53 protein-coding genes and 2 pseudogenes (2 of these 55 running past the window's edge) are annotated in these 55110 nt (G+C 72.3%); 23 read left to right on the forward strand and 32 right to left on the reverse strand.

Translation table 11 applies throughout. The features are described from left to right. Positions 1 to 687: the 3' portion of an ANTAR domain-containing response regulator gene (locus ACJX2R_RS38415; protein ID WP_262705514.1), read on the forward strand. 102 nt of this gene lie to the left of the window's left edge; the window shows 687 of its 789 coding nt (coding positions 103–789); its start codon lies beyond the left edge, outside the window; the stop codon is at positions 685 to 687. Here ACJX2R_RS38415 and ACJX2R_RS38420 read toward each other — a convergent pair. Further along, positions 611 to 1153 (reverse strand): hemerythrin domain-containing protein, encoded by a 543-nt coding sequence (locus ACJX2R_RS38420; RefSeq protein WP_138916875.1) that lies wholly within the window; start codon positions 1151 to 1153, stop codon positions 611 to 613. The two genes, ACJX2R_RS38415 and ACJX2R_RS38420, sit on opposite strands and share 77 nt — an antisense overlap. A gap of 107 nt (positions 1154 to 1260) precedes the next feature. Between ACJX2R_RS38420 and ACJX2R_RS38425 the strand changes: the two genes are divergently transcribed. The 4 genes from ACJX2R_RS38425 to ACJX2R_RS38440 all read left to right on the forward strand — a co-directional run bounded on the left by ACJX2R_RS38425 (position 1261) and on the right by ACJX2R_RS38440 (position 6208). Further along, positions 1261 to 2484 carry a pyridoxal phosphate-dependent aminotransferase gene (locus ACJX2R_RS38425; protein ID WP_413106049.1) on the forward strand — a complete coding sequence of 408 codons (1224 nt, stop codon included), beginning with the start codon at positions 1261 to 1263 and terminating at the stop codon, positions 2482 to 2484. Between the two features lie 487 nt (positions 2485 to 2971). Beyond that, positions 2972 to 3979: an MBL fold metallo-hydrolase gene (locus ACJX2R_RS38430; RefSeq protein ID WP_413106050.1), complete on the forward strand. Its 1008-nt coding sequence runs from the start codon at positions 2972 to 2974 to the stop codon at positions 3977 to 3979. Between the two features lie 67 nt (positions 3980 to 4046). Next, positions 4047 to 5123: a nitrous oxide reductase family maturation protein NosD gene (locus tag ACJX2R_RS38435; RefSeq protein ID WP_413103833.1), complete on the forward strand. Its 1077-nt coding sequence runs from the start codon at positions 4047 to 4049 to the stop codon at positions 5121 to 5123. A gap of 11 nt (positions 5124 to 5134) precedes the next feature. Continuing rightward, a complete protein-coding gene (locus ACJX2R_RS38440; protein WP_413103834.1) occupies positions 5135 to 6208 on the forward strand; it encodes a methyltransferase in 1074 nt (357 codons plus the stop codon). A gap of 127 nt (positions 6209 to 6335) precedes the next feature. On the opposite strand, the gene ACJX2R_RS38445 is transcribed toward ACJX2R_RS38440, so the two are convergent. The 9 genes from ACJX2R_RS38445 to ACJX2R_RS38485 form a co-directional block, all read right to left on the reverse strand. Further along, positions 6336 to 7058, reverse strand: a complete 723-nt coding sequence (locus tag ACJX2R_RS38445; protein WP_413103835.1) for a class F sortase — start codon at positions 7056 to 7058, stop codon at positions 6336 to 6338. A 110-nt stretch (positions 7059 to 7168) separates the two neighbouring features. Then, complete coding sequence (locus ACJX2R_RS38450) at positions 7169 to 7720, reverse strand: hypothetical protein (RefSeq protein WP_413103836.1); 552 nt, start codon at positions 7718 to 7720, stop codon at positions 7169 to 7171. A gap of 364 nt (positions 7721 to 8084) precedes the next feature. Then, positions 8085 to 8414 (reverse strand): TcmI family type II polyketide cyclase, encoded by a 330-nt coding sequence (locus tag ACJX2R_RS38455; protein WP_262705522.1) that lies wholly within the window; start codon positions 8412 to 8414, stop codon positions 8085 to 8087. A 2-nt stretch (positions 8415 to 8416) separates the two neighbouring features. Continuing rightward, positions 8417 to 8881, reverse strand: a complete 465-nt coding sequence (locus ACJX2R_RS38460) for an SRPBCC family protein (RefSeq protein ID WP_218053352.1) — start codon at positions 8879 to 8881, stop codon at positions 8417 to 8419. 2 nt (positions 8882 to 8883) lie between these two features. Next, positions 8884 to 9141, reverse strand: coding sequence for an acyl carrier protein (locus tag ACJX2R_RS38465; RefSeq protein ID WP_413103837.1), 258 nt, complete (start codon positions 9139 to 9141; stop codon positions 8884 to 8886). Further along, on the reverse strand, positions 9141 to 10391 hold the full coding sequence (locus ACJX2R_RS38470) for a ketosynthase chain-length factor (RefSeq protein WP_413103838.1): 1251 nt from the start codon (positions 10389 to 10391) through the stop codon (positions 9141 to 9143). Before ACJX2R_RS38470 ends, ACJX2R_RS38465 begins: the two co-directional genes overlap by 1 nt. Next, positions 10388 to 11656, reverse strand: a complete 1269-nt coding sequence (locus tag ACJX2R_RS38475; RefSeq protein WP_262705507.1) for a beta-ketoacyl-[acyl-carrier-protein] synthase family protein — start codon at positions 11654 to 11656, stop codon at positions 10388 to 10390. Before ACJX2R_RS38475 ends, ACJX2R_RS38470 begins: the two co-directional genes overlap by 4 nt. Further along, the gene (locus ACJX2R_RS38480) at positions 11653 to 12060 is read right to left on the reverse strand and encodes a cupin domain-containing protein (RefSeq protein WP_256653729.1); all 408 of its coding nucleotides are present in this window, start codon (positions 12058 to 12060) and stop codon (positions 11653 to 11655) included. Before ACJX2R_RS38480 ends, ACJX2R_RS38475 begins: the two co-directional genes overlap by 4 nt. 71 nt (positions 12061 to 12131) lie before the next feature. Next, positions 12132 to 13310 carry a SchA/CurD-like domain-containing protein gene (locus tag ACJX2R_RS38485; protein ID WP_413103839.1) on the reverse strand — a complete coding sequence of 393 codons (1179 nt, stop codon included), beginning with the start codon at positions 13308 to 13310 and terminating at the stop codon, positions 12132 to 12134. A gap of 165 nt (positions 13311 to 13475) precedes the next feature. Between ACJX2R_RS38485 and ACJX2R_RS38490 the strand changes: the two genes are divergently transcribed. After that, a complete protein-coding gene (locus ACJX2R_RS38490; RefSeq protein ID WP_413103840.1) occupies positions 13476 to 15119 on the forward strand; it encodes an FAD-dependent oxidoreductase in 1644 nt (547 codons plus the stop codon). A 413-nt stretch (positions 15120 to 15532) separates the two neighbouring features. On the opposite strand, the gene ACJX2R_RS38495 is transcribed toward ACJX2R_RS38490, so the two are convergent. Further along, positions 15533 to 16195: a DedA family protein gene (locus ACJX2R_RS38495; RefSeq protein ID WP_413103841.1), complete on the reverse strand. Its 663-nt coding sequence runs from the start codon at positions 16193 to 16195 to the stop codon at positions 15533 to 15535. Further along, the gene (locus tag ACJX2R_RS38500; RefSeq protein ID WP_413103842.1) at positions 16195 to 16977 is read right to left on the reverse strand and encodes an MBL fold metallo-hydrolase; all 783 of its coding nucleotides are present in this window, start codon (positions 16975 to 16977) and stop codon (positions 16195 to 16197) included. The genes ACJX2R_RS38495 and ACJX2R_RS38500 overlap by 1 nt, the downstream gene beginning before the upstream one ends. A 90-nt stretch (positions 16978 to 17067) precedes the next feature. On the opposite strand from ACJX2R_RS38500, the gene ACJX2R_RS38505 reads away from it, so the two are divergent. From ACJX2R_RS38505 to ACJX2R_RS38515, 3 genes are all read left to right on the forward strand, one after another. Beyond that, positions 17068 to 17655 (forward strand): MarR family winged helix-turn-helix transcriptional regulator, encoded by a 588-nt coding sequence (locus ACJX2R_RS38505; RefSeq protein ID WP_413103843.1) that lies wholly within the window; start codon positions 17068 to 17070, stop codon positions 17653 to 17655. Next, the gene (locus tag ACJX2R_RS38510) at positions 17648 to 18637 is read left to right on the forward strand and encodes an EamA family transporter (protein ID WP_413103844.1); all 990 of its coding nucleotides are present in this window, start codon (positions 17648 to 17650) and stop codon (positions 18635 to 18637) included. Before ACJX2R_RS38505 ends, ACJX2R_RS38510 begins: the two co-directional genes overlap by 8 nt. Positions 18638 to 19567: 930 nt before the next feature. Continuing rightward, positions 19568 to 20593 (forward strand): dipeptidase, encoded by a 1026-nt coding sequence (locus ACJX2R_RS38515; RefSeq protein ID WP_413103845.1) that lies wholly within the window; start codon positions 19568 to 19570, stop codon positions 20591 to 20593. A 34-nt stretch (positions 20594 to 20627) separates the two neighbouring features. Here the strand turns inward: ACJX2R_RS38515 and ACJX2R_RS38520 are convergent, their stop codons facing one another. Together ACJX2R_RS38520 and ACJX2R_RS38525 are read right to left on the reverse strand one after the other, a co-directional pair. Further along, positions 20628 to 21566, reverse strand: a complete 939-nt coding sequence (locus tag ACJX2R_RS38520; protein ID WP_413103846.1) for an alpha/beta fold hydrolase — start codon at positions 21564 to 21566, stop codon at positions 20628 to 20630. Beyond that, complete coding sequence (locus tag ACJX2R_RS38525) at positions 21563 to 22759, reverse strand: FAD-dependent oxidoreductase (protein ID WP_413103847.1); 1197 nt, start codon at positions 22757 to 22759, stop codon at positions 21563 to 21565. Before ACJX2R_RS38525 ends, ACJX2R_RS38520 begins: the two co-directional genes overlap by 4 nt. A gap of 131 nt (positions 22760 to 22890) precedes the next feature. Here ACJX2R_RS38525 and ACJX2R_RS38530 point away from each other — a divergent pair, with 131 nt between their 5' ends. Then, positions 22891 to 23700: a TetR/AcrR family transcriptional regulator gene (locus tag ACJX2R_RS38530; RefSeq protein ID WP_413103848.1), complete on the forward strand. Its 810-nt coding sequence runs from the start codon at positions 22891 to 22893 to the stop codon at positions 23698 to 23700. An 11-nt stretch (positions 23701 to 23711) separates the two neighbouring features. On the opposite strand, the gene ACJX2R_RS38535 is transcribed toward ACJX2R_RS38530, so the two are convergent. The 4 genes from ACJX2R_RS38535 to ACJX2R_RS38550 form a co-directional block, all read right to left on the reverse strand. After that, a complete protein-coding gene (locus tag ACJX2R_RS38535; RefSeq protein ID WP_413103849.1) occupies positions 23712 to 24479 on the reverse strand; it encodes a fibronectin type III domain-containing protein in 768 nt (255 codons plus the stop codon). Further along, on the reverse strand, positions 24476 to 25084 hold the full coding sequence (locus ACJX2R_RS38540; RefSeq protein WP_413103850.1) for a hypothetical protein: 609 nt from the start codon (positions 25082 to 25084) through the stop codon (positions 24476 to 24478). The genes ACJX2R_RS38535 and ACJX2R_RS38540 overlap by 4 nt, the downstream gene beginning before the upstream one ends. 12 nt (positions 25085 to 25096) lie before the next feature. Next, on the reverse strand, positions 25097 to 25801 hold the full coding sequence (locus ACJX2R_RS38545) for a cinnamyl alcohol dehydrogenase (RefSeq protein WP_413103851.1): 705 nt from the start codon (positions 25799 to 25801) through the stop codon (positions 25097 to 25099). A 137-nt stretch (positions 25802 to 25938) separates the two neighbouring features. Next, positions 25939 to 26433 (reverse strand): GNAT family N-acetyltransferase, encoded by a 495-nt coding sequence (locus ACJX2R_RS38550; protein ID WP_413103852.1) that lies wholly within the window; start codon positions 26431 to 26433, stop codon positions 25939 to 25941. A 319-nt stretch (positions 26434 to 26752) separates the two neighbouring features. On the opposite strand from ACJX2R_RS38550, the gene ACJX2R_RS38555 reads away from it, so the two are divergent. From ACJX2R_RS38555 to ACJX2R_RS38580, 6 genes are all read left to right on the forward strand, one after another. After that, positions 26753 to 29326 carry a SpoIIE family protein phosphatase gene (locus ACJX2R_RS38555; protein ID WP_413103853.1) on the forward strand — a complete coding sequence of 858 codons (2574 nt, stop codon included), beginning with the start codon at positions 26753 to 26755 and terminating at the stop codon, positions 29324 to 29326. Continuing rightward, positions 29323 to 30504 (forward strand): sugar ABC transporter substrate-binding protein, encoded by a 1182-nt coding sequence (locus ACJX2R_RS38560; RefSeq protein ID WP_413103854.1) that lies wholly within the window; start codon positions 29323 to 29325, stop codon positions 30502 to 30504. The genes ACJX2R_RS38555 and ACJX2R_RS38560 overlap by 4 nt, the downstream gene beginning before the upstream one ends. Before the next feature lie 12 nt (positions 30505 to 30516). After that, complete coding sequence (locus ACJX2R_RS38565; protein WP_413103855.1) at positions 30517 to 31299, forward strand: ATP-binding cassette domain-containing protein; 783 nt, start codon at positions 30517 to 30519, stop codon at positions 31297 to 31299. A gap of 62 nt (positions 31300 to 31361) precedes the next feature. Continuing rightward, entirely contained in the window at positions 31362 to 32507 is a 1146-nt protein-coding gene (locus tag ACJX2R_RS38570; RefSeq protein ID WP_413106051.1) for a sugar ABC transporter permease, read from the forward strand. 489 nt (positions 32508 to 32996) lie between these two features. After that, positions 32997 to 33569, forward strand: coding sequence for a DUF5819 family protein (locus ACJX2R_RS38575; protein WP_413103856.1), 573 nt, complete (start codon positions 32997 to 32999; stop codon positions 33567 to 33569). A gap of 1 nt (position 33570) precedes the next feature. Continuing rightward, the gene (locus ACJX2R_RS38580) at positions 33571 to 34737 is read left to right on the forward strand and encodes an HTTM domain-containing protein (RefSeq protein ID WP_413103857.1); all 1167 of its coding nucleotides are present in this window, start codon (positions 33571 to 33573) and stop codon (positions 34735 to 34737) included. Here the strand turns inward: ACJX2R_RS38580 and ACJX2R_RS38585 are convergent. Together ACJX2R_RS38585 and ACJX2R_RS38590 are read right to left on the reverse strand one after the other, a co-directional pair. Next, positions 34694 to 34828 (reverse strand): annotated as a pseudogene (locus tag ACJX2R_RS38585) (DUF397 domain-containing protein); the annotation flags it as partial. The gene ACJX2R_RS38580 and the pseudogene ACJX2R_RS38585 overlap by 44 nt on opposite strands. Positions 34829 to 35243: 415 nt before the next feature. After that, entirely contained in the window at positions 35244 to 35957 is a 714-nt protein-coding gene (locus ACJX2R_RS38590; protein WP_413103858.1) for an ABC transporter, read from the reverse strand. A 39-nt stretch (positions 35958 to 35996) separates the two neighbouring features. Here ACJX2R_RS38590 and ACJX2R_RS38595 point away from each other — a divergent pair, with 39 nt between their 5' ends. The 4 genes from ACJX2R_RS38595 (at position 35997) to ACJX2R_RS38610 (ending at position 41647) form a co-directional block, all read left to right on the forward strand. Continuing rightward, positions 35997 to 36458, forward strand: a complete 462-nt coding sequence (locus ACJX2R_RS38595; protein WP_413103859.1) for a pyridoxamine 5'-phosphate oxidase family protein — start codon at positions 35997 to 35999, stop codon at positions 36456 to 36458. A gap of 281 nt (positions 36459 to 36739) precedes the next feature. Beyond that, positions 36740 to 37927 carry a methyltransferase domain-containing protein gene (locus tag ACJX2R_RS38600; RefSeq protein WP_413103860.1) on the forward strand — a complete coding sequence of 396 codons (1188 nt, stop codon included), beginning with the start codon at positions 36740 to 36742 and terminating at the stop codon, positions 37925 to 37927. Positions 37928 to 38117: 190 nt separating this feature from the next. Continuing rightward, positions 38118 to 40436, forward strand: coding sequence for a phage holin family protein (locus ACJX2R_RS38605; RefSeq protein WP_413103861.1), 2319 nt, complete (start codon positions 38118 to 38120; stop codon positions 40434 to 40436). Between the two features lie 104 nt (positions 40437 to 40540). Then, positions 40541 to 41647, forward strand: a complete 1107-nt coding sequence (locus ACJX2R_RS38610; protein WP_413103862.1) for a PP2C family protein-serine/threonine phosphatase — start codon at positions 40541 to 40543, stop codon at positions 41645 to 41647. A gap of 34 nt (positions 41648 to 41681) precedes the next feature. Here ACJX2R_RS38610 and ACJX2R_RS38615 read toward each other — a convergent pair whose 3' ends face one another. From ACJX2R_RS38615 to ACJX2R_RS38625, 3 genes are read right to left on the reverse strand one after another with little or no spacing between them, the layout of a single operon-like run. After that, complete coding sequence (locus ACJX2R_RS38615) at positions 41682 to 42728, reverse strand: bile acid:sodium symporter family protein (protein WP_413103863.1); 1047 nt, start codon at positions 42726 to 42728, stop codon at positions 41682 to 41684. After that, on the reverse strand, positions 42721 to 43155 hold the full coding sequence (locus ACJX2R_RS38620; RefSeq protein ID WP_413103864.1) for a hypothetical protein: 435 nt from the start codon (positions 43153 to 43155) through the stop codon (positions 42721 to 42723). The genes ACJX2R_RS38615 and ACJX2R_RS38620 overlap by 8 nt, the downstream gene beginning before the upstream one ends. A 14-nt stretch (positions 43156 to 43169) precedes the next feature. Further along, positions 43170 to 44036, reverse strand: coding sequence for an isocitrate lyase/PEP mutase family protein (locus ACJX2R_RS38625; RefSeq protein WP_262705475.1), 867 nt, complete (start codon positions 44034 to 44036; stop codon positions 43170 to 43172). 194 nt (positions 44037 to 44230) lie between these two features. On the opposite strand from ACJX2R_RS38625, the pseudogene ACJX2R_RS38630 reads away from it, so the two are divergent. Together ACJX2R_RS38630 and ACJX2R_RS38635 are read left to right on the forward strand one after the other, a co-directional pair. Next, positions 44231 to 44655, forward strand: a pseudogene (locus tag ACJX2R_RS38630) (MFS transporter); the annotation flags it as partial. Between the two features lie 177 nt (positions 44656 to 44832). After that, positions 44833 to 45204: a nuclear transport factor 2 family protein gene (locus ACJX2R_RS38635; RefSeq protein ID WP_413103865.1), complete on the forward strand. Its 372-nt coding sequence runs from the start codon at positions 44833 to 44835 to the stop codon at positions 45202 to 45204. A gap of 80 nt (positions 45205 to 45284) precedes the next feature. On the opposite strand, the gene ACJX2R_RS38640 is transcribed toward ACJX2R_RS38635, so the two are convergent. After that, positions 45285 to 46088 carry a helix-turn-helix domain-containing protein gene (locus tag ACJX2R_RS38640; protein WP_413103866.1) on the reverse strand — a complete coding sequence of 268 codons (804 nt, stop codon included), beginning with the start codon at positions 46086 to 46088 and terminating at the stop codon, positions 45285 to 45287. A gap of 101 nt (positions 46089 to 46189) precedes the next feature. On the opposite strand from ACJX2R_RS38640, the gene ACJX2R_RS38645 reads away from it, so the two are divergent. Next, positions 46190 to 46501 (forward strand): 4a-hydroxytetrahydrobiopterin dehydratase, encoded by a 312-nt coding sequence (locus tag ACJX2R_RS38645; protein WP_262705471.1) that lies wholly within the window; start codon positions 46190 to 46192, stop codon positions 46499 to 46501. Positions 46502 to 46523: 22 nt separating this feature from the next. Here ACJX2R_RS38645 and ACJX2R_RS38650 read toward each other — a convergent pair whose 3' ends face one another. The 8 genes from ACJX2R_RS38650 to ACJX2R_RS38685 all read right to left on the reverse strand — a co-directional run. Next, entirely contained in the window at positions 46524 to 47888 is a 1365-nt protein-coding gene (locus ACJX2R_RS38650) for a cryptochrome/photolyase family protein (protein WP_413103867.1), read from the reverse strand. A 70-nt stretch (positions 47889 to 47958) separates the two neighbouring features. Further along, entirely contained in the window at positions 47959 to 48735 is a 777-nt protein-coding gene (locus ACJX2R_RS38655; protein ID WP_413103868.1) for an anti-sigma factor domain-containing protein, read from the reverse strand. After that, positions 48732 to 49316, reverse strand: a complete 585-nt coding sequence (locus ACJX2R_RS38660; RefSeq protein WP_044568962.1) for a sigma-70 family RNA polymerase sigma factor — start codon at positions 49314 to 49316, stop codon at positions 48732 to 48734. The genes ACJX2R_RS38655 and ACJX2R_RS38660 overlap by 4 nt, the downstream gene beginning before the upstream one ends. 173 nt (positions 49317 to 49489) lie before the next feature. Beyond that, positions 49490 to 50665, reverse strand: a complete 1176-nt coding sequence (locus ACJX2R_RS38665; protein ID WP_413103869.1) for a S1 family peptidase — start codon at positions 50663 to 50665, stop codon at positions 49490 to 49492. Between the two features lie 168 nt (positions 50666 to 50833). Beyond that, the gene (locus tag ACJX2R_RS38670; protein ID WP_413103870.1) at positions 50834 to 51664 is read right to left on the reverse strand and encodes an aldo/keto reductase; all 831 of its coding nucleotides are present in this window, start codon (positions 51662 to 51664) and stop codon (positions 50834 to 50836) included. 123 nt (positions 51665 to 51787) lie between these two features. Then, a complete protein-coding gene (locus ACJX2R_RS38675) occupies positions 51788 to 52609 on the reverse strand; it encodes an effector-associated domain EAD1-containing protein (protein ID WP_413103871.1) in 822 nt (273 codons plus the stop codon). An 84-nt stretch (positions 52610 to 52693) separates the two neighbouring features. After that, the gene (locus tag ACJX2R_RS38680) at positions 52694 to 53368 is read right to left on the reverse strand and encodes a hypothetical protein (protein ID WP_413103872.1); all 675 of its coding nucleotides are present in this window, start codon (positions 53366 to 53368) and stop codon (positions 52694 to 52696) included. Positions 53369 to 53387: 19 nt separating this feature from the next. Beyond that, positions 53388 to 55110 carry the 3' portion of an AMP-dependent synthetase/ligase gene (locus tag ACJX2R_RS38685; protein WP_413103873.1) on the reverse strand. It continues 104 nt past the right edge of the window, so only the last 1723 of its 1827 coding nucleotides appear in the window; its start codon lies off the right edge, out of view — the gene reads right to left on this strand; it ends in the stop codon at positions 53388 to 53390.

Below are 55110 nucleotides of genomic sequence, written 5' to 3' on the forward strand. Positions count from 1 at the left end.
GAGAGCTGTGGGGCCACCGCCACCGCCGTACTCGCAGAGGAGCCCTCCGGCGGTGCGGACGCCGACCGGACCACGGCGGCCACCCACCCCGATCTCTCCGCGCTGGTGTCGGTCCAGCTGCGGGTGGGGGAGGGCCCGATCCTCGCGGCGCTGGACACCGGCCGCCCGGCGGGCGCCGACGATCTGCTCCACGACGACCGCTGGCCGCGCTACCGGGCGCGGGCGCTGGACGCGGGCGTGCGGTCCTCCGCCTCCCTGCCGTTCGCCTGCGACGGGCTCACCGTGACCGTCTCGGTCTACGGGCTGCGCCCGGGGCCGCTGCGGAAGGCCGCCCAGGGCGCCACCGGGCTGCTCGGCGACCTGGCCACCGAGAGCATGGCCCGTGACCGGCTCTACCGCGCCGCCCTGGTCCAGGTCGACCAGCTGGACACGGCGCTGCGCAGCCGGCCGGTGGTGGACCAGGCGTGCGGAATCGTGATGTACGTCCTGGGCTGCGACCCGGACCAGGCGTTCGACCTGCTGCGCCGACTCTCCCAGCGGACCAACCGCAAGCTGGCGGAGCTCGCCGAGACCGTGGTGCGCACCCGCGGCCGCGGCCTGGAGCGGAACCTCATCGAGTTCGGCCGGTCAGCTGCTCCCGGACCCGGTCGGCGAGAGTCCGGCCCGGACCGGGACCTTCCGGGCTGACCGGGGGCACCCCGCGCACCGCGGCCGCCGCCTCGCCGACCCGCAGGCCCAGCGCCATCCGCTCCTCGGGGGTGAGCCGCTCCCGCAGCTCGGGGAAGACCAGGTCCTCCTCGCCGCGGATATGCATGGACACCACGTCCATCAGCTCCCGGACCAGCGGGTCGAACCGCCGGTCCCGGGGGTCCACGGCGTCCAGGTCGGACAGGATCCGCTCGGCCTCGGTCAGCTCCTCGATCTCCTCGTCGGCGATCCGGTCGCCGTTCGGCAGCGCCTTGCGGACCGTGGGGTACAGATGGACCTCCTCGGTCACGGAGTGCCGCACCACCGCCACCGTCATCCGGTCGACCAGCTGCCGCCGCAGCTCCGGATCGGTGGTGGTGCGGTACCCCTCGAAGAGGTCGCGCACCGCGTGGTGGTCCGCGGTGAGCAGGGTCACCACATCGTGTTGTTCCGGCGTCGCTGTCATGGCGCCCGGGTCCCCCGGGCCCCTTCCGCGAAACGGGGCCGGAGATCTGCGAAGGTGGACATTACATGGGCGGTGACCCGCCGGACACGGGCGGAGGTGTGGACGGAATGCAGCGGCAGTGGACCGCCCCGGCACCGGCGGACCGGGACGACGGCGGGCTGCCGGTCCTCCCGGAGCTGCTCGACAGCTTCGTCGCGGCGGCCGGCCATACCGCGCCGGAGCCGGTCGGCGGCTCGGCCGGGCTGCGCTCGGCGGCCTGCGGCTACTGGTCGCGGCGCGGGCTGTGGACCGACCCGGAGCATGTCGTGGTCGCCCCCGGCGCCGAGCCGCTGCTGCTGGCGCTGCTCGCCTCGGCCCCCGGCGGCGATGTGCTGCTGCCCCGCCCCTGCGCCGCCTGGTACGCGCCGCTGGTGCGGCTGGTGGACCGGCGCTCCCACCACGCGCCCGTTCCGGCCGAATGCGGGGGGCTGCCCGATCCGTTCGCGCTGCTGGAGATCGTGCGCAGGATCCGCGCCGAGGGCGGGGTGCCCCGGGTCCTGCTGCTCTCGGCGGCCGACGACCCCACCGGCACGGTGGCCCCGCCTGAGCTGCTGCACGAGGTGTGCGAGGCGGCCGTGGCCGAGGGGCTGCTGATCGTCAGCGACGAGACCTGGCGGGACACCGTCCACCATCCGCAGGGCACGGTGCTGCTCAGCCCGGCCGAGATGTCCCCCGAGAACGTGATCGTGCTCTCCGATCTGGCGGGCGCCTTCACCCCGGCGGGCTGGCCCGCCGCGATCGCCCGGTTCCCCGCGACCGAGCGCGGGGCGGAGCTGCGCGGCCGGGTGCTGTCCCTGCTCACCGCCGTACGCTCCGGGATGCCCGCGCCCATCGCGGCGGCCGCCGCGTACGCCCTCGACGAGCCCGAGCCGGTACGGGACCGGATGGCGGCCACCGCCAGGGCGCACGGGGCCGTGGCCGTGGCCGCCTACCGCGCGCTGACCGCCGTCGGGGCGCTGGCCCGGCCGCCGCAGGCCGGCCGGCACCTCTACGCCGACCTCGACGAGCTGCGCGGGGTGCTCGCGGCCCGGGGCATCACCGACTCGGTGGAGCTGGAGCGCGAGCTGGTGCGGCGGATCGGCCGGAGCGTGGCCGGGGGCCACCGCTTCGGCGACCCCCCGCACACCCTGCGACTCCGGCTGGCGACCCTGCCGCTGCTCGGCGCGGCGGAGGAGTCGCGGCTACGGGCGCTCCGGACGCCGGATCCGCTGGAACTGCCCCATGTGGCCACGGCGTTGGGCGCCTTCGAGGCGGCCTTCCGCGATCTGATCGAAAGCAGTCCGGTGACCTGAGCCGCCCCGGACCCCGGCCATGGACCTCCATGGCGCGCCGGCACCGAAGGGCCGGCCCGGACACGGCCCAGATACGGAAGGGAGCCAGGCCATGACCGACCACGCCGAGCAGGCGGAACCGGCGGAGCCGACGGAACCGGCCGGGCGCCGCCGCGCCCGGCCCGGCGCCGCCGCCCGGCCCCGACTGGCCCCGCCCCCCACCGAACCGGGCAAGCCCGAGCCGCCCGCCCCCGAACCGCCCGGCCCCGAGTCGGCCGCCCTCGAACCGACCGGCCCCCAGCCGCGCGGTCCCGGGTCGGCTGGCCCTGAGTCGGTCGCCCTCGAACCGGCCGGTCCCGAGCCGACCGCCCTCGAACCGGCCAGCCCCCAGCCGCGCGGCCCCGAACCGGCCGGTCCCGAGCAGACTGGTCCCGAGTCGGTCGCCCTCGAACCGCCCGCCCTCGAACCGCCCGGCCCCCAGCCGGGCGTCCCCGAGTCGACCGCCCCCGTGCCGGGTGCCCCGCGTTCGCCGGGGGAGATTCGTAGCTGGCCGCCGTCGTTCGCCGACCGGCTCACCTCGCCGCTGCCGGGGGTGCGGGCGCTGGCGCGGCTGGCCCGGGAGGGACGGCTCAGACCGCCCGTGGAGACGCTCCGCCAGATCCCCGAGCTGCCCTTCGAACCGGGGCCGCTGCCGCTCACCGGCCCCGGCCGGACCGCGCTCACCTGGGCCGGGCACGCCAGTTGGGTGGTGCGGATCGGCGGGCTCACCGTGCTCACCGACCCGGTCTGGGCCCGTAAGATCCTCGGCACCCCGGCCCGGGTCACTCCGGTGGGGGTCCGCTGGGAGGACCTGCCGCCCGTCGACGCGGTCGTCATCAGCCACAACCACTACGACCATCTGGACGCGCCCACGGTCAAACGGCTGCCGAAGGCGACGCCGGTCTTCGTGCCCGCCGGGCTCGCCCGCTGGTTCCGGGCGCGCGGATTCACCCGGGTGACCGAGCTGGACTGGTGGGAGGCGGCCGAACTGCCCGGCGTGGACGGCCCGGTCCGCTTCGACTTCGTCCCGGCCCACCACTGGAGCAAGCGCACCCTCACCGACACCTGCCGCTCGCTGTGGGGCGGATGGGTCATCACCGCGCCCGACGGACAGCGGGTGTACTTCGCCGGGGACACCGGCTACGGCCACTGGTTCCGGCAGATCGGCCGCCGCTACCCGGGCATCGATGTCGCGCTGCTGCCCATCGGCGCGTATGAGCCGCGCTGGATGCTGGGCGGGGTGCACACCGATCCGGAGGAGGCCGTACAGGCGCATCTGGACCTGGGGGCGCGGATGCTGGCGCCCATGCACTGGTCCACCTTCCTGCTCTCGGCCGAGCCGCCCCTGGAGCCGCTGCACCGGATCCGCGCGGCCTGGGAGGCCACCGGGCGTCCGCGCGAGGAGCTGTGGGATCTGCCGGTCGGGGCGTCCCGCGTGCTCGAACAGGCCGGGTCACGAGGCGGCCAAGTGGGGTAACACGGTGCATAAGTGATGAGTGGAACATAAGTGGCGAGCGGTGCGGGGCGCACCTAACTTCCTTTTCATGCGCACACCTAAACTTCGCCACCTCGCCGGCCTCACGGCCGTCCTCGTCGTCGAACTCGCCCAGCTCCCCGCGGCCCACGCGGCCCCCGTCGACCAGGCCGCGACCCGCCATGTGGTCCAGCCCGGCCAGTCCATCCAGGCCGCCGTGGACGCCGCGAAGCCCGGCGACACCATCGAGATCCGGCCCGGCACCTACCGGGAGAACATCCAGATCACCACCGACCGGCTGACCCTGGTCGGCGCGGGTGAGTCCACCGTGCTCTCCCCGGCCGCGAAGCCGTCGGCCAACGCCTGCGGCGAGGCCGGCCACGGCATCTGCGTCACCGGGACGGCCGAAGACCCCGTCTCGGATGTCCGGATCGGCTCACTGAAGGTCACCGGCTTCGCCAAGAACGGCATCTGGGGCTCCGGCACCGACCGGATGACCGTACGGAACACCACCACCGAGGACAACGGTCAGCAGGGCATGGGCCAGGAGATGTCCACCCGCGGCACCTTCGTCGACAACGTCTCCCGCGGCAACAAGCAGTCCGGCGTCTTCCTGGCCAACACCATCGACGCCGAGGGCGGCGCCACCGACGCCCTGGGCACCCTGGTGGCCGGGAACCAGCTCAGCGGCAACCGGACCGGGGTCGTGGTCCGCCGGCTGCGCGACCTCTCGGTCGAGGGGAACACCATCACCGCCAACTGCGCCGGGGTGTTCATCGTCGGCGACGAGTCGACCCCGCGCGCCGGGGACCTGAACGTCCGCCACAACTCCGTCTACCAGAACAACGCCTACTGCGAGGCCACCGACCGGCTCCCCTTCATCCAGGGCGCCGGCATCGTGCTCACCGGCACCGAGGGCACCCGGGTGACGGGCAACCAGGTGAACGACAACGTGGGCACCTCGCCCATGTCCGGCGGGATCGTGCTCTACACCAGCGTCGTCGGCGCCCCCAACGCCAAGAACGCCATCAGCCGGAACGTGATGAGCGGCAACAAGCCCGCCGACCTCGCCGACCGCGACAAGGGCCCCGACAACACCTTCACCGACAACGTGTGTGAGCTGTCCGCGCCCACGGGCCGGTGCTGAGAGGCGGCGACATGACCACTGTGGACACCGACAGAGCCGACGCGGCACAGCCCCCACCGGCCGCCACGCTCCCGCCGCCCATGCGGCTGCGCGAAATCGTCTTCGGCGCCGCACGGGCGGCCTCGGTGCGCGCCGCGGTCCGGCTGCGCATCGCCGACGCGCTGGGCGACCGGCCCGCCTCCATCGGCGAGCTGGCCTCCGCCGTGGACGTCGAGCCCGATCCGCTGCGCCGGCTGCTGCGCTCCCTGGCCTGCTGCCAGATCTTCGCCGAGACCGAGGACGGCCGCTTCCGGCACACCGAGATGTCCCGGCTGCTGCGCGAGGACACCCCGGGCAGCCTGCGCAACATCGCCCTGTGGTGCACCGAGCCATGGACCTGGGAGGCGTGGCCGCTGCTGGACCGGGCGGTGCGCACCGGCGGCTGTGTCGTCAACGAGATCTACGGCAAGGACTTCTTCGCCTATCTCCACGAGGACGCGCCCGAGTCGGCCCGGGTGTTCGACGCCGCGATGACCACCTCCAGCCGGCAGTCCGCCACCGACGTCGCCGCCTTCCTCGACCTCGACGGGGTGAAGGAGGTGGTGGACATCGGCGGCGGCCAGGGGCATGTGCTGGCCAGCCTGCTGGAGAAGCACCCGGCGCTGCACGGCGCGCTGCTGGACCTGCCGCAGGTGGTGGCGCACGCCGACCCGCGGCTGCGGGACGGCGGGGCGCTGGCCTCGCGGGCCACGCTCGTGCCCGGCGACTGCCGCCGCGAGGTCCCCGTCGAGGCCGACCTCTACATCATCAAGAACATCCTCGAATGGAACGACGAGAGCACCCGCCGGACGCTCGCCAACGTGGTCGCGGCGGCGCGCCCCGGCGCCAGGGTGGTCGTCATCGAGAACCTCGTCGACAACAGCCTGTCCTCCTTCACCACGGCGATGGACCTGTTCCTGCTGCTCAATGTGGGCGGCCGGAAGCACACCGAGGAGAGCATGGTGGCGCGGATGACCGAGGCCGGTCTGAACGTGACCGACATCCGCCCCGTCAACGGCTCCCTGCACGCCTTCGACTCCACGGTGGTGCCACCAGGCAGCCCGTAACGCCCGCGGCGACACCGGGGTCCAGGGGCGGAGCCCCTCGGAAAGACCGCCCCGTAGCCGCATCAACACCACGTCGGTGCCCGCGTCGTCCGTCCTCGACGACGCGGGCACCGTAGGCGTTTCTCCGTCAGCTGTACCGGTACGTGGTGAGGTGCGCGAACACCACCACATTGGCCGTGTAGTCCTTGGCCGCGTGGTCATAGGCCCCACCGCAGGTGATCAGCCGCAGCTGGGCGTTGGGGGTGTCCCCGTAGACCTGCTTGTCCGGGAAGGCGTTCTTCTTGAACGTCTTCACCTTGTCGACCACGAAGGTCGCCACGATCCCGTCCTCGCGGGTGATGGCCACCTTGCTCTTCGGCTTGAGCTGGCCGAGGGTGTAGAACACCGCCGGACCGATCTTGGTGTCCACATGCCCGGCCACGATGGCGTTGCCGCGCTCACCGGGCGAGGGACCGCCCTGGTACCAGCCCACCAGGTTCTGGTCGGTGTCCGGGGGCGGGACCAGCACGCCCGCGGCGTCCAGCGACAGCGGGGTGAAGGGCGCGCTCACCCCGATCGAGGGGATGTCCAGATGGGAGGCGGGGGAGCGCGGCAGCGCGGGTCCCGGACGCGACTCGGGCGCGGTCGTGGACTCCGGGGAATCCGCGTACGCGTCCTCGTTGGAGGTGTCGCTGTCCGGTTCGGAGATGGACGCGGGGGCGCTGGTCGCGGGCCGGGCCGACGGGGTGTTCTGGGAGGCGGCGTCCACGGAGTTGTAGATGAGGAATACGCCGATGAGGGCCGACGCGGCGGCCCAGCGGAGAATGCGGGTGTTGCCATCGGCAGCGCCCTGCTTGGCCGGCTTTCCCATAGGGGTGTTCGCCTTTCTCACGGCCGCTTTTCTCATAGCGCTCGTGGAACTGCCGTGGCACCACCGCTCGGCGGAGGTGCCACGGCAGTACTGAATACGAAGAGTCAGGCTCAGATCGCGGTGCCGGTCGGCTTGCGGCGACGCAGGGCGTAGGCACCGGCGCCGAGGCCACCGAGGAGCAGGACCGAGCCGGCGGCCATGCCACTGCCCGTGGTGGCCATGCCGCCACCACCGGTGTGGACGCCACCGCGCGGCTTCTCGCCCTTCTCGTGGTCCTTCCAGTCGCCACCGGACCAGTCGTGGTCCTTCTTACCGGACCACTCGTGCTCCTCCTTGCCACGGCCGGACCAGTCGTCCTCGTCCTTGCCGTGGGAGGAGGACCAGTCGCGCTCGCCGCCCTCGTCCTTGCCCTTCATCTCCTCCTTGCCGTGCTCTTCTTCCTTGCCGTGCTCTTCCCGGCCTTCCTCGCGGCCGTGGTCTTCCTTGTCCTTCCAGGAGCTGCCGCCCTGGCCGTAGCCGTCCTCGGAGGACTCCTGGCTGCTCGAGTACCCGCCGTGGCCGCCCGGGTCCGAGACGTCGGCGGCGAACGCGGCGGCGGGGGCGCCCAGGGTCAGGGTGGCGGCAATCGCCGCCCCGGTGAAGAGTGCGCGAGTAGATCGCATGAGCCATTCCTTCCGGCGCCGTCGCGATACTGACTATTTGCCAGATAAAGGGATCGCAGCGGCGTCTTGTCCACCGTCAGCGAAGTGGGCTCCCCCTGCCACTCGGCGCGGCCTGCGATCTGCTCGGTTGTAAGCCCTCTGGGTGGAGATAAGCGCAATGATCACTCATTTGCCGCGCGAATGGGCTGATGCCCTTTCACCTTTTCGGCAGACAACATTCCGATGAGCCCGGTAGTGTGAGATTTCCGCGCCCGGTGCATAACCCACACGCGACACCGTACGAAAGACGCCGTACGGAAGACATACGAAAAGGGCCGCCGGGAGGCGAACTCCGTCGGCGGCCCCGTGCGGCGCGATGCGTGCGCTAGCCGTGGTCGCGGTCCCAGCGGTAGAACTCATGGGCCATGGCGTCCTTGGGCTCGCGCCAGGTCTCCGGGTCGTACGCCCGCATATACGGCTGGAGGCGGGCGCTGACGTCGCGGAACTCCGGATGCTTGGAGTACTTGGTGACCTCGGCGGCCGGCGGCCGCTCCGCCTCGATCAGATGCAGATACACATCGCCGAACTGGAAGAGGCTGCGGCCGGTGACGCCGATCAGCCCGGGCAGTTCGCCGCGGTCGGAGTCCGCGAAGATCTTGGCCACCTGCGGCGCCGCGTCCCGCTGCATCTTGGCGACGATCATGGTGCGGTACATGGTCACGCCCCCACCGTCTCCCGGGCCCGCTGCTCGATCTTGTCCCGGATCAGATCCATCTGGATACGGGAGTTGCGGTTGATGTGGTCCGTCATCGTGGGGTCGTCGACCGGCGCGTCGGGCCGCATCTCGAAGTCCTGGGTCCAGCGCATGCGGGTGCCCTCGGGCTCCTCCTCGTACTCCCAGCGGATGTTCATGTAGGCGAAGGGGCCGGGCTCGACGCGGCGCGCCCAGACCGTGCGCACATCGCGGGCCGTCTCCCGCTCGGAGACCCAGGACCAGACCTTGCCGTCCTCGTCGGGGTGCATGGTCAGGCGGAAGGTGGTGGTGTCCCCGGTCCGCTGGAGCACCTCGACCGAGGCGTACTCGCTGAACAGCTGCGGCCAGTTCTCCAGGTCGTTGGTCATGTTCCAGACGAGGTCGAACGGTGCCTTGATCATGACCTCGTTGTCGGTGTGGCCTGCCATCTTCATGCTCCTGGGGTAAGTGAGGTGTTGATGACGTCGAGGAAGTCACCGGGGGTCTTGCAGCTCTCGGCCCCCGGTTCGATCGGGGTGCCGTACCGGTTCTCCAGCTCGCCGACGATGGCGAGCAGACCGAGCGAGTCCAGGCCGTACTCCTCGAAGGTGGAGTCCGGCCGGGTCCGCATCATGTCCGGGTCGACGGTGAGCCCTGCGCACCGCTTCATCAGCGTGGCCAGCTCCCCGTAGGACAGTTGACTGGACATCAGTAATCTCCTTCCGGTCCGCGGAGCACGAGCGCCGCGTTGCAACCCATGAGTCCTCGGCTGAGCACCAGCGCCGTCCGCGGCTCGGCGGGGCGGGAGCTGCGGGTGACGAGGTCGAGGTCATGGCAGACGTCGGTGACGTACGGGGTCGGGGGCACCACGCGGTGCTCCATGGAGAGCAGCGCGGCCGCCACGTCCAGCGTGGGAGCCGCACAGTGCACCCGGCCGAAGCCGGTCTTCGGCGCGGTCACCGGGACCCGGGTGCCGTGCGGCCCGAGGGCGTCGGCGATCGCCAGCGCCTCGGCGCGGTCGGCCTCGGGCACCCCGAGCGCGTCGGCGAAGACCATGTCGATCTCCTCCGGCGCGCACTCCGCGTCCTCCAGGGCCACGCGGATGGCCTGGGCGAGCCCCTCCCGGGACCGCTCCCACCGGGACGGCCCGGTGAAGGTCGAGCCGTAGCCGGCGATGAAGCCCCGGATCCGCACCCCGCGGCGCCGGGCGGCCCCCTCCTCCTCCACGACCAGCATCGCCCCGCCCTCCCCGGGCGCGAATCCGCAGGCGTCCTCGGTGAACGGCAGATAGGCCCGGCCCGCGTCGCGGGCCCGGCTGACCTCGTCCCAGCCGAGCATGCAGACGATGGAGTACGGCGCCATCGACGCCTCGGAGGCGCCCGCCACCACCGCGTCCGCCCCCCGCCGGATGGACCGGCGGGCGTGCGCGAGCGCGTCCAGACCGCCGGCCTCGTCGTTCGCCACCACCCCGCAGGGGCCCTTGAACCCGCCGCGGATGGAGACCTGGCCGGTGCTGGCCGCGTAGAACCAGGCGATGGACTGGTACGGGCCCACATAGCGCGGCCCCTTGCCGTACAGCTGCTGGAGCTCGCGCTGGCCGAACTCACCGCCCCCGGAACCGGCGGCGGTCACCACGCCCACGGCGAACGGCGACATGTCGTCCACCGGCAGCTTGGCGTCGTCCAGCGCGAGATCGGCCGAGGCCATCGCGAAGTGGGTGAAGCGGTCGGTCTGGACGAGGAACCGCTCCTCGATCATCGAGCCCGGATCGAAGCCGCGGACCTGGCCGCCGATCCGGACCGGGAAGTGCTCACTGCCCTCGCGGGAGATCCGGTCCAGGCAGGTGATCCCCTCCCGGGTGGCCTTCCAGAAGGCGTCGGTGCCCACTCCGCCCGGGGCGATCACACCGAGGCCCGTGACGGCCGCGCCCCGGTTCCGGGTGTTCTTCGCCGATGTCATGCCGCACTCCCGTCCGCCCGGCTCAGCACCACCGCGGACTGGAAGCCGCCGAAGCCGCTGCCGACCGACAGCACATTGCGCAGCGGGAGGGCGCGGGCGGTGCGCGGGACATAGTCGAGGTCGCATTCGGGGTCGGGGGTCTCGTAGTTGGCCGTCGGCGGCACCACGCCATGGGCGAGGGCCATGGCGCAGGCGACCACCTCGATGGCGCCGATCGCCCCCAGGGAATGGCCCACCATGGACTTGATCGAGCTCATGGGGGTCTTGTACGCGTGCTCGCCCAGGGACCGCTTCACGGCCGCCGTCTCATGCCGGTCGTTCTGCTTGGTGCCCGAGCCGTGCGCGTTGACGTAGTCGACCTCGGAGCTGTTGACGCGGGCGTGGCCGAGCGCGTGGTCGATCGCCTCGGACATCTCAAGACCCTCACGGGTCAGACCGGTCATGTGGTAGGCGTTGCCGTAGGTGGCGAACCCCCGGAACTCGCAGTAGACCCGCGCCCCTCGGGCCCGGGCGTGCTCCAGCTCCTCCAGGACCAGCACGGCGGCGCCCTCGCCGAGGACGAAGCCGTCCCGGTGGGCGTCGAACGGCCGGGACGCGGTGGCCGCGTTGTCGTTGTTCGCCGAGGTGGCCTTGATCGAGTCGAAGCAGGCCACGGTCAGCGGGGTGATCGGCGAGTCCGCGGCCCCGGCGACGCACACATCGGCCCGCCGCTCCTCGATGGCCTGGAAGGCGTATCCGATCGCGTCCAGACCGGAGGTGCAGCCGGTGGAGACGGACTGCACCGGGCCCTGAGCGCCGGTCAGTTCCGCCACCCCGGAGGACAGCGCGCTCGGCGAGAAAGCGTGCTGAAGGTGCGGGCCCGCCTTGCGGTGGTCCACGTCCCAGTGCTCACCGGCGTCGCTCACCTTGACGTAGTCCTGCTCCAGCCGGGTGGACGCGGCGACGGCGCTGCCCAGCGAAACCCCTATCCGCCAGGGGTTGAGCGCCTGGAGGTCGAGACCGGAGTCCCGTACCGCCTCCTGGGCCGCCACCAGCGCGAACTGCACATAGCGGTCGGAGCGTTCGATCTGCTCGAAGCTCAGACCGTGGGCCAGCGGGTCGAAGTCGCATTCGGCGGCGATCCGGGAGCGGAACCGCTCCGCGTCGAAGAGCGTGATGTTCCGGGTGGCCGTACGGCCCGCGGTGAGCATGTCCCAGAACGCCGGGACGCCCACACCCCCGGGGGCGACGACACCGAGCCCGGTGACCACCACCCGTCGGGTCACGACGTCGCCTCGGCGGGTTCGGCGGCCTCCGTGTCCACGTGACCGAGCTCGGGGCGCGGCGCCAGGGGCCCGAGGTGGAAGACCATCCGGGCCTCGGTGCTCCCCACATTGCGGAACCGGTGCCGCATGTTGATGGGGATCAGGATCGCCTGGTCGGGGTGGAGCGGATGTGCCTCGCCGTCCAGGTCCACCTCCAGGTCGCCGCTGACGACGTACACGAACTCCTCGGAGTACGGGTGGTAGTGCTCGGCGACCCGTTCACCGGGCCCCACGATGGCCATCCCCATGAAACCGCTCGTGGCGCCCACCAGAGGCGGTGTGAGCATGGCGCGCACATCGCCACCGCGCCGGCGGTTGGGGGCGACCGCGGCGAGGTCGACGACGAGAGGGGACTGCGTGGTCATGATGAGTTCCTCCAGGTAGCGTTGCGCGGTCCGCGCCACGGGGTGGAAAGGTGCGAGGGGGAGAGGCGTCGTCAGCGGTCCGCCGACTTGCGGTCGGTGATCGGGGTCATGTCGCAGTCGGCGAGGAAGCGGCGCTGCCCGTCGTCCATGGACAGGTCGACCACCGCCCCGTCCGCCCCGAGGTCCAGCAGGCGGCCCAGTACGGCGGCGGCCCGCCGGCCGCTCACACCGGCCGCCATGGCGGGGTTCCGGTCCAGCGGCACGGCCAGGTCCACCAGCCGCACCACGATGTCGTCACGCTGGAAGATGGTGCTGCTCAGCAGGGTCTTGGCGGACTGCTCGGCGGCCATCTCCTTGTTCACCGCGAGCTCGTCCTGCCGGGCCAGCAGACTGGCCACCGCCGGGCCGCAGCCGGTCTTGACCGGGTAGAGCAGGGCGTGCCGGTGGACGCCCTGGGCGGGGCGCGGCCCGCCGGCCGTCATGTGGTGGACCACCGGCAGCGAGGCGCGGGCGAAGAACTCCCGTGCCGAGCTGGGGTCGTCGAGGTTGCGGTCCTCCTCCAGATACGGATTGAGGGCCTCCTCGGCGGCCCTGATCTCCGGCTGCCGGGCCACGAAGCGCAGCGCCGCGGTCAGATCGCCCTTGACCTCCACGGCCCGCACCACCCGGTTGCCGCTCATGAACACCGAGGTGCGGGAGAGCCGGGTGGTCTCGTCGACCCGGGCCTGGGGCGAGGCGTAATCGGCAAGGATCTTGGCGACGGCGTCCTCGCTGCCGGGCTGCACGGTGAAGGTGAGCGCCTGCCGGACCAGCCCGTCACCGACCCGCAGCGCGGCGTCGACGCCCCGGGTGGTGACATCGACCGGCGCGGACCCGGCGGTCAGGGTCTCCCGCAGGATGCTGAACCGCAGTGAGCGGGTGTCCTCCACACAGCCGTGAAAGGGCTTGACCATCTCCCGGTGCGCGGGGGAGTCCACCCAGGCGAGGAACGGAGGGGCGCTTTCCCATTCGCTGGTGATCAGCCACTGCGAGGGATTCTCGATCGACTGGCACAGCTGGTCGCTGATGTGCCCGGGTACCGCGGCCACCTGCTGGGACAGTTGATCGTAGGCACGCAAAAAGCGCTGCTCGGCACCGCTGTTGACCTGCACCAGCAATACGACGCGCAATCTGGTGTCGGTGAGAGCGGATTCCACGGTCGTCGGCGATTGGTCCACCGTGGTCTCCGGAACGTCGGACAGGGTGCTCATATTCCACTCCTTATTTCGCGGACGCGTCCTTCCGGGCATCGAGGACACCCGCCCGTTAGACGATCGTGGAGCGCTCCCACCAATGGCGCGAGATATGTGAGCCATCTGAGCGAACGCCTGGTCAGCGCCCCGGAGCGGCCCGGAAACACCGGGCATAGCAGCAAAATGAACCGTCTTGCCGACAATGCTGAGCGTGTGCCCGTCCTCATCGCGGGTGGCTCCCTGGTGGGCCTGTCCGCCTCACTGTTCCTGGGCCGACTGGGGATCGGTCATCTGCTGGTCGAGAAACACCCGCGCACCTCGCACCACCCGCGCGGACGGGGGAACAACATCCGGACGATGGAACTCTTCCGCACCGCCGGAGTGGAGCCCGCGATCCGCGAGGCCGCGTCCGTCCTGGCCGACAACCACGGAATCCTCCAGACTCCGTCCCTCACCGGTACGGAGGGCGACTGGCTCTTCCGGGAGCTGGACCCCGATGGCAAGGCCGCCCGGATCAGCCCCGCCGGATGGTGCCTGTGCAGCCAGAACGACCTGGAGCCGGTGCTGCTGAACGCGGCCCAGGGGCTCGGTGGCGAACTGCGGTTCTCCACCGAGCTGATCTCCTTCGAGCAGGACGCGGACGGCGTCACCGCCACCCTCCTGGACCGCAGGTCCGAGCGGCGCTCCACGGTCCGCGCCGACTACCTCATCGCCGCCGACGGGCCCCGCAGCCCGGTGCGCGAGGCGCTCGGCATCGGGCAGAGCGGACGGGGTGAGCTGTTCCACAACGTGTCCATCACCTTCCGCGCCAAGCGGCTCGCGGACGCGGTCGGGGACCGCCACTTCATCGCGTGCTACCTCACCAACCCCGAGGCCGACGGGGCGCTGCTGCCCGTCGACAACCAGGAGAGCTGGGTCTTCCACGCCCCCTGGCACCCCGAGCGCGGCGAACCGCTGGAGGCGTTCACCGACGAGCGCTGCGCCCAGCACATCCGCACCGCCGTCGGCATGCCCGACCTGGAGGTCGAGGTCACCGGAAAGGCCCCCTGGCACGCGGCCGAGCGGGTGGCGGACCACTACTCCGACGGCCGGGTCTTCCTCGCCGGGGACTCCGCCCACGAGATGTCGCCCACCGGCGCCTTCGGATCCAACACCGGTATCCAGGACGCCCACAACCTGGCGTGGAAGCTCGCCGCCGTCATGGGCGGCTGGGCGGGCCCCGCGCTGCTGGAGACCTACGGCATGGAACGGCGGCCGGTCGCCCAGGCCACCAGCGCCCGCGCCGCCGCCCGCTCGGCCGAACACAGCCACCCCGGCTACTCGGCACCGGCCACCGAGGCCCAGGGCCCGCGGTCCAATGTCATGGCCGTCGCCATGGGCTACCGCTATGTGCGGGGCGCGGTCGCGGGCGCCGACCCCGCCGCCCCCGCGGTGCCCGACCACTTCACGGTCTCGGCCGAGCCCGGCAGCCGCGCACCCCATATGTGGGTGCACCGCTGCGGGGTGCGGCTGTCCACCCTCGATCTGTACGAGCGCACCTGTGTACTGCTCACCGGGCCGGGCGGCGCCGCCTGGCACGAGGCCGGCCGCCGCACCGCCGACGCCCTCGGCGTCCCCCTGGACTGCTACCGGGTGGGCGAAGGCCCGGACCACGAACTCGCCCCCGAACCGGGCACGGACTGGGCCGAACTCCACGGCACCGCCCCCGACGGAGCGGTCCTGGTCCGCCCCGACGGCTTCGTCGCCTGGCGGGCGGAACGCTCGGTCCCCGACCCGGAGGCCGCGATGGCGCGTGCGCTGCGAGAGGTTCTGCGACTGGACGGCTGACTCCGCTGGCGAGCCCCACCCCACCCCGCCCCTTCCCGATACCAGGGGCTCCGCCCCTGGACCCCGCCGGGGCTCCGCTCCGAACCCCGCCGGGGCTGTGCCCGGAGCCCCGGGCCGGGGCTGTGCCCCGAACCGGGCTTCGCCCCTTCCCCTAGCGTCGATACGCGGCTCCGCCGCGTGGCAGGCTCCGCCCCGGGCCCCGGGGTCCAGGGGCGGAGCCCCTGGTATCGGGAAGGGGCGGGGAGGGGAAAGCCCCGAGGGCGGGCGGCGGCGCACCCCGCCGCGGAAGGCGCGCTGGGCGGGGCGGGTGCGCCGGGTGCGTTGGGCAGGACGGGTGCGCCGGGTGGGACGGTGTGGCAGGGGTGCTGGCGGAGTGGGCCGGGCGGCGGGCCCGGCCCGGGGCGGAGGGGGCGTCAGCCCGCGGCCTCGCTCCGGGCGTCGCGGGCGGTTCGGCGGCGCACGCGGCGCCACAGCGCCGGAGCCGTGCTGATCACGACCGTCAGGACCACGGCCGCCGCCACACCCTCCCACGGCTCGGGGAAGAGCGAGCCACCCAGGATCCCGATCAGCTGATACGTCACCGCCCAGGCCAGCGCCGCAGGCCCCGCGCCCCGGGCGAACCTCCGCAGCGGCCACCGCGCCAGCAGGCAGGCCAGCATCACCGGTATCCGCCCCGCCGGGATCAGCCGGGACAGCACCAGAACCGCCACCCCGTGCTCGTCCAGCCGCGCCTGTGCCTGGTCCAGCCGTTCCGGCGCCGCGTGGTCGTGGATCCGTTCCAGCCACCGCGAGCCGTTCTTCGAGCGCACCCCGCGCCGCCCGAGCCAGTACAGCATCACGTCCCCGGAGAAGGCCGCCAGCGAGGCCACTCCGAAGACCACCAGCAGCGACAGCGGGGGAGCGGTCTGGTGGATGGCGACCACCGCGGCCGAGGAGACCACCGCCCCGGTGGGTACCACCGGCACCAGCGACCCGAACACCACCAGCAGGTACAGCGAGGGGTACCCCACCGCCTGCTGCGTCGACTCGGATGGCACGCTCCGCGCCAGACCCGCCAGATCCGCCAGATCCCCCATCACCTGGCGGGCTCCAGCCGTACGCACTCCCCGTGCACCAGCCGGTGCACCACCGCGTCGGGGGCCAGCCGCCCGGCGTGGCGCACGAAGTCGTCGCCCGGGGCGTGGAATTCATGCGGACGGATCGCGTCCATCCCGATCGGCCAGTACGTCCCGTAGTGCACCGGCACCGCGCAGCGCGCCCCCAGCCGCGCCAGCGCCTGTGCCGCGCGGCCCGCGTCGAGATGGCCGGGGCCGAGGTACGGTCCCCAGCCGCCCACCGGAAGCAGCGCCACATCGCAGGCGCCCACCGTCTCCGCCATCCGGTCGAACAGCCCGGTGTCGCCCGCGAAGTACGTGGTCGACTCGCCGCTCAGTACGTACCCCAGCGCGGGCACCCGGCTCGGCCCGTACGGCAGCCGCCGCCCGTCGTGCGCGGCCGGTACCGCCCGGACGCGCACCTCGCCGACCACGCACACGTCCCCCGGCGCCATCTCGGTCACCCGCAGCCCCCGCGCCGCGACCACCCGTCGCAGCCCGGGCACCGCCCGCCCGGCCCCGCGCGGCACCACCAGCCGGGTGCCGGGCAGCAGCTTGGCCAGCGAGCCGAGGTGCAGATGGTCGGCGTGCAGATGCGAGACCAGCGCGACGTCCGCCACCGCGGCGGCGGCCGGTGGCACGGCTCCCCGGCGGCGCCGCAGATGGGCCAGCCGCCGTACGAAGAGGGGGTCGGTCAGCACCCGTACACCGGAGTCCCGCACGGTCGCGGTGGCATGCCCCCACCAGGTGATCTCCACCGACATCTCCCGCCTCCTCCCTCGGGCCGTCCCGCCCCGATCCTCTCACCCCGCCGGGTGGCGCATGGAATCAGCTCCGCTGGGTATGCATGACTCATGCATGATGAGAGGGAACGCGTAGCGAATCTGCTGGGGGCCACGGCGCTGGCGATCACGGACGATCTGCTCGGCGCCCCGGCCGCCGCGTCCCGTCTGAGCATGAGCGCGGCCGCCGCGCTGATCGTGCTCCGCGCCGACCCCGGCGTGAGCGTGACCGAACTCGGCCGCCGGGTGGGGCTCACCCAGTCCGCGGCGGTGCGCATGGTCGACGGGCTGGAGCGGGACGCCCTGGTCGAGCGGCGGCGCGGAATCGGCAACTGGACCGGGGTCCACCCCACCGCCAAGGGCCGGCGGACCGCGGACCGGCTGCTGACCTCGCGGACCTCCCAGCTCACCGGGGTGCTGGACGGCCTCGGCGAGACGGAGGTCCGCGACCTCGGCGCACTGCTGGCGAAGCTGCTCGACGGGCTCTACCAGGGCAGTGGCTCGGCCGACCGGATGTGCCGGCTGTGCGACCGGACCGCCTGTACCCCGGACGGCGTGGAGTGCCCGGTCGGGGCCGCGGACCGGGCGGCCGCCCGTGCGGGCGCCGAGGACGGGGCCGAGGACGCGGCCGAGGACGGGGTCCGTACGGACCATGGGTGAGCTGCTGGCCGTCGCCTCGGCGCTCTGCTTCGGCACCACCCACTTCCTGAGCGGCCTGGTCTCCCGCGACCGGCACGGAGTGACGGTCGCGGCCTGTGCCCAGGCGGGCGGCACGGTGGTCAGCCTGGTCCCGGTGCTGCTCACGCAGGGCGCCGACGCCCCGCCGTCGGCCCTGGGCTGGGGCGCGCTCTCGGGCCTCGGTACCGGGGTGGGCGTGGCGTGCCTCTACTGGTCGATGAACCAGGGGCCGATGAGCGTCGTGGTGCCGGTCAGCGATGTCACGGCGGTGGGACTGCCGGTGCTGGCGGGGATCGCCCTCCTCGGCGACCGGCCCTCGCCACCGGCGCTCACCGGGATCGCGCTGGGGCTGCCCGCGCTGTGGCTGGTCTCGCGCGGCGAGCCAAGCGGGCCGTGCGGCCCGCGCGGGGCGCACGGGGCGCGTGAGCCACGCGGACCGCATGAGCCACGCGGGCCGCGTGTGCCGTACGAGGCGCGGCCGGGGCCCGGGCCAGGGCATGCGCCGGAGGACCGACCGGGGCACGGACCGGGGCACGGACCGGGCGCCGACCGGCTGCGCCCGGCCGTCGTCCTGGCGCTGGTCGCCGGAGTGGGCCTGGCGCTGCACTTCTTCGCGCTCGCCCGGATACCGGCCTCGGCCGGATGGTGGCCGGTGGTGGTCAGCCGGGCCGTGTCGGTGGCCGTCATCCTGGCGCTGCTCCCCGCGACCGGCGCCTCCTTGCGGCTGCCCCGCCGGGCGGCGGCGGTGGCGGCGGTGGCGGGCGCGCTCGGCACCTTGGCGACGATCCTCTATCTGCTCGCCACCCGGCAGGAGTTGCTGTCCGTCGCCGTGGTGCTGTCCGCGCTCTATCCGGCGGTGCCGGTGCTGCTCGCGCTGACGTTCTTGCGGGAGCGGATCACCCGGCCCCAGGCCGTCGGGCTGCTCGGCGCGGGGCTGGCGATCGGGCTGATCGCCCTCAACTGAGGGTGTGCCGCACGTGGTCTCAGAGGATGCCCGGCGGACCGTGACGCCTGCGGCGGGCTGCTCCCCTCCCCGCCCCTTCCCGAAGCATCGATATGCGGCTCCGCCGCGTGGTGGCGCTCCGCCCCAGCCCCCGCTCCTCAATCGCCGGAGGGGCTGAAAGGCGGGCCTCCGCCCCAGCCCGCGGGCCGGGGTTTCGCCTCTTCCTGAGGCATCGGTATGCGGTTCCGTCGCGTGGTGGGCTCTGCCTCGGGCCGTGGACCTGGGGCTCCGCCCGAGACCCCGAACCGGGCGCTGCGGCCGAGTCCCCGAACTGGGCGTTCCGCCCCTGTCCGCGGGCCGGGGCTTCGCCCCCTTCCTGAGGCATCGATATGTGGCTCCGTCGCGTGGTGGGCTCTGCCTCGGGCCGCGGACCTGGGGCTCCGCCCGAGACCCCGAACCGGGCGCTGCGGCCGAGTCCCCGAACTGGGCGTTCCGCCCCTGTCCGTGGGCCGGGGTTTCGCCCCTTGCCGAGGCATCGATATGCGGTTCCGCCGCGTGGTGGGGCTCCGCCCCAGCCCCCGAACCGGGCGCTCTGCCCAGCCCTCGAAGCTGGCGTTCCGCCCCTGTCCGTGGGCCGGGGTTTCGCCTGTGGCTCCGTCGCGTGGTGGGGCTCCGCCTTAACCCCCGAACCCGGCGCTCCGCCCCAGCCCCGGGGGCCAGGGGCGGAGCCCCGAGTCTGGGGGCTGGGGCGGAGTCCCAGTTTCGGGAAGGGGCGGGGAGGGGAAAGAGCCGCAGCTCGTCCACGACCAGCCCGCGCAGTCCGCACGACCGGACGATCCCTCCCCGCCGCGCGAAAATCCGTGGACCGGCGGGCGGCCCGTACGCCACCATGACCGCCGCCGACCCCGGCCCCCGCAATCCCCGGTCACACGAAAGGCCACCGTCGTCCGTATGAGCCGTGAACTCCATCGGCGCGCCGTCGTCGCCGATGCCCACAACGATCTGCTGATCGCCGTCACCGCCCGTCCGCCGCACCGCTGGGCGGGTTACTTCCGGGAGCGCTGGCTGCCGCAGCTGCGCGAGGGCGGGGTGGACCTCCAGGTGCTCCCGGTCTTCATCGACGACCAGTTCCGCCCCGAGGGCGCACTGCGCGAGACGTTGCGGATGATCGAGTGCGCCCACACCCTCGCCGAGGGCAACGCCGACGAGGTACGGCTGTGCCTGGACGGCGACGACATCGACGCCGCGCTCGCCGACGGCCGGATCGCCCTGGTGCTGGCCCTGGAAAGCGCCCCCGGGCTGGACGCCAACGTCGAGCTCCTCCCGACCCTCCACCGCCTCGGGGTGCGCATCGCCTCGCTCGCCCACTGGGGCCGTACCGCCCTGGCCGACGGCAGCGGTGAGGACGCCACCGGAAGCCGCCTCACCGAGGCCGGGGTCCGGGCACTGGAGGAGATGGAGCGCCTGGGCATCCTCTTCGATGTCTCCCATCTCGGCGCCTCCGGGGTGGCCCATGTGCTGGAGCTGGCCACCCGTCCCGTGATGGCCACCCACTCCTCCGCCCGCGCCCTGCTGGACCACCACCGCAACCTCACCGACGAGCAACTGCGCGGGATCGCGGCCACCGGTGGCACGGTGTGCGTCAACTTCCTCGGCGAGTTCCTGGCCACCGCCCCGGCCGACCGTACGGTGGACCGGCTGGCCGATCACATCGTCCATATCGCCGAGGTGATCGGCGTCGGCCATGTGGGTCTGGGGCCGGACTTCATCAAGGAGGTCAGCGCGGACACGACCCCGCCCTGCTGCGAGGACGTCGAGTACGCCCGGCTGGTGGTCCCCGGTCTCGAAGGCCCCCGCGGACTGCCTCTGGTGACCGAGGCGCTGGTCCGAAGGGGCCTTCCGGAGGCGGACATCGAGAAGATCCTCGGCGGCAATGTGCTGGAGCTCTTCCGCAAGGAGCTGGGACGCCCCAACTGAAAGGAGCTGGGGCGCCCCAGCTGATACGCGACGCCTATCGCCCGGCAGCGGCCAGGAACGCGTCGATCGCGGCGAACGTGGCCTCCGGGGCCTCCCGGGTGGGGAGGTGGCCCGCCCCCGGGATCAGCTCGAAGCGCGCCCCGGGGATGGCGGCGGCGTACGCGCGGCCGTAGTCGGGCGGCACGACGGTGTCGTTCTCGCCCCACACCGCGAGGGCGGGCACCGTCACCCGGGCGAGCCGGTGCAGCAGCTTCGGGTCGGACTTCGTCGGCCCGGCGTAGGCGGCCAGCGCCTGGAGCGCCGCGGGCGAGGGCCCCCGGCGCGGCGCCGGTGCGCCGGAGCCCTGGGCTGACCCGGCGCCTTCCCCGGGCCCGGGGCCCTGGGCTGACCCGGAGCCCTGGGCGGGCCCGGAACCCTGACCGCGCCCGGGGTCCTCACCGCGCCCGGGGCCCTGACCGTGCCCGGAGTTCTCAGCGGGCGGCGGGCCGGGCGGGGCCGTGGGGAACCGCACCTCGTGCCCCTCGAGCCGCGGCCCGAACGCACCCATGACGACCAGCCCGTCGATGCGGCGGCCACGGTCGCGCACGGCCATCTCCGCGGCGATCCAGCCGCCGAAGGAGCTGCCGAGGACCAGGACATCGCGCAGATCGCGGTCGTCCAGCAGATCCAGATACGTCTCGACGAGGTCGTCCACGCCCGCGAACCACTCGGGCCGCGGGGTGTCCTCCCAGCCCGGGTGGGTCGGCGCCAGCACCCGGGAGGTGGCGGCGAAGTGGTCCACCACTCCGCTCACGCTGGCCGGTCCGGCGCCCCCGTGCAGGACGAGGACCGGGCGGCCCGCGCCCACGTCCCGCACCGTCAGGGGCAGACCGGGGTAGGGCTCGACGGTGAAGCTGGTGGACCTGGTGGACCCGGTGGACCCGGTGGACCCGGTGGACCCGGTGGGTCCTGTCAGTTCGGTGGACGTGGTCATCGGTCCGCACCTCCGGCGGTCATCGTGGTGAAGGCGTCCCGCAGGATCCGCAGCGCGTCCGGCCGGAAGAAGTCGACGAGGTGGTCGGCCGATTGCGTGGCCGCCGCCTCGGCGCGCGGGAACATGGCTGTCTCGTAGGCGTGCAGAGCCGTCTCCAGGTCGTCGTGGACGGCCAGGGCGAGGGCGAGTTCCGCGCCGTCGAGCATGGCGAGGTTGGCGCCCGCCCCGGCGAAGGGGGACATCAGATGGGCGGCGTCGCCCAGGAGCGTGACGCCGGGCACCCGGTCCCAGCGGTGTCCGGTGGGCAGGGCGTGGATGGGCCGGGGGACGAGCGGGCCGTCGCCGTCGGCGATCAGCGCGCGCAGCCCCTCGTCCCAGTCGGGGAAGAGGTCCAGCAGCCGCTTCCTGGTCGCCGCCGGGTCCGCCGGGTCGATGAGGCCCGAACGGCTCCACTCCTCCGGCGCCTTGACCGCGATGTAGACGCGGATCCGGCCGCCGCCGTTGCGCTGGGCGAACAGCCCCTTCTCGTCCGCCAGGGCGAACATCGAGCCACGGCCCACGAGTTCGGCGACGGCCGGGTGCCGGGTGTCCACGTCGTTCAGGAGGCCGTCGACGAATGACACCCCCGTGTAGACCGGATCGGCCTCGGACAGCAGGGGCCGGACCCTGGACCACGCCCCGTCCGCGCCGACCAGCACATCCGCCGCGACGGTCGTGCCGTCGGCCAGGGTGAGCGTGGGCCCCGCCGCGCCGAGGGCGACCGCCCGCACCTTCTGGCCCCAGCGGACGGTCCCCTCCGGCAGCGATCCCAGCAGCAGCTCCTTGAGCACCCTGCGATCGATCTCGGGACGGGCGTTGCCGTCACCGTCCCGCGGCGGGGGGATGTGGAAGCCGATGTCGGCGTCCTTGCCGAGTAGGCGCAGCTCCCCGCCCTCGGGGCGGCTCAGCGGCCGGAACTCCTCGAGCAGCCCGGCGTGCAGCAGCGCCCGCTGGCCGGACTCCTCGTCTAGGTCCAGCGTGCCGCCCTGGTCGCGTGCGGTCGCCGACGCGTCCAGCTCGTAGACGGTCGAGGGGATGCCGTGGACGTGCAGGACGCGCGCCAGCGTCAGCCCTCCCGGCCCCGCTCCGACGATGGCGATACGGCGTCTACGGCGTTGGCCGCCTTGGCCGCGTTGACCGCGTTGTGTGGACATGGCGATGGATGCCTCCCGGGCCTCCCGGCTCGGCGCGGGTGCGCCGTGGATGGGAGGAGCGTAGGACGACGAACGCGTTCGTGGCAAACACGTTCGTGACGAACGCGTTCGTCGACCGGTACGATGGCGCCATGACAGCGCACCCCACCGCCCCGCGGAGCCGCCGGGAACGTCCGGCGAAACCGGCCCTCACCAGGGAAGGCATCATCGCCACCACGGTCGACCTCATGCGTGCCGAGGGCCTGGAGCGGGTGACGATGCGCCGCCTGGCCAAGGAGCTGGACACCGGGCCGGCGTCGCTCTACGTCTACGTCCGCAACATGGCCGAGCTGCACGCGGCCGTCCTGGACGAGCTCCTCGGCGCCGTCGACCTGACCCCGGTGAAGGCGGACGGAGAGTGGCGCGACCGGCTGGTGCGGATCCTCACCTCGTACACCTCGGTGCTGTTCGAGTACCCCGGTCTCGCCCAGTCCGCCCTGGTGGCGCGCCCCTTCGGCAAGCACTATCTGAAGCTGGTGGAGGCGCTGCTGGCGCTGCTGGACGAGGGTGGCCTCGAGCCCGACCGGGCCGCCTGGCTGCTCGATCTGCTGCTCCAGTTCGCCACCGCGACCGCGGCCGAGCACGCCCACCGGGCCCCCGGCGACACCCCGCAGAGCGAGGCGGACTGGCAGGCGCTCGCCACGGTGGTGCGGGACGTCTCACCGCGGACCCATCCGCATATCGCCGCGCTCGGCACACGGCTGCTGTCCGGCTCCCCCCAGGACCGGCTGGCCTGGGGCTTCGACGTCCTCATCGCCGGGGCCTGGCACACCCCGCTGCCGGAGGCACCCGCCCCGTCCCCGGTGGGCACCGGGGGCACCGGGGGCACTCGGAGCGCCCGGAGCGCTCGGAGCGCCCGGGGCACCGAGAGCACCCAGGGCACCCCGAGCACCCGGGACTGAGGCCGTGGCGCTCAGCCGCGCCCGGCGGGCCGCTCACCAGTGGTCATCCGGGCGATGTTGGACCGCTCGCCGTAGATGAAGGGACGGACCCGGTAGGAGGCCCGCTTCTCGTTCGGCAGGGTGATCAGCCCGAAGGAGTTGATGTCCGGGTCGAGCACGGCGACGGGGCGGAAGGAGCCGCCGCCCCGGGGCCGGTCCTCCAGCAGGTAGCCCCGCTCGCCCTCGGCGTGGTCGGTCCAGGTGAACCGGATGCCGTTGGCGTGCATGACGGTCGCGCGCAGCTCGGTCGGGGTCGCCGACGGCCGCCGGACGGGGCCGGTGCGCACCCCGGCCCGCCGGATGGTGCGCGGCGGCGCCCAAGTGTGCTCCTGGCGCTGCTCCGCCTTGGTGAACGCCCCCTTGGGCAGGGCGACGTCGACCGGCCGGGACGCGGGTCCGTAGTACGGCCGCACCCGGTAGTAGAAGTGGGTCTTCGGGATCAGATCCGGGTGCCGGTAGGTGGCCTGGCCGAGCGGGGCGTAGGTGAGGATCGTCCAGGGTCCGCCGGGCTCGGTCGCGAACTCCACGATCCGCCCCGCGGCGCCCGGCGCCTTCCCGTGCCAGCTCAGCTCGGCGTCCACGGGGGAGACCCGGGTGACGCTGAGCACGGTCCCGGTCCGGGCCTCCCGGGAGGCATCCGGGGCTTCCGGCGCTTCCGTGGACGCCGCGCACCCGCTGATTCCGGAAAGCCCGGCGGCGACGAGAACCGCCGCCGCCAGGGCGCGTACCGAGCCGTTCACTTGCGCCAGAACTTCACATTGCTCCACACCACGGTGGCCGGGCCGTTGCCGCTGCTGGTGCGGTACGCCCCGAACTTGTCGTAGAAGCTGCCGCCGGGGCTGTCCACGGTGTGCTTGAGCGAGCCGTTGATGTACGTACGGTGCTCCTTGCCCACCTGGTGCACCGTGTTGACGCGCACCGTGGCACCGACCGTCCCCGCGTTGGACAGGGTGTCCCCGCCGTGTACGGCGTACAGCCGCCCGCCGCGCTCGACCGCGAGCATGAAGTACGGGCCGGCGTCCCCGTCGGTGTCGTTGAACGTCTGCTTCAGGCTGATCCGGGTGCCGCCCATGCTGGTGACCCGGAAGTAGCCCTCGAACTGGTGGGTCCCGCCGGTGTAGGTGTCATAGCGCCGCTCGGCCCGCTGGTCCCCGCTCGCGGTGGAGCAGGTGAGCTCGAAGGTGAGGTTGTCGACCTGTCCGCACCCCCGCTCCTGGACCTTGAACCCCGGGGACTCGGACGACCAGCCGCCCGGTTCGACCTCGGCGTGCGCGACGCCCGACGCCGCCAGCAGCAGTCCGCATGCGGCGGACAGCCCGGCGATCACACGGTGTTTCCTGGGCACGGTCCCACCCCTCTACTTGACCCAATAGTGGATGTTGCGGAACCGCGCCTCGGCCCGGCCGCTGCCGTGGTGGTAGACGCCGTTCTTGAAGTGGCGGGTCGCCGGTCCCCGGTCGTCGACCGTCAGCACGAGCTTGTCGTCGGCGTAGACCTGGATCTTTCCGGTGCTCGCGTTGTGGGCGACCTTCAGGTTCCACCACTTGTTGTAGATACCGGACTTGATGACCGTGTCCGTATAGCGCTTGAGCGTCCCCCCGTTCTCGCTGGACACCCGGAACATGATGTCGGTGGCCGGGGTTCCGCTGGGGTGCTTGACCCGCAGGATCTGCATGATGTCCGCGCCGTTGGTCCCGGACGGCACATACACATCGGCGTCCCACATGCGCTGTCCCGAGGTGTACTCCTGCTTCCACCGCATTTCGGTGCGCGGATCGGTGCCGCTGCCCTCTTCGAACGGCTCATCGGTGGAGTTGACCCACATGGTGTGGGTCTTCGTGCTCGAGTCGTAGCTGTAGCGCTCGCTCAGGTCGAGGTTCCACGGCTTGTGCATCGAGTATGTGAACGACGTTTGCGTCCATCCATCGGTCGGTGACGCCGCGGCCTCCTTCGCCGTGGCCGTTCCCCCGGACGCGACCCCCGCCGACAGGACTCCGAGGAGCGCGGCAACGGCCAGGGCGGCCCTGGCGCGGGGGGAGCGTCTGATGCGTAATGCGGGCATACCAACCCACCTCCGGTCTGTTCCGTTCCCGTGTTGGATCATGGTCTAGACCAAGAGTCAAGGTAAGGCAGAGTCGATGGCGTGTCCATATCAATGAACGGAATTCACGATTGTGGTGACGGGCGTGGTGGGCCGGGTCAACTCCGCCGCAGCGCCTTCACCATGACCAGCTCCCTGGTCACGCCGTCGGACAGCAGATCCCCCGGCTCCCGGGTGGCGGCGAAACCATGCCGCTCGTAGAGGGCGATCGCCGGTGCGTTGTCCGGGATCACCGCCAGCCGCAGCGCCGTGGCGCCCGCCCGCAGGGCCCAAGCCTCGACCGCTCCGATCAGCCGGCCGCCGACGCCGTGGCCGCGCGCCTCGGGGCTGACCCAGACCGACCTCAGCTCCGGCGGCCGCCCGTCCCCGTCCCCGGGCATGCCGCCCGCCATCCCGACCGCGCGGCCGTTCAGCAGGGCCACGACGTGGTAGGCGCCCGGGATCTCCAGCCGGGCGCGCCACCGCTCCTCGCCGCCGCGGTGCCAGTCGGCGAGCCGGGACTTGAAGGCGTGCGGCGCCTCGGCCAGCGCGGTCCGGCGGACGTCCCGCCACAGCGGCCAGTCGTCCGTCGTGACCACTCGCAGCCGCACCATGCCGCCCAGTCTCCCGCACCGCCGGGCCGCCCAGTCCCCGGGCCCGGGCAAGGGGTGGGGAGGGGAAAGCATCAATGTGCGGCTCCGCCGCGTGGCCCGCCGGACACCCAGTACGGCCGAGCAGCGTCGCCCCCGAGAGGAGATGGCCGGGTTCAGCCCGCTGTGCCATGCTTTGAGGTGAGGCGCCATCCCTTTCGAGGGGGCGCGGCAGCGAAGGCCCCGCCGGTGGTCGTGACCGGTCGCCGCGCGGAGGCCGATCAAGGGCCCGGGTACGCCCACGAGACCGGCGGTCCACGCACGGAGGCGGTGCAGGCGTGCTGTGACCGGGCATGTGCTGACGTTCACGGGGACCGCGTTGGTGGCTGTCTATGTGCTGGACGCGGCGGGCGCCGAGCTGCGGTTGGCCGAGACGGTGCGCGGCGCCGGACGGTCGTACGCGCTGCCGGCCCGCTACCCCCTGTCCGGGCGCTCGCCCGTCGCCGACGCCTTCCGCGCCGGGCGCCCCCTGTGGCTGACCCCCACCGAACTCGCCGCCTACGGCCCCATCGGGCCCACCACGCCCGAGGCCCGCACCACGCCCGGCGTCTCGCTGGGGGCGCTGCCGCTCGGCGGGAACGGCAGGGGGCTGGGCTGTCTGGTGGTGGTGGACGAGGCACCCGACGGGATCGACGCCGACCGCCGCGGCTTCATCGAGCTCTACGCCCACCACGTGGCCGCCGGAGTCGAGGCGGCCGGGCCGCGGGCGCTCACCCAGCGGAGGCCCGAACTGCCCGGCCTCACCCTGGACCGGCTGCGGGTCGGCTCGTTCGTGCTGCACCTCGACAGCGGGCGGATGACCGCCGACACCCAGGTGCTCGACCTCTTCGGCATCCCCGGCGAGGACTTCGACGGACGGGTGGAGACCCTGCTGGCGGTCGCCGTCCCGGACGACATCCCCGCCCTGATGTCGGTCCTGGAGCCCGACCTGCTGACCTCCGGCACCGCACAGCTGGAGTTCCGGATCCGCCGGCCCAACGGGGAGCTGCGCTGGCTGGGCCTGCGGGCCCGGGTCGAGACGGGGGCGGACGGCACGCCCCGGCGCATGCTCGGCGTGATCGCGGAGACCTCGTACCTGCGGCCCACCGCCGACGAGGTGTCCCTGGTGCAGCGGCTGTCCGCCGCCCTGGCCGGGGCCACCACCGTCCGCGACGTGGGCCGGGCCGTGGTCGGCGCGCTGCGCGATCCGCTGGGGGCGGGCCGGCTCGCGGTCGCCGAGCTCCAGGCCGATCAGCTGGTGGTCGGCGTCCTCGCCCCCGCCGAACCCGGCGCCTGGCCCGAGGTGTGGCGGGCGGCCTGGCGCTCCGAATGGCCCGAGCCGCCCAGCCATGCGCTGCCCACGCTGGCGGAGGCGCTGCGGGAGGGACAGGTCAGCCTCTGGCCCGAGGGCGCCGATCTGGAACCCGGGCTCGCCGGTATCGGCCCCGGCGGCCTCGCCGTCCTTCCGCTCCCGGCGGACGGCCGGATCGTCGGCGTATGCCTGATCGGCTGGGAGGAGCGGCATGAGTTCGGCCCGGAGGAGCGCTCGCTGCTGACCGCGACCGCCGGTCTGGTGGGCCAGGCCCTGGTGCGCGCCCACGCCCTGGACGCCGAGCACGAGCTGGCCACCATGCTCCAGCGCAGCCTGCTGCCCCGGAAGCTGCCGGAACTGCCCGGCGGGGTGGCCGTCACCCGCTATCTGCCCGCCACGATGGGCCTGGAGGTGGGCGGCGACTGGTACGACGTCATCCCGCTGCCGGACTGTCATGTGGCGCTGGTCATCGGGGATGTGCAGGGCCACAGCGCCGCGGCCGCCACGATCATGGGCCAGATGCGCACCGCCATCCGGGCCTACGCGGTCGAGGGCCACCCGCCCGACGTGGTCGTGGCGCACGCCAACCGCCTCCTCGTCGGCATGGAGACCGACCTCTTCGCGACCTGCTGCTACGCCGACCTCGACATGGAGGAGGGCGAGGCGTGGTTCGTCCGGGCCGGACACATCCAGCCGCTGCTGCGCCACCCGGACGGCACCACCGAGGAGCTCGACGTCGAGGGCGGCCCGCCGCTGGGCGTGGTCGCGGACGCCGAGTTCCCGATGACCGCGGCCGGGCTGTCCTCCGGCACTCTGATCGCGTTGGTCACGGATGGTCTGGTCGAGTCCGCCCGGCTCGACCTGGAAGACGGAGTGCGCCGGGCGCGCCAAGCGCTGGCCCGCGCCGACCCGGCCGACCCCGGCGGGGTCGCGGACGCGCTGCTCGGCGGGGACAGCCGCCGGGACGACGACGTGGCGCTGCTGTTGCTGCGCTACGACGGGATGCGGGTGCGGCCCACCCGGGCGAGCTGGACGGTGTGGCGCCTGCCCGACGCGGTGATGCACGCCCGCCGGTTCACCGCGCGCACCCTGCGCAACTGGGGGCTGGAGGCCGAGCTGGACGTGGCCCTGCTGGTCACCTCCGAACTGGTCACCAACGCGCTGGTGCACACCCGCGGCGAGGTCCGGCTGAATCTGACGCTGACCGCGGACCGGCTGCGGATCGCGGTGAACGACCTCTCGCCGCGTACCCCCGTCAAACCGACGACCGTGGACTGGGAGGCCACCGGCGGGCGGGGGCTGCTGCTGATCGAGGCGATGTCGCAGACCTGGGGCTCGGTGCCGCTGAGCGGGGGCAAGCAGGTCTGGGGCGAGATCAGCTTGTCGACTCCGCGGGAGGAGCCCCGGGAGGAGCCCGGGGACGGGCCCCCGGAAGGGCCCTCGCCCCCGGCGGAGCTCCCGGAGGGCCCGACCGGTGCGGGGCCTGAGGAACGGACGGAGGGGGACGAGGGGAACGAGGGGGCCACGGGGAGGAGGGGGCCGAGAAGGAGGAGGGCGAGGCGATGATCCGTTCCCGTACGCACTCGGCGGTGATCCGTCCCCGTACGCGCGACCGCCTCCGTGCGGCCGTCGCCGTCACGGTGGGCCTCATCCTGGCCGTGTCCCTCGCCGCCTGCGGCAAGGCGGCCCAGCTCGGCCAGACGATGAGCGTGGCCGGGACCCGCCACCACGGGCCGCTGCGGATCGGCCTGCTGCTCCCGGAGAACGAGATCGTCCGTTTCGAGCGCTTCGACCGGCCCCTGATCCAGCAGCGGGTCAAGGAGCTGTGCCCGCGCTGCACGGTGAGCTACTCCAGCGCCCAGCACGATCCGGCCGCCCAGCGCTTCCAGATCGAAGCCATGATCACCAACGGGATCGACGTACTCATCCTGGACGCGGTGGACACCAAGGCCGTCCGTCACTCCGTGGTCCAGGCCCACCGGGCCCATGTGCCGGTCATCGCCTATGACCGCATCGCGGAGGGGCCCATCTCCGGCTATGTCTCCTTCGACGGCGGAAGCGTCGGCAGGCTCCAGGGCGAGGCGCTGCTGAGGGCACTCGGCCCGAAGGCCAGGAGCAGCCAGATCGTCATGATGAACGGCTCGTCGACCGACCCCAACGCGGGCTGGTTCGAACGGGGCGCGCGGTCCGTCCTCCAGGGCAAGGTCAAGATCGCCAAGTCCTACGAGACCGTCGGCTGGCGCCCGGAGAACGCCAACCGCAACATGTCCGCCGCCATCGCCGCCCTGGGCCCCTACGGCATCGACGGCGTACTCGCCGCCAACGACGGTCTGGCCTCGGGTGTCATCACCGCCCTCAAGGCGGCCCGGATCCATCCGATCCCCCCGGTCACCGGCCAGGACGCCGAGGTCGCGGGCATTCAGCGGATCCTCACGGGCGACCAGTACATGACCGTCTACAAGCCGTTCAAGCCCGAGGCGTACACCGCCGCGGAGATGGCCATCGCGGTGGGACACGGCAGATCGCTCAACGGGATCGCGACGCAGCGGGTCAACAACTCCACCACCCGTGGCATCCCCGCGGTGCTGCTCGAGCCGGTGGCCGTGACCGTGCACAACATCAAGAGCACCGTCATCAAGGACGGTCTGTATCGCGTCGATCAGATATGCACCAAGAAGTACGCGGATGACTGCCGCAAGGCCGGGCTCATCGACCGGGACGGCGCACCGCACCACGCGGAATGAAGGGAGGCGCGGATGGCCCGACCGTCGGCCCCGCCCCTGCTGACGCTGAGCGGCGTCTTCAAGCGCTTCGGCGCGGTCCAGGCGCTCACGGACGTCCAGCTGGAGATCCACGCCGGTGAGGTCATCGCCCTGGTGGGCGACAACGGCGCGGGGAAGTCCACCCTGGTCAAGGTGATCGCGGGCGTCGAACCTGCCGACACCGGCACCCTCGAATGGCAGGGCCGTCCCATCCACATCGGCCGTCCGCACGACGCGCAGCACCTGGGGATCGCCACCGTCTACCAGGACCTCGCGCTCTGCGACAACCTCGACGTCGTCGGCAATCTCTTCCTCGGCCGTGAGATCACCCGGATCGGTGTCCTGGACGAGGTGGAGATGGAGCGCCGCACCCGCGATCTGCTGGCCACCCTCTCCATCCGCATCCCCGACGTCCGCAGACCCGTCGCGTCCCTCTCCGGAGGCCAGCGGCAGACCGTCGCCATCTCCCGGGCGCTGCTCGGCGCACCGAGCCTGGTGATGCTGGACGAGCCCACCGCCGCCCTCGGCATCGAGCAGACCGCCCAGGTCCTCGACCTGGTGGAACGGCTCCGTGAACGCGGGCTCGGGGTGCTGCTGATCAGCCACAACCTGGGCGACGTCAAGGCCGTCGCGGACTGGGTCGCGGTGCTGCGCCTCGGCCGCAACAACGGGTTCTTCGACGTCACCACCACCTCCCAGGAGCAGATCGTCTCCTCCATCACCGGCGCGTCCGACAACGCGGTCATTCGGCGCGTGACGAGGGAGGGGGAACGGTGAGCATCCCCGGCGGCTCCAGCGCCCACGGTGCAGAACGCTTCACCGACGCCTTCGGACGCCGAATGGGCGGCGGTGCGTTCGGCGCCCTACCGGTCCTGCTCGGGCTGCTCGCGATCTGGATCACCTTTCAGATCCTCAACCCGCACTTCCTCTCCCCGCGCAACCTCTCCAACCTCAGCGTGGACATCGTCGGCACCGGCCTGATCGCGGTCGGCGTGATCTTCGTGCTGCTGATCGGCGAGATCGATCTGTCGGTGGGCTCGGTGAGCGGCCTGGCCTCCGCGGTGTTCGCCGTGTTGAACGTCGACTTCGGCATGCCCGAACCACCCGCCATCATCCTGGGCGCCCTCTGCGGTACGGCGGTCGGCTTCGTCCACGGCTTCTTCACGGCGGTGGTGGGCGTCCCCGCATTCGTGGTCACCCTCGCCGGACTGCTGGGCTGGTACGGCCTGATGCTCTCCATCATGGGCGCCTACGGCGCCATCAACCTCGACGACCAGGGCCTGGTCGCCCAACTGACCAACTACTACTTCTCCGACGTGGCCGCCGCCTACGCCCTGGCGGCGCTCGGCACCGCCGGGTACTTCCTCACCGCCTGGCGCGACGTCCAGCGCCGCCGCGCCGCCGGAGTGCCCACCCGCGCCCCGGTCTGGATCGCCGTCCGCACGGGGGTGCTCGCGGTGCTCGCCTTCGCCGCCGCGTATGTCCTCAACCAGTTCCAGGGCCTGCCGCTCGCCCTCCTGATCTTCCTCGTCGTCCTCGTCATCCTCGACTACGTCCTGCGCCGCACCGCCTACGGCCGGATGATCTTCGCCCTGGGCGGCGGTGTCGAAGCGGCCCGCCGCGCCGGGATCAACGTGGCCTGGGTGCGCACCTCCGCGTTCATGATGTCGAGCACGATGGCCGCCATCGGCGGGCTCTTCCTGGCCTCCCGGATCAACTCGGTCAGCCAGACGTCGGTCACCACCGACCTGCTGATGAACGCCATCGCCGCGGCCGTCATCGGCGGCACGAGCCTCTTCGGAGGCCGCGGCAGCACATGGTCCGCCCTGCTGGGCGTGCTGGTCATCCAGTCGATCGCCTCGGGCGTCGCCCTCATGGACATCCAGACCGCCGTCCAGTTCATGATCACCGGCAGTGTGCTGCTGCTGGCCGTCGTGATCGACACCCTCTCACGCCGAGCGCAGCGGGCGCATGGTCGGGCCTGATTTCCGGCGTGGGTCCATTCGCACTAAGCCGTCGTGTCGTTCTTGCCGCTGATCGCGGCTGTTGGGCAGGCTGCGGGACAACATTGACCGACCGAATTATCGAGTTTTTCGAGAAAGGTGGTCTGGTGAAGAGAGTTATTCGCCTATTGGTGCTGGGTACTTCCGTTGCCTGCGCCCTGGTTTTCGGCGGGGTCAACGCGGCACAGGCCCAGAAGTGGCCGATCCTTCCCAAGGAGTTCTTCGGCGGTCTCTCCGGCCCGGGGACGAATCAGGGCAACGAGTGTGAATCCAGAGCGTCGGTGGGAGTCCCCGCGGTGAGTGGGACCGGTGGAGGCAGCAGCTCCGCGGCCCAACCGGGCCCGCCCGGCGGATATGGATCCAACTGCCAGAACACCCGCGGCTAGGAGGCCCGTGTCCGTGGCCGACACGGGAGGGCCCGGCCCCGGCCGGTCCCTCCCGTCCCTCGTCATTCTGGCGGCGACCGCCGCGGTGCTGCTCGGCGCCGCGTGCTGGCACCTCGCCACACTCTCTCTCGCCGTTACGCCGGACAACCCGGTCAAGAGCCGGTATGCACATCTGATCAACGGGCATGTCTATCCGGAATTCACTCAGGGCTGGCAGCTGTTCGCGCCCGAGCCGCTCCATGAGAACGTCGTTGTGGAGGCCAGGGTGCGCACCGCCCGGGATTCCGGAAATCCCCGCGCGGGGCAATGGGTCAACCTGACGACTCAGGACGTCGAGGCCATCCGGCACAATCCCGTTCCCAGCCACGCACATCAGAACATGCTCCGGCTGGCATGGAACTTCTATCAGAATTCCCACAGTCGGCGGGACGTTCCGTTCGGCACCCGGGGAATTCTCTTCGCCGAATATGTCAAGCGGATCGCCCTCCAGCGCCTCGAGGGGCGACTTGGCGGCGAGCGGGTCGTCGCCGTGCAGGTGCGCGTCACCATCAGGCCGGTGGACCCGCCCCGTTGGGGCGACCGGGCGTCCGCTCAGAGCACCCGCCACCGCACATTGCCGTGGTGGTCGGTGAAGGACCGGGACCGCAGGGAACTGTGACATGAGCATCGACCACCTCACCCACCCCACGACGCGGCCCGCCACCGCTCCTTCGGCGGGTGCCGCCCGTGGGCGATGGCGGGAGGCGGTGGCGAGACTGATCGCCTTCGCCTGCCTCTCCCACGCGCGGTATCAGTGCGCCCTGTTCCGAATCGGCCTGAGCGGACTCGTCCTGGCCTATCTGTTGCGGGAATGGCCGCACCGGCGGGTGCTCTACGGGGACCGCAGCCCCTGGGCGCTGGACCTGGCGGCCCGCCTGATCGCGGAGAACCACGCCTTCACCGTGCTGACCTGGAGCGCCGGACGCTGGTGGTTCGAATGCGTCTACCACGGCGCGATCCTGGTGGCGGCCCTGCTGATGCTCGGCTGGCGAACCCGGGCCACCTCCGTCCTCTTCATGCTCGCCGTCCTCTCGCTCCAGAACCGCAACCCCCTCATCGGGGACGGCGGGGACAACGTGATCGGCGTGATGGCCATCTACCTCGCCTTCACCCAATGCGGAGCCGTCTGGTCCCTCGACGCCCGCCGCACCCGCCACAACCGCCGGGCCGGCCGGGTCGACCGTGCCGGGTTCGTGATGTGGCAGATCCTCGGAGTGGCCCTCGTGTGGGTGTCGGACGGCTTCCAGGGAACCGCCTGGGCGGCGGTCCTGTGGGCCTTCTGGGCCTGCCAGGGCCTCTGGTACGCGGCCCGCCGATGGTCACGGGGAGCGTGGTCGCGCGAACTGCTCGACGCGGCCGCGACGATGCTGCACAACTGCGCGATGCTCGTGATCGCGGCCCAGATCTGCCTCATCTACGCCACGGCTGGCTGGTACAAGATCCAAGGCACCCGCTGGCAGGACGGCAGCGGGCTCCACTACGCCCTGCACCTCGACTACTTCAGCCCCTGGCCCGGTCTCGGCAGCCTGCTCGCGAGCCATATGCTCCTGATCGTCCTGCTGGGCTACGGGACCGTCGTGATGCAGGTCGCGTTCCCCTTCCTGCTCGGCTACCGACGCCTCAAGACCGCGCTGCTGGCGGTGATGATCCTCGAACACGCCGGAATCGCCGTCCTGCTCGGCCTGCCCTTCCTGTCGGCCGCGATGGTCGTCTGCGACGCGGTGTTCCTGCCGACGGCGCTTCTCAAGCCCTCGCGAAGGTCGTCAGGAAGTCGGCCCAAGCGGTAGCGGGTATGCGGAGGTGGGGGCCGTCGGGGTTCTTGGAGTCCCGTATGTGGACCGTGGTGGGGGTGGTGGCGACCTCGACGCAATCGCCGCCTCTTCGAGGACGACGCTCACTGGGTCGGGGGTGCCGGGGCGGGGGCCGCGTCGCCGGCCGCCGGCCGGTGGGGGCGGGGCGAGTGGCGGCATCCCGGCTCGTGGGCCGGGCTCGATCCGGGCTGCGGGCCGGGCGGCGCGGTCGGTCCCAGGCCCCTCCAGGTACCCCCTCTTAAAAACGCTTGATCTAGCGCAACTAATAAGTCAAGCAATCTCCAGAGGGGTACCCCACCCCCGGCGGAGTCGTCCGGCGTCGGCCCAAGCCCCCGACCACGGAAGCCGCCACCGGGCCCAACCTCCCACCGTCCCGGCGGCCGGCGACGCGGCCCGCGCCCCCCACCCGCCGCCCCCATGCTCAAATGCGCCGAAGGCGCGAAACGGCTCCGCAGACAACAAACAACAGACGCCCCCGGCCCTCACTCCAGGACATGCCGCAGATAGCTCCGCGGATCCGCGAGATACCGGCGCCAGTGATCCACCAGGGCCAACTCGCTCCAGGCCACCCGCCGCATCCCGTGCTCGCCGACCTCGACGATGTCCGCACCGGGCAGCGCGGTCAGCAGTGGCGAATGCGTAGCGCAGATGACCTGCCCGCCGTTCTTCACCAACTCATCCAAGTGGCCGATGAGTTCAAGGCAGGAGGCGAAGGAGAGGGCCGCCTCCGGCTCGTCCATGACGTACAGCCCGGGCTGGAGGAACTTGCCCCGGAACGCGGCGAGGAACCCCTCGCCGTGGCTGACCGAATGCGGGGCGAAACCCTCCCGGTCCAGCGCGTCCAGCGCGGTCTCGGCGCGCAGGAAGAACCCCTTGCGCGCCGCCCAACTGCCCAGCATCCGTCGCCCACGCGGCGCCGCGTCGAAGCGGATCCGCTCGCCCAGCGCCGACTTGGGGCGATGGCTGGCGTAACGCCAATCGTGCGAGCCGCCGTACGAGTCCAGCCCGAACCCCTCCGCGAGGCCCTCGACCAGCGTCGACTTGCCGGACCCGTTCTCCCCGACGAGAAACGTCACGGGCGCGGTGAACCGCAACCCGTCCGCAAGCAGCGCCCGCACACACGGCACGGACCAGGGCCACCCCTCCTCCTCACGCGACCCCGAGTCAATGTGTGCGTACGCACGTTCGATAATCATCGCCCGAGTCTCTCACGGCCCCCTGTAGGGTCGGCTCCCATGCAGACCACGGGAGTCGTTCGTCGCCAGGCGGCGGAGCGAAGGCGCGACACTCTGGCCCGGCTCGTTGCCGAGCGGGATGTTTGGGTGTCGACAGGGCATCCCGATCGTGGGCCGCACCAGGTGCCGCTGTGGTTCTTGTGGGATGGGCACGCCGTTTGGATGTGCACCAGCGCCACCTCTGTGACGGCGCGGAACCTCCGCGAGGAGCCGCGCGTGCGCCTGGCCCTGCCGGACACCCTTGACGTGGTGCTTCTCCAAGGGGAGGCGGAGTGCTACCCGGCTCAGGAGGTCCCCGGAGACGCGGCCGAGGCATTCACGGCCAAGTTCGGGTGGGACCCTCGCACGGAGGAGGGGCCCTTCCTGTACATCCGTGTGGTGCCGAAGACGGTGCTCGCCTGGCGCGGCGAGCCGGAACTACGCGGGAGAGCCATCATGCGCGACGGGACGTGGCAGGAGTAGTCACCGCTCGGTGGCTGATGCTCGCCTCCACCATGTGAGGTGACCTGACAGGTGGTTGGGCTTGAGCGCGTTTCCAGTGGCTCGCCCTATGCTGATGGAGGCAGGGCCCGAGCGGAGTGGGCCGCTCGGCTGGACGTAGGGGGAGCGTCGATGTCGAGGATCATCCGGGGCCGAAACGATGGCGGGAACGGTGACAAGCTGCCTGGTCAGCCCTACCCCGGGCCGCATCCGCCGCCGACGCCCGACGGTGGACCCGGCGTGCCGAACCCGCCCAAGGTCGCATGACGTTCGAGGGCATCGCCCGGCCTGGACGGGCCGCGTTGGGGCGGCTGCTTCTCGGTGCGGGGGTGATGGGGGAGGACTGGGCGCCGACGTTCGCCGCCGTTGACCGGGCCGCGTTTCTGCCGGAGTTGATGTGGCCGTTCGACACGCGGGCACAGGGGGCTGTCGCCCTCAACAGGGCCGAGGACGCGGACGCCTGGTTCGCCGCCGCCGACAGCGATGCGCCCATCGTGACGCAGTGGGACGACGGCGAGCACACCGGCCCCGCGCCGGGGCGGGTGTCCACCAGTTCATCGTCCATGCCCTCCGTCGTCTACGCCTTGCTGCGGGACCTGGCCGTGGACGAGGGGATGGCCGTGCTCGACGTGGGCACCGGCACGGGCGAGACCGCCGGGGCACTGGCGCATCGCTGTGGCGGCCGTAAGGTCACCACGGTCGAGGTGGACCCCGACGTGTCGCGTCATGCGCGTCGGCGGCTGGCCGAGGCAGGGTTGCGGCCGGATGTCGTGCTCGGGGACGGTGCGAAGGGCTGTGTGGGCAACGCACCGTATGACCGGGTCCTGGCCACCGTCGGCCTCCGGGAGATCCCGGGGGCGTGGATCGAGCAGACGCGGCCCGGGGGCCTGATCGTCGCCCCCTGGGGCACGCATTACACCCACGCGGACGCCGTGGCCCGGCTGGTGGTGCGCCGGGACGGGACGGCGTCGGGGCGTTTCACGGGGCCAGTCGAGTTCATGAAGCTGCGCGGCCAGCGGCTGTCGCTGCCGCCGCACGGCGCCTACGTCCCGGACGAGGGCGCGGGCAGCGGTGGTGCCGTTGCGTCCACCACCGGCATCGTCGAGGGGGAGTTCCTCGTCCCGCCGTACTCCGCCCTCCCCTTCGCGCTGGGGCTCCGGGTACGGCATTGCGTTCAGGTCGTGGCCGCCCCGCACGAGGGTGTGCGAGCGGTGTGGTTCTACGGGATCACCGACCGTTCCTGGGCGTGCGTCGTGTTCCGCGAGGGGGAGGCGGAGGCGCGGGTCTGGCAGGCGGGGGAGCGGCGGCTGTGGGACGAGGTCGAGGCCGCGTACGGGTGGTGGGTCGGCCATGGCAGGCCGGACCACGCCCGCTTCGGTCTTACGGTCGGGCCGGGCCCCGCCGGTCAGCGGGTGTGGCTGGACGATCCGGCCGACTCCTGGGCCCCGTAGCCCGGCCGGTTCCCGGGTCTCGTGGAGAAGCGCGCGTCGCGTCGCGCTTCTGGCGAGCTGATGGGCCGCCGTAAGCGGAATCGATCCGTCCTGGTAACCCGCTGGCCGCCGGGTCGCGGGGGCGCTGTGCCACGCTTGAAGCCGGTTCGCGCGCATGGTGCGGGCCGGTGACGCGAAGTGAGGGCGCGGCGTGCAGAAGCCCCGATGGAAGACCGTGGGGGGAACCCTGCTGCGGGTGGCGGCGGTGTGGGCGGTGTCCACGCTCACGATGCTGGCGCTCGCCGGGATCCTCCCCGACTTTCGCCTGAAGTCAGGTGACGGTGACAGCGCGACACAGATCGCCGTCACGGCGGCCAGCGGCGCGGGGGCCTTCGGCGTGCTCAGCGCGCTGGTGTGGCCGCTGCTCGTACGGGCGTTGCTGCTGATGCCCGCGCTGGTGCTGGGGCTCCTGGTGTTCGTGCTCAACGGTTCGATGCTGCTGATCGCCCTCAGCGTGAACCCGGACGGACGCGGCGCCGCCGAGCCGGAGACCGCCGTCGTGGTGGCGGCCGTGATGTCCGCCGCGTCGTCGGCCACGAGCACCTTCCTGACCGTGCGGGACGACGGCGCCTACCGGCGGCGGCTGGCGCGGCTGGCCGTGCGGCGCAGGCGGCGGCTCGGTGAGGACGGGGGGAGCGACGAGCCCCCGGGGACGGTGTTCCTCCAGCTCGACGGGGTGGGGCACGCGGTGCTCCGGGAGGCGCTGCGGGAGCGCGAGAACCGGCCCCCGGTGATGCCCACCGTCGCGGGCTGGCTCCAGAGCACCCACAAGGTGACGCCCTGGCGCACCGACTGGTCCAGCCAGACGGGCGCCAGCCAACTCGGCATCCTGCACGGCTCCAACGAGGACGTGCCCGCCTTCCGCTGGTACGAGAAGAAGACCGGGGAGGTGATGGTGAGCAACCGGCCGACCAGCGCGGCGGTGCTCCAGCGCCGCGCCGCCGCCCGGGCGAGACACGACGGACTCCTCACGGTGGACGGGGCCAGCCGGGGCAACCTCTTCACCGGCGGCGCCGATCAGCTGGCCCTGGTCCTCTCGGTCGCGGCGCGGCGCGGTAAGCACAACCGCTCCCGCTCCGGCTACTTCGCGTACTTCGCCGACCCCGCCAACGCCACCCGCACCGCCGTGTCGTTCCTCGCCGAGGTGGTCCGGGAGGTCTGCCAGTCCACGCGTGCCAAGCTGCGCCGCGAGGCGCCCCGGGTGAAGCGCGGCGGGCTGTATCCGCTCATCCGGGCGTTCGCCACCGTCGTGGAGCGGGACGTCGTGGTGACGGCGGTGATGGGGGACATCCTCTCCGGCCGTACCGCGATCTACGCCGACCTCGTGGCGTACGACGAGGTGGCCCACCACTCGGGGCCGCGCAGCCGGGACGCCCGGCAGGTGCTCGCCCGGCTCGACCGCTCCATCGCGCTGATCGCCAAGGTCGCCGAGCACGCCCCGCGCGACTACCGCATCGTGCTGCTGTCCGACCACGGGCAGAGCCCCGGCGAGACCTTCGCGGGGGCGTACGGGCTGAGGCTGGAGGACCTGGTGCGGGCCGGTTGCGGGCTGCCCGTCCCGCGGCGGGCCGGGCGCACCCCGAGCGGGGCGGAGGCGCGCGAGGCGGGGCGGGCGGCGCTGCACCGGCCGGAGAAGCCCGGGGTGGACGGGGACGGGCGGTGTGGAGGGCGGGAGGCCCCCGCAGGTGTCGTCAGCGCTCACGACACCACCGTTTCCGATCCCATCGTGCTCGCCTCCGGGAATCTCGGCCTGATCTCCTTCCCCGACGTACCGGGGCGGATGAGCCGCGAGCAGATCGACGCCCGCCACCCCGCGCTGCTGCGCACCCTCGCCGACCACCCCGGCGTGGGCTTCGTGCTCGTACGGTCCGAGGCGCACGGCGCGGTGGTGCTGGGCGCGGACGGGGCAGAGCACCGGCTGGACACCGGGGAGGTCTTCGGGACGAGCCCGCTCACGGTCTTCGGGCCGGGCGCCGAGAGCGCCGTACGGCGCACCGCGCACTTCCGGAACACCCCCGACATCATGGTCAACTCCGCCTACGACCCGGTGCGCGGCACGGTGCACGCCTTCGAGGAGCAGATCGGCTCGCACGGCGGGCTCGGCGGGGAGCAGGGGCACCCCTTTCTGCTGTGGCCGGCCGGGCTGACCCCGCCGGTGGCGGCGGGGGAGGAACTGGTCGGGGCCGAGCGGGTGCACCAGGTGCTGCGGCGCTGGCTGGAGGAGGCGGACGGGCCCCAGGTGCCGGAGGAGGAGGCGGCGACCGCCCCCGTGGAGGTCGCGGCGGCAGAGGCCCCGGCCGCCCCGGAGGCGTCGGCGGCGCAGGCCCCGGCGGAGGCCGGGGCGCCCGCCGAGCCGCAGCCGACCACGGCGCCCGATGCCGCGCGCACCGTGCGGGATTCCCGGTGGGACGGCGCCCCCGCCGCACCGTTTAGCGTGGTCAGCCGGGTCGTGCCGAACAAAACCCGGTGATGTGGGTGCCCGGCCACCTCGGCGGTCGCGGCGGCGGGCCCCGCCGTCACAGCCGACAGCACCGTCTGAGCGCACCGCGCCCGTATCGGGTGTAAGCAGGGGGTATGCGCGTTTCGCCGGACCTCACCCGCATCGGTGGGGAAACGCGGTCGAGCAGGGCGCTGTTCGCCGTCCCGCTCGCGATCATCCTGGCGGTCACGCTGACCGATCTCACGACGCCGCCCACAGTCCACCTCGGCCCCTTTCTGATCGCGGCACCAGCGATCACCGCGTCCTTCGCGGGCGCGGGCGGAACAGCCGTCGTCGGAGCCCTCACCGTGGGGGCTCAGATCATCATCGGTGCGTTCCACGGCGGTCTGATGACCGCCAACCACCAGGCGCAGATCGTCGCCCTGATCGTGATCTCGGCGCTGATGACCAGCTTCCGCTACGTCACCGACCGGCATCGGCGCCGGCTGAGCCAGGTGCGCTCAGTGGCCGTGGCCGCGCAGGAGGTCCTGCTGCGGCCGCTGCCCGAACGGATCGGGGAGCTGAGGATCGCCTCCCTGTATCTCGCGGCCGACGAGGAGGCGCAGATCGGCGGCGATCTGTACGCGGCCGTGCGCACCGAGGGGGCGACCCGGCTGGTCATCGGGGACGTACGGGGAAAAGGACTGGCCGCGATCGGTGACGCCGCCGTGCTGATCGGGGCCTTCCGGGGGTCCGCCTATCGCAATCTCTCACTGCCGGGCATCGCCACCCACATGGGCAGCGCCATGTGCTGGAACTGGCACCACATCGGTGGTGAGGAGCGGTGTTTCCTGGAGTCCTTCGTGACCGCCGTGGTGCTGGACGTCTACGACGACGGCCCGGTGGCGGGGATGGTGAACTGCGGCCACCCCCCACCACTCCTGCTCCACAGGGGTGAGATCGCCACGCTGGACGTGGACGAACCCGCGGTGCCGCTGGGCCTGGAGCTGCCGGAGGAGCGGGACTACCGGGTCGAGATGTTCCGCTTCGAGTACGGCGACCTTCTGGTGCTGCACACCGACGGGGTCATCGAGGCCCGGGACGGCAGCGGCGCCTTCTATCCGCTCCTCGAACGGCTCGCGGGCTGGAGGGGCGGCGGCCCGCAGTCGCTGGTGGACTATCTCCACGCCGATCTGCTCCGGCACACCGGCGGCGTCGTCAACGACGACGCCGCCATCGTGGTGATCGCCCGCTGCGCCTGAGCCGCCATGGCCGAGCCGCCGCCCGCTCCCCGTATCACCCCCTCGCCTCCGTGATCTGGACGCGTTCCCCCTGGGCCGGGGCGGCCTCCGGCGCCCGCCGTGACCACCGGCCCGCGATGATCGCGCACACCATCAGCTGCAACTGGTGGAAGAGCATCAGCGGCAGGATCACCGGCCCGGCCGCGTCCCCGAACAGCACCGCGGCCATGGGCAGCCCCGTGGCCAGGGACTTGTTGGAGCCGCAGAAGACGATGGTGACGCGGTCCTCCCGGCGGAAGCCCAGCCGCCGCGCGGCGAACGAGGTCGTGGTGAGGGCCAGCCCCAGCACGGCCGCGGCCAGACCCAGCAGCGCGAGCAGCCGGGCCGGGGTGATCTGGTTCCAGATGCCCTCCGTCATGCCCCGGCTGAACGCCGTGTAGACCACGAGCAGGATCGAGCCACGGTCCAGCAGGGCGAGCACCCTTTTGTGGCGGCCGATGAACGGCGCGGTCCAGCGGCGCAGCGCCTGCCCGGCGAGGAAGGGGAGCAGCAGCTGGGTGGCGATGGCCAGCAGCCCATCGGCCGAGAAACGGACGTCCGAGCCGATCAGCCAGGCCGCCAGCAGCGGGGTGACGATCATGCCGAGCAGGCTGGAGTACGTCCCCGCGCAGATCGCGGCCGGGACATTGCCCCGGGCGGTGGAGGTGAGGGCGACCGAGGACTGGACGGTCGAGGGCACCACACACAGGAACAGCAGACCGGTGTACAGCTGGTCGGTGAGGAGGAACGGGGCGAGGCCGCGCGCGGTCAGCCCCAGCAGCGGGAAGAGCACGAACGTGCTCGCGCCCACCACCAGGTGCAGCCGCCACTGCCGCAGCCCGTTCAGCGCCTCGCGGGTGGACAGCCGGGAACCGTAGAGGAAGAAGAGCAGCCCGATCGCGATGTCCGCGGCGTCGCCGACGGCCGTGGCCGCCGCCCCGCTCGCGGGCAGCAGCGCCGCCAGCGCGACCGTCCCGAGGAGGGCGGCGACATAGGGGTCCACCGCCCTCCCGAGCCGGCCCGGCCATGACGGCGGCCAGGACCTCCAGCTCACATCAATCACCGTCCCCGGCCTGCCACGGCGGGTGCCCGATCTGCGGCAGCACCCGATCCGCGCCGGGGATGCCGCGGGCCACGACATCGATGGCGCCGCCGCCCCCGTCGTGGTCGCTGCCCGCCGTGCCACGGCTCAGCAGCAGGGCGTTGAGGGTGCGGTCGACCTCCAGCCAGGAGTCGGCGCCGGAGTTGTCGATGACCACGAGGCCGTTGTGCTGGTCGGAGGACGGTACGGTCTCCTCCGGTTCGCCGTCCTCGTCGTGCGGGGCGCCCGCGGGCGGCGGTGTCGCCCTGGCGGGGGCCGCGGGACCCGCGCACAGCACGCTCGCGGTGGCCGCGAGGAGGAGCCCCGCCGTGGACGGACGGATCGTGAGGATGTCCTTGCGGGGCCTACGGCGCCGACCGGGGCCGGGCCGAAGGAAGGCCGAGGGCATGCGCGCGGCCCTCGTCATCCGACCCTGGCGGGCTGACGGTCCCCGTGGTGCCTGCTGATGTTCCGCTCCAGCAGCTCCGTGGCGCCCTTGACCCCGATGGCCCCGGTCTCCCGGGTGTCCGGCAGCCGCCCGTCCGCCGTCTTGAGGTCGCTCAGCGCCCCGTCGATCGCGCCATGGGCGGCGAACAGGCACGGAGTGCTGTAGATGGCGACATCCACCCCGAGTTCGGACAGCTCGGAGAGCGAGAGCCGTGGCGACTTCCCGCCCGCGATCTGATTGAACAGCAGCGGCTTGTCGCCGATGACCTTACGGACCTTGCGGATCCACTCCACGCTGCGCACCCCGTCGACGAGGACGACATCCGCGTCGGTCTCCGCCAGCGCGGCCGCCCGCCGCAGGATCTCGGACTCCTCGGTGGCGTCCGTACGCGCCACCACCACCAGGTCCGTCCTGCTGCTCAGCACCAGCTGGAGCTTTTCGAGGTACTCCTCCAGCGGCAGGATCAGCTTGCCGTCGGCGTGGCCGCAGCGGCGCGGGCGCCGCTGGTCCTCCAGGATCACCCCGGAGGCCCCGGTGCGCTCCAGCCGCTGCACCACATGGCAGGCGACCTCGGGGTCCACATAGCCGTCGTCGATGTCCACGAGCAGATGGTGTCCGGGGAAGGCCAGCCGCAGCCGCTCCACGAAGGCGAGCATGTCGGGCCAGGCGATGAAGCCGATATCGGGAAGCCCGTAATGCGATGCGGCGAACCCGAAACCGGATACGAAGAAGCCGTTGTAGTGCTGTGCGGCGATGGACGCCGAGTACATGTCGTAGATGCCGATGAGAGGGGTGGTGGAGGAGGAGCTGACGGCCTTTCGGAGGGCATTGCCGTAGAGCATGATGTCCCCTTGAGTTCGGCGCCTTTCGGCGCTGTGTGACGGGTTGTGCGATTACATGGATAGGTCTGGCGAAGACCAAGAATCGGTAAAGCAGTCGCCGGGTTCCCTGAAGATGCCCGGCCCGGCTCGGGCCGGGGTCGAACGTTCCTTGAGCGCCGCGGCCCTCGTCATGGGCGGTCCGCGACACGCCGGGCATTGCCTCCGCGTCCGCGCCCTCCCGGCACCGCCTGCTCTGGCGTGCCGTCCAGCGACGCAAGAACCCTCCACCGCGTCGGAGCGACATCACGGTCACCGAGGAGAGGACCGTCCGGAAAGCGGTGAAGGCCGCCGCGCTGGGAAACGCCATGGAATGGTTCGACTTCGGGATCTACAGCTACCTCGCGGTCACCATCGGTAAAGTGCTCTTCCCATCCGGCAATGACACGGCTCTCCTGGTCGCCCGCGCTGCTCATCCTCTTCCGTATGCTCCAGGGTTTCTCCACCGGCGGGGAATATGGCGGCGCCTCGCCCTTTATCGCCGAATACGCGCCCGGCAAGCGCCGTGGCTACTACGGCAGCTTGCGCGCCGATCGGGCTGGTCGGTCTGTATCTGCGGCTGAAGCTGGATGACACCCCCGCGAGGAGGCCATCGCGCTCGTGGAGTCCCAGCGGTCCTGAACCGCCCCGGCCTTCCATTACCTCGGCGGTAATCGACCCCCGCGCACGGCGGCGGCAGGGTTGAGGCATCGGGTTCCGGGCCGGCGCCCTCCGGTCCGGGATCCGTTCCCACCAGGGGATTTCATGGAGGAGTGACCAGATGACGCAGTACGACACCGCCGTCGCCCGCTACTTCGAGGCATGGAACGCCACCGGCCCCGAGGCCCTTGCCAAGGCCGTGGCCGCCGCCTGGACCGAGGACGGCGGCTATACCGACCCGCTGGCGCAGGTGCGCGGCCATGAGCAGCTGGCCGCCGTCATCGCCGGGGCCCAGGAGCAGTTCCCCGGCCATGAGTTCCGGCTCACCGGCGCCGTGGACGGCCACCACGACACGGCCCGCTTCACCTGGGAGCTGGTCTCCACGGCCGACGGGTCCGCCCCGGTCGCCGCGACCGATGTGATCACCCTGGCCGAGGACGGCCGGATCCGCTCCGTCCTCGGCTTCCTGGACCGGGTGCCCACCAGCGACTGAAACCGCGGCCCACGACCGGCCGAAACCGCGGCCCACGGCCGGCCGAAATCGCGTCCCCGCGAGCGGCTGAAACCGCGTCCCTACGGCCGGCCGGACCGGCCCAGGGCGGCGGCGGTCTCCGGGTCGGCCGGGAGGAAGGTCTCGATGGCCAGCTCGGAGACCGTGACGTCCATGGGGGTGTTGAAGGTCGCGATCGTCGAGATGAACGACAGCACCCGCCCACCGTGCTCGATCATCATCGGCAGCGCGAAGGGCGGGCTGTCACCGGCGGTCGCGGTCTCCCGGCCGCCGGTCTCGGGCAGCGGATAGGCCGCCACCTCGTCGTACAGCGCACGCAGCGGCGAGGAGCGCATCAGCGCCAGCTGCCGGTCCATCTGGTCCAGCAGATGGCCACGCCATTCGCGGAGGTTGCGGATGCGCGGGGCCAGCCCCTCGGGGTGGAGGGTGAGGCGCATCGCGTTCAGCGGGGGCCTCAGCAGATGCTCCGCCACCCCCTCCAGGAGCGCCGCGATGCCCCGGTTGGCCGCCAGCACCTCATAGGTGCCGTCCACCACGAGCGCCGGATACGGCTCATAGCCGGTCAGCAGCCGCTCCAGGGAGTCGCGCAGGGCGCTCATCGACGGGTCGTCCACCGACCGCTCCGGATAGTGCGGGGCGTAACCGGCGGCGATCAGCAGGGCGTTGCGCTCACGGACGGGGACGTCGAGGTGGTCGGCGAGCCGGAGCACCATCTCCTGGCTGGGCCGCGACCGGCCGGTCTCGATGAAGCTGATGTGGCGGGCCGAGGAGTCGGCGCGCAGCGCGAGCTCCAGCTGGCTGATCCGGCGGCGGTCCCGCCACTCGCGCAGCAGTGTGCCCACCCGGGGCGGCGCGGCAGTCGTCATGAGCTGAAGGTAGCCGACGCCGGGCGGGGGCCATGGCAGGGTGGAAGGGCCACCGGTCACCCGCGCAGGGTCTCCGGTCACCCGCGACGAAGGGATGTGTCATGGCAGTCGAGCCGCTCACCGACCAGGAGATCCAGCGACGTCTGGAGCAGCTTCCCGGCTGGTCGTTCGCGGACGACCGGCTCTCCCGGACGTATGTGTTTAAGGGCCACCCACAGGCGGCCGGGCTGGTGGCGGAGATCGCCACCATCCAGGAGGAGCTCGACCACCACTCCGACCTCACCCTCGGCTACAACAAGGTGGGCGTCACGGTGAACACCCACAGCGTCGGCGGCAAGGTGACCGCGCTCGACTTCGAGCTCGCCGGCCGGATCGAGGAGATCGCCCCGCAGCACGGCGCCCGCGCCGACTAGGGGGTGTCCGGCGGTCCCGGAGTCATCCCCGGGCGTGCCGGAAGCGGGCCAGCCCCTCCTGGAGGTCCACGATCGGGTCCGGGTAGCCCAGCCGGTCCCGCTCGGCCTCCGGCAGCCGCCAGGGCGTATGGATGCCGGAGCCGGTCACCCCGGCCAGCTCCGGCACCCAGCGCCGCACATACGCGCCGTCCGGGTCGAACCGCCGGGCCTGCGCCAGCGGATTGAGGACCCGGTTCGGGCGGGTGTCGGTGCCGGTGCCCGCCACCCACTGCCAGTTCAGCTGGTTGTTGGCCACATCCCCATCCACCAGCAGCTCCAGGAAGTGCCGGGCGCCGATCCGCCAGTCCTGGTGGAGCGTCTTGGTGAGGAAGCTCGCCACCAGCAGCCGCGCCCGGTTGTGCATCCAGCCCTCCTGGCGCAGCTGCCGCATCCCCGCGTCCACCAGCGGATAGCCGGTGCGCCCCGCCGCCCAGGCCGCGACCTCCGCCGCGTCCTCGCGCCACCGGTCGCCCCGCGGGCGGTAGTCGGCGTACGAGGCGTCCGGCCGGGCGGCCAGCACCTGGTGGTGAAAGTCCCGCCAGGCCAGCTGCCGTACGAAGGCGTCGGCGCCCGCACCGCCCGTCTCCCGCGCCCGGTGCACCAGCTCCACCGGGGACAGACAGCCGAAGTGCAGATACGGGGAGAGCCGGGAGGTGGCGTCGGCCGCCAGATCGTCCTGCCGGTCGGCGTAGCTCCGCAAGCCCGACCGCCACCAGGAGCGCATGCGGCGGCGGCCCGCCGTCTCCCCGCCCTCGGGCAGCCCGGGAGAGGGGCTGCCGGAGGCGAGCGAGGTGACCGCCGCCACCGGCTCCGAGCGCAGCCCGGACGGCACGCTCACGGTGCGCGGCGCGCTCAGCGGCCTCCGTGGCGCCGTCCGCCGCCAGGCGCGGAAGTACGGGGTGAAGACCGCGAAGTGGTCCCTGCCCGCCGGGGTCACCTCGCCCGGCTCCACCGCCGTCACCACCGCGCCGTGCACCCGCAGCCGCCGTCCGTCCGCCTCCAGCGCCTCGCGCAGCCGCCGCTCGCGGCGGGCGGCGTAGCCGCTCACCCCGCCCGCGATGTGCACCTCGTCCGCGTCCGCCTGCCGTGCCGCCCGCAGGATCTCCGCCACCGCGTCCCCCCGGCGGACCACCAGCCGCCCGTCGCGCTCGCGCAGCCCAGCGTCGAGATCGGCCAGGGCGTCCGCGAGGAACGCCACCCGGTTGGGGACCGCGAACCCCGTCCCGGCCAGGCCACGGTCCACGACGAACAGCGGCACGACCCGCTCGGCGGAGCGCAGCGCGCCGCGCAGCACGGGGTTGTCGGACAGCCGCAGATCGGAGGTGAAGACGGAGAGGGACGTGCTCATCCCTCTCCCTTACCTCACGCGGCCCCGCGTATCGGCGGCTTCGCGCCCTACGTCGCCCGATGTCACCCGCTCACGCCGAGGGGAACGTCAACAGCACCAGCGGATCGCTCGTCGGGGCCTTGGATCCTCCGGCGGGCTCGACCGTCACCCCCATGGCCGACGCCTTCCCGACCGCGCCGCTCATGACCGCCGCCGTGGACTGGCCCGAGGAGTCCATCAGACCGGCCGGGCGCATCGTGCCACCGTCGCTGAACCACAGCTGGTAGATCCGTCCGGCGGGCGGCTCGGGCAGCCCCGAGGCGAGGAACACCGCCTTGTTCAGCCCGCGCGAGACCACCACCGTGCCGGTCGAGCCGTCCGTCATCCGGCCGCTGCGGCTGTGCGCGTCGGGCGCGGCCAGCACCTGGGTCAGCTCCTCGGCGCGGACCACCCGCTGCTCGGAGCGGCGGGCCGTGTCACGGGCGTCGGACGCCTGCCGGTACTGCCACACCGCGGCCCCGCCGCACACGGCGGCCGCCGCCACACAGGCCGCCAGCGCGAAGTTCATCGCCCGCCGCCCGGTGCGCCGCCGGGGGCCCGCGTGGGACTCCCGGGCCTCCCGCGCCGCCACCCGGGGCGGCTCCTGGCGGACCGTGGCGATCCGCCGCAGCACATCGTCCTTCATCGTCGGGGGCGGGGTCAGGGACGTGGCCACCGCCAGCTTGGCGGCGGTCTCCCGCAGTTCCCGTACCTCCTGACGGCAGGCGTCACAGACCGCCAGATGCCGCTCGAAATCGGTCAACTCCCGCCCCGACAGGGCGTTCACCGCGTACGCCCCGGTCAAGGTGTGCAGATCCGCTCTGGTCATGCGCCGACCCCCATGCAGTCCCGGAGCCGGATGAGCCCGTCCCGGAGTCTGGTCTTCACGGTCCCGAGCGGCAGCGACAGCAGCTCCGCCACCTCACGGTAGGAGCGGCCCCGGTAGTAGGCGAGCGTCACCGACTGCCGCTGCAACTCGGTCAGCGTCCGCATGCACCGGCGCACCTGCTCGCGCTCCAGCCTGGCCTCCACCTGCTCGGTCACCTCGTCGAACGCCGGGGTGCGGGACAGCAGCGCGGCGCGCTCCTCGCGGTCGGAGGCGGCCTGTGCCGAGCGCACCCGGTCCACGGCGCGCCGGTGCGCCACCGTCATGATCCAGGACATGGCGCTGCCCCGGCCCGGTTCGAACCGCGCCGCGGACCGCCACACTTCGACCAGGACCTCCTGGGTGACCTCCTCGGCCTGGGCCGGGTCGCGCAGCAGACTGCGCGTCAGCCCCAGGACCGGCCCGCTGACGGCGTCGTAGAGGGCCCCGAACGCGTTCTGGTCCCCCCGGGCCACCATCTGGAGCAACTCTTCGAGGTCCGGTCCGCGCGCGGCGGGTCCGCCGATGTACACGGGTTCTCTCATGTGCCGTCCTTCCGGGAACGATGCGGCGCACACGGAGGTGTCGTATCTCATTCGTCGCCCGGACGGGTGCGGATTGGTCAAGGTGCTCCGAACACATCAAGGTGTGCCGGACACGTGTGAGGCCGCCGCGGTCCGCTCGACCGCGGCGGCCTCGGCGGCCTCGGCGCCCGGCGTCAACCGGTGGTGAGGGTGAGCCCGTAGGTCGTCAGGATCGGGTTCACCGGCTGGTAGTACGTCGTGCCGCCGACGGTGCAGTCGCCGGAGCCGCCGGAGGTGACGCCCTGCGCCTCGCTGCCCGAGATGAACGAGCCGCCGGAGTCGCCCGGCTCGGCGCAGACATTGGTGCGGGTGACCCCCCGGATCGTGCCCTGGGGGTACTGCACGCTGGTGTCGTGCTGCTGGATGGTGCCGCAGTGCCAGCCGGTCGTCGAGCCGGAGCGGCAGACGGACGAGCCCACCGGCGCTTCCTGGGAGCCGGTGACGGTGACGTTGGTGCCCTGGGGACCGATCACCCACGGCTGCGGGGTCCAGTCGGCGTTGGTGGCCACCCACGCGTAGTCGTTGCCGGGGAAGCTGGAGCCCTGGAAGGTGCCCTGCGCCACCCGGTTGAAGCCGGCGGTGGTGTCGCCCTGGCTGCCGCAGTGGCCGGCGGTGACGAAGCCGTTCTGCTCGGCCTTGGTCACCGAGAAGCCGATCGAGCAGCGGGCGGCGTCGTTGATGTAGAACGCCTCGCCGCCGCGCAGGTCGTACAGCGGGCTGGGCCGCTCGGCCGACTCCACGACCCGTACCACCTCGCGGTCCGCGCCGCTCGCGGCGACGAAGGCGGCCGCCTCGGTGGGCTCGGCCGACTGCACCACGACGCCGTTGGTCTTGACGTCCACGTACCAGGCGGAGGCGACATCGGCGGCCGGGGGGCGCTCGGAGGCGGCGCGGTCCAGGGCCTGCTTGGCGTCGACGAGGGCCTTGAGGCTGTGCTTGACGACGGCGGCCTTGGCACCGCCGGCCGTGATGGTGGCGCTCTGCTCCTTGTCGGTGGTGGCCACGGTGAGTTCGGCGGTGTTGCCGGACACCCACGCGCCGCCGTAGGAGCTGCCCAGGCTCTTGCGCAGCCCCGGTTCGGCCTCTCCGGCCCGGTACTCGTTGGATATCCGCATCCGTGCCTCATCGGCCGTCAGGCCCAGATCGCGCTGCATCGAGGCCAGCATCTCGGGGGGCACCTCCCTCCGGGGGCGGGGGGAGGGTTCACCGGGGTCGGCCACCGCGGGTATGCCGCTCCCCAGGAAGAGGGCGGCTATCGCGACGGTGCAACCGGCGGCCAGCTCAAGGCCGTGACGGCGTCTGCGGGACATCTTCGGTCTCCTCGGCTAGGGAAGTGGTCACGCTGTGTGTCCATCTGGGCGCCAAGCGTAATTGCCGGGGACGTGCCTCGCTCGGTGGGCCGCATTCGGCCCCGCATGGGGATACGGGTCCGCCCCGCCGCGGGGGCGCGACGGGGCGGAACGGTGGAGCGCTCGGGCTCAGCCGTTGAAGGTCTCGGGGTCGAAGCCCAGACGGTTGCCGGTGTCGAGGGAGTCGATCGCCGACAGGTCCTCGGAGTCCAGCTGGAAGTCGAAGACGTCGATGTTCTCCTTGATCCGCGACGGGGTCACGGACTTGGGAATCACCACGTTGCCGAGGTCCAGATGCCAGCGCAGCACCACCTGGGCCGGGGTCTTCCCGTGCTTCCCGGCGATCTCCGCGAGCTTCGGGTCCGCCAGCAGGCCCTTGCCCTGGCCGAGCGGGGACCACGCCTCGGTGGCGATGTCATGGCGCGCGTTGAAGGCGCGCAGCTCCGCCTGCGGCAGCCGCGGGTGCAGCTCGATCTGGTCGATCACCGGGACGATCGAGGTCTCGGAGAGCAGCCGCTGGGTGTGGGCGGAGTGGAAGTTGGAGAGGCCGATGGCCTTGGCACGCCCCTCGGAGTAGATCTTCTCGAACGCCTTCCAGGTGTCCACGTACTTGTCGACCCCGGGCAGCGGCCAGTGGATCAGGTAGAGGTCCACATACTCCAGGCCCAGCCTGGTCAGCGAGGCGTCGAAGGCGCGCAGGGTGGAGTCGTAGCCCTGGTCGGCGTTCTGGAGCTTGGTGGTGACGAACAGCTCATCGCGCGCGATGCCCGACGCGGCGAGCCCCTTCCCCGTGCCCTCCTCGTTCCCGTATATCGCGGCCGTGTCGATGCTGCGGTACCCGGCGTCCAGTGCGTTGCGCACCGCGATCTGCGCCTCGTCGTCCGGGATCTGCCAGACGCCGAAGCCGAGCTGCGGCATCCGAACGCCGTTGTTGAGCGTGATGAAGGGGACCTTGCTCACGAGCAGTCGATCCTTACGTCGGATGTGGATTACGTGCTTCCAACAAATGTAACGATCAACTGCCTGCCGTCATTCCCGTTCACCAGGGAGTTCCGCTACGGGGGGTTCCGCTACCAGGGCCCGCTACCAGGGGGTTCCGGGCAGGATCACCACTCCGTCCCCGTCCCGCCCGATGCGCTCCGCCGCCCGCCGCGCCGCCCGCTCCAGCGTGGGCGCCTCGCCCAGCAGACCGTAGAGCCCGCCCGCGAAGGCCGCGGATGCCGCGCCGTCCAGCGGTCCTCGGTGGGCGACCACCACCTCGGCCGCTTCGGCGAAGAGCGCGGCCAGCGGCGCGCCTTCGGGGCAGCCGAGCACCACGCCGGGCAGCGGGGCGCCGGTCAGTCGGCGGTAGACGGTCAGCAGTTCGGCCAGGTGCGCGGCCGGTGTGTGATGCGTCCGCCCGTCGCCGTCCTCGAAGACCAGCGTGCGCCCCTCACGGCGGCAGACCAGATGCAGCACATCCGGGCGTACGGTGAGGATCCACCGCAGATCGGTGGCGGCCGCCGCGGGGCACCGGTCCACCGTCAGGACGCCACGGGCCGCCCGCTGGACCGCGGCTAACTCCTGGCCGCCCGGAGCGGCGCCGGTCACCAGCACCCGCCAGACCCCGCCCCCGCCCGGCCGCTCCCGTAAGGCGGCGCGGAACACCGCGTTGTGCGGATAGGAGACGCAGGCGGCGGCCAGGACGCGCAGCCTGCCGTCCGTGACCCGGCCCGCGGCGACCGCCCCGGCCACCGCGGACCAGAACTCCGCGGCGGTCGTGGCGGCCGCCGGTATGTGCTCGGCGGGGAAGCCCGCTCTGCGCAGCAGCGCCACGGCGGACGGGCCGGGCGGGAAGACCCGCGCCAACTCCCCGGTCTCCTCGGTCGTCAGCGCCTGATGTCCGTCCCCGTCCTGGCCGTCCACCGTGTTCCGTCGCTCCTCGCCTGTGCTCGTACCGCTCCGTGCCCCCCCGCTTCCGTTCCTACTGAAGCGCGCCCGCTTCCGTCCCTACTGAAGCGCGGCCAGGCGCAGCGGTTCCTCGAGCTCCTCCCGGAAGCGGTGCAGGGTGTGCCCCTCGCGCACCGTGGCGCCCACCGCGACCGCCGCCCGGCTCACCGCCCCGCGCGGTGCCCGCACCACCATGGACAGCCGGTACGTTCCGCCGATGCGCACCGCGGAGGTGTGCCGGATCTCCCAGCCCGGATCGGAGCGCAGCTCGCGCCGCGCCTCCAGACAGACCCGCTCGCCGAAGGCGGTGCAGCCACCGTCCTGGAATCCGAGCCGCGGGCCGAGGTGGGCCGCGGGCGCCGATGCCGTCACCTCGGCGGTGAGCTGGCGCGGGGTCATGGACCAGGCCACCGGCTGGAAGACCGCGGCGCCCCGGCGTACCGGTTCCGCCGTGAGGCTGAGATCGAGATTGACCGAGTGCAGGGCGGGGTCCGGCGCGTCCCGGGCGCAGGTCACCGACAGATGCACCAGGTGGTAGACGGCGTTGTCCGCCTCGGTACGGAGGAAGTCCAGCAGCTCCGGATCCGGTCCGACGAGGTCGGCCGTGACCGGTAAGGCCACTGGCCCGCCCAGGACCACCCGCCCGGCCAGCCTCGGGCCGCTGGGCTGGGGTGTCTCCTCGGACAGCAGGGCCAGTTCGCGTTCGGGAAGTTCGGGGAGAATGACATCGATCATTTCGTGCCCCCTTCGCGGCTCAGGTGTTGTACAGCGCCTCGACCTCGACGGCGTACGCCTGTTCGATGGCCTTCCGCTTCAATTTCAGCGACGGCGTCAGCAGACCATGCTCCTCGGAGAACTGCGCGGCAAGTATCCGGAAGGTACGAATCGACTCCGCCTGGGAAACGGTGGTGTTCGCCGCGACCACCGCCCGCCGGATCTCGGTCTCCAGATCCGGGTCGCGGACCAGGTCGCCCGGCGGCAGCTCCGGTTTGCCGCGCATCGTCAGCCAGTGCGCGACCGCCTCCGGGTCGAGGGTGACCAATGCCGCGACATACGGGCGGTCATTGCCCACCACGATGCACTGGGCCACCAGCGGATGCGCCCGCACCCGCTCCTCCAGGCCCGCCGGGGAGACCGACTTGCCGCTGGAGGTCACCAGGATCTCCTTCTTCCGCCCGGTGATGGTGAGATAGCCGTCGTCGTCCAGCGTGCCCAGGTCGCCGGTGGCGAGCCAGCCGTCGCGCAGCACCGCGTCGGTCGCCTTGGGATCGCCGAGGTAGCCCTCGAAGACCTGGCCGCCGCGCACCCACACCTCGCCGTCGTCGGCGAGGTGGACCGTGGTGCCGGGGATCGGCACGCCGACCGTGCCGAAGCGGGTCTGCTCGGGAGGGTTGGCGGTGGCGGCGGCGGTGGACTCGGTGAGGCCGTAGCCCTCGTAGATGATGACGCCCGCGCCCGCGAAGAACAGGCCGAGCCGCCGCTCCATGCCCGAACCGCCCGACATCGCGTGCCGCACCCGGCCGCCCATCGCGGCGCGCACCTTGCCGTAGACGGCCTTCTCGAAGAACTGGTGCTGCACCCGCAGCGCGGCGCCCGGACCCGGCCCGGTGCCGAACGCCTTGGCCTCCTGCGCCTCCGCGTACCGCACGGCCACGTCCACGGCCTTCTCGAACACCCCCAGCTTGCCCTCCGCCTCGGCCTTGCGGCGCGCCGCCGCGAACACCTTCTCGAAGATGTACGGCACCGCGAGGATGAAGGTCGGCCGGAACGTCTTCAGATCGGGCAGCAGCGCGGCGGCCGAGAGCCTGGGCTGGTGACCGAGCTTGACCTTGCCGCGGATGGCGGCGACCTCCACCATCCGGCCGAAGACATGGGCGAGCGGGAGGAAGAGCAGGGTGGCGGCCTCATCGCCCCGCTTGGAGTGGAAGGCCTCCTCGTACCGCTCGACGATGTTGTCGCATTCCGCCATCAGATTGGCGTGGGTGATCACACAGCCCTTGGGGCGGCCGGTGGTGCCCGAGGTGTAGATGATGGTCGCGGGCTGCTCGGGGGTCACGGCCAGCCGGTGCCGTTCCACCATGTCGTCCTCGACGGACTCCCCGGCCGCCAGCAGCTCCTCCAGCGCCCCCGCGTCCAGTTGCCACAGCTGCCTCAGATGCGGCAGCCGGCCGACCACCGAGCCGACCGTCATCGCATGGTCCTCATGCTCCACGACACAGGCGGAGACCCCCGCGTCATGCAGCATCCAGCAGACCTGCTCGGCGGAGGAGGTGGGGTACAGCGGGACGCTCTGGGCGCCGACGCTCCACAGGGCGAAGTCGAAGAGCGTCCACTCATAGCGGGTGGGGCACATGATGGCGACGCGGTCGCCGAACCGGACACCACGGGCCAGCAGGCCCTTGGCGAGGGCCATCACCTCGTCCCGGAACTGGCCCGCGGTCACGTTCTGCCAGCCGCCGTCCGCCGTTTTGCGCGCC

It is taken from the genome of Streptomyces sp. Inha503, assembly GCF_047215865.1.
GTDB classification, from domain to species: Bacteria; Actinomycetota; Actinomycetes; order Streptomycetales; family Streptomycetaceae; genus Streptomyces; species Streptomyces lycopersici.

Excerpts from the sequence above, each read along its gene's own strand:
- ACJX2R_RS38420 (WP_138916875.1), bottom strand. The coding sequence starts at position 1,153 with ATGACAGCGACGCCGGAACAACACGATGTGGTGACCCTGCTCACCGCG.
- ACJX2R_RS38425 (WP_413106049.1), top strand. The coding sequence starts at position 1,261 with ATGCAGCGGCAGTGGACCGCCCCGGCACCGGCGGACCGGGACGACGGC.
- ACJX2R_RS38435 (WP_413103833.1), top strand. The coding sequence starts at position 4,047 with ATGCGCACACCTAAACTTCGCCACCTCGCCGGCCTCACGGCCGTCCTC.
- ACJX2R_RS38440 (WP_413103834.1), top strand. The coding sequence starts at position 5,135 with ATGACCACTGTGGACACCGACAGAGCCGACGCGGCACAGCCCCCACCG.
- ACJX2R_RS38445 (WP_413103835.1), bottom strand. The coding sequence starts at position 7,058 with ATGGGAAAGCCGGCCAAGCAGGGCGCTGCCGATGGCAACACCCGCATT.
- ACJX2R_RS38450 (WP_413103836.1), bottom strand. The coding sequence starts at position 7,720 with ATGCGATCTACTCGCGCACTCTTCACCGGGGCGGCGATTGCCGCCACC.
- ACJX2R_RS38455 (WP_262705522.1), bottom strand. The coding sequence starts at position 8,414 with ATGTACCGCACCATGATCGTCGCCAAGATGCAGCGGGACGCGGCGCCG.
- ACJX2R_RS38460 (WP_218053352.1), bottom strand. The coding sequence starts at position 8,881 with ATGGCAGGCCACACCGACAACGAGGTCATGATCAAGGCACCGTTCGAC.
- ACJX2R_RS38465 (WP_413103837.1), bottom strand. The coding sequence starts at position 9,141 with ATGTCCAGTCAACTGTCCTACGGGGAGCTGGCCACGCTGATGAAGCGG.
- ACJX2R_RS38470 (WP_413103838.1), bottom strand. The coding sequence starts at position 10,391 with ATGACATCGGCGAAGAACACCCGGAACCGGGGCGCGGCCGTCACGGGC.
- ACJX2R_RS38480 (WP_256653729.1), bottom strand. The coding sequence starts at position 12,060 with ATGACCACGCAGTCCCCTCTCGTCGTCGACCTCGCCGCGGTCGCCCCC.
- ACJX2R_RS38485 (WP_413103839.1), bottom strand. The coding sequence starts at position 13,310 with ATGAGCACCCTGTCCGACGTTCCGGAGACCACGGTGGACCAATCGCCG.
- ACJX2R_RS38490 (WP_413103840.1), top strand. The coding sequence starts at position 13,476 with ATGAACCGTCTTGCCGACAATGCTGAGCGTGTGCCCGTCCTCATCGCG.
- ACJX2R_RS38495 (WP_413103841.1), bottom strand. The coding sequence starts at position 16,195 with ATGGGGGATCTGGCGGATCTGGCGGGTCTGGCGCGGAGCGTGCCATCC.
- ACJX2R_RS38500 (WP_413103842.1), bottom strand. The coding sequence starts at position 16,977 with ATGTCGGTGGAGATCACCTGGTGGGGGCATGCCACCGCGACCGTGCGG.
- ACJX2R_RS38505 (WP_413103843.1), top strand. The coding sequence starts at position 17,068 with ATGCATGATGAGAGGGAACGCGTAGCGAATCTGCTGGGGGCCACGGCG.
- ACJX2R_RS38510 (WP_413103844.1), top strand. The coding sequence starts at position 17,648 with ATGGGTGAGCTGCTGGCCGTCGCCTCGGCGCTCTGCTTCGGCACCACC.
- ACJX2R_RS38515 (WP_413103845.1), top strand. The coding sequence starts at position 19,568 with ATGAGCCGTGAACTCCATCGGCGCGCCGTCGTCGCCGATGCCCACAAC.
- ACJX2R_RS38520 (WP_413103846.1), bottom strand. The coding sequence starts at position 21,566 with ATGACCACGTCCACCGAACTGACAGGACCCACCGGGTCCACCGGGTCC.
- ACJX2R_RS38525 (WP_413103847.1), bottom strand. The coding sequence starts at position 22,759 with ATGTCCACACAACGCGGTCAACGCGGCCAAGGCGGCCAACGCCGTAGA.
- ACJX2R_RS38530 (WP_413103848.1), top strand. The coding sequence starts at position 22,891 with ATGACAGCGCACCCCACCGCCCCGCGGAGCCGCCGGGAACGTCCGGCG.
- ACJX2R_RS38545 (WP_413103851.1), bottom strand. The coding sequence starts at position 25,801 with ATGCCCGCATTACGCATCAGACGCTCCCCCCGCGCCAGGGCCGCCCTG.
- ACJX2R_RS38550 (WP_413103852.1), bottom strand. The coding sequence starts at position 26,433 with ATGGTGCGGCTGCGAGTGGTCACGACGGACGACTGGCCGCTGTGGCGG.
- ACJX2R_RS38560 (WP_413103854.1), top strand. The coding sequence starts at position 29,323 with ATGATCCGTTCCCGTACGCACTCGGCGGTGATCCGTCCCCGTACGCGC.
- ACJX2R_RS38565 (WP_413103855.1), top strand. The coding sequence starts at position 30,517 with ATGGCCCGACCGTCGGCCCCGCCCCTGCTGACGCTGAGCGGCGTCTTC.
- ACJX2R_RS38570 (WP_413106051.1), top strand. The coding sequence starts at position 31,362 with ATGGGCGGCGGTGCGTTCGGCGCCCTACCGGTCCTGCTCGGGCTGCTC.
- ACJX2R_RS38580 (WP_413103857.1), top strand. The coding sequence starts at position 33,571 with ATGAGCATCGACCACCTCACCCACCCCACGACGCGGCCCGCCACCGCT.
- ACJX2R_RS38590 (WP_413103858.1), bottom strand. The coding sequence starts at position 35,957 with ATGATTATCGAACGTGCGTACGCACACATTGACTCGGGGTCGCGTGAG.
- ACJX2R_RS38595 (WP_413103859.1), top strand. The coding sequence starts at position 35,997 with ATGCAGACCACGGGAGTCGTTCGTCGCCAGGCGGCGGAGCGAAGGCGC.
- ACJX2R_RS38600 (WP_413103860.1), top strand. The coding sequence starts at position 36,740 with ATGACGTTCGAGGGCATCGCCCGGCCTGGACGGGCCGCGTTGGGGCGG.
- ACJX2R_RS38610 (WP_413103862.1), top strand. The coding sequence starts at position 40,541 with ATGCGCGTTTCGCCGGACCTCACCCGCATCGGTGGGGAAACGCGGTCG.
- ACJX2R_RS38620 (WP_413103864.1), bottom strand. The coding sequence starts at position 43,155 with ATGCCCTCGGCCTTCCTTCGGCCCGGCCCCGGTCGGCGCCGTAGGCCC.
- ACJX2R_RS38625 (WP_262705475.1), bottom strand. The coding sequence starts at position 44,036 with ATGCTCTACGGCAATGCCCTCCGAAAGGCCGTCAGCTCCTCCTCCACC.
- ACJX2R_RS38635 (WP_413103865.1), top strand. The coding sequence starts at position 44,833 with ATGACGCAGTACGACACCGCCGTCGCCCGCTACTTCGAGGCATGGAAC.
- ACJX2R_RS38640 (WP_413103866.1), bottom strand. The coding sequence starts at position 46,088 with ATGACGACTGCCGCGCCGCCCCGGGTGGGCACACTGCTGCGCGAGTGG.
- ACJX2R_RS38645 (WP_262705471.1), top strand. The coding sequence starts at position 46,190 with ATGGCAGTCGAGCCGCTCACCGACCAGGAGATCCAGCGACGTCTGGAG.
- ACJX2R_RS38650 (WP_413103867.1), bottom strand. The coding sequence starts at position 47,888 with ATGAGCACGTCCCTCTCCGTCTTCACCTCCGATCTGCGGCTGTCCGAC.
- ACJX2R_RS38655 (WP_413103868.1), bottom strand. The coding sequence starts at position 48,735 with ATGACCAGAGCGGATCTGCACACCTTGACCGGGGCGTACGCGGTGAAC.
- ACJX2R_RS38660 (WP_044568962.1), bottom strand. The coding sequence starts at position 49,316 with ATGAGAGAACCCGTGTACATCGGCGGACCCGCCGCGCGCGGACCGGAC.
- ACJX2R_RS38665 (WP_413103869.1), bottom strand. The coding sequence starts at position 50,665 with ATGTCCCGCAGACGCCGTCACGGCCTTGAGCTGGCCGCCGGTTGCACC.
- ACJX2R_RS38680 (WP_413103872.1), bottom strand. The coding sequence starts at position 53,368 with ATGATCGATGTCATTCTCCCCGAACTTCCCGAACGCGAACTGGCCCTG.